30 protein-coding genes, 1 tRNA gene and 2 pseudogenes are annotated in these 41,463 nt (G+C 74.7%); 16 read left to right on the top strand and 17 right to left on the bottom strand.

Annotated elements, in window-relative coordinates; all coding sequences use genetic code 11:
- The 3 genes and pseudogenes from AB0B83_RS19785 to AB0B83_RS19795 all read right to left on the bottom strand — a co-directional run.
- A pseudogene (locus AB0B83_RS19785) lies at positions 1–106 on the bottom strand (keto-deoxy-phosphogluconate aldolase); the annotation flags it as partial.
- A gap of 22 nt (positions 107–128) precedes the next feature.
- Complete coding sequence (locus tag AB0B83_RS19790) at positions 129–863, bottom strand: PRC and DUF2382 domain-containing protein (RefSeq protein ID WP_357579410.1); 735 nt, start codon at positions 861–863, stop codon at positions 129–131.
- 180 nt (positions 864–1,043) lie between these two features.
- A complete protein-coding gene (locus AB0B83_RS19795) occupies positions 1,044–2,153 on the bottom strand; it encodes a winged helix DNA-binding domain-containing protein (RefSeq protein WP_357579411.1) in 1,110 nt (369 codons plus the stop codon).
- 127 nt (positions 2,154–2,280) lie between these two features.
- On the opposite strand from AB0B83_RS19795, the gene AB0B83_RS19800 reads away from it, so the two are divergent.
- Both AB0B83_RS19800 and wrbA read left to right on the top strand, forming a co-directional pair.
- Positions 2,281–2,670 (top strand): hypothetical protein, encoded by a 390-nt coding sequence (locus AB0B83_RS19800; RefSeq protein ID WP_357579412.1) that lies wholly within the window; start codon positions 2,281–2,283, stop codon positions 2,668–2,670.
- Positions 2,671–2,771: 101 nt separating this feature from the next.
- Positions 2,772–3,389 (top strand): NAD(P)H:quinone oxidoreductase, encoded by a 618-nt coding sequence (gene wrbA / locus AB0B83_RS19805; RefSeq protein WP_357579413.1) that lies wholly within the window; start codon positions 2,772–2,774, stop codon positions 3,387–3,389.
- 135 nt (positions 3,390–3,524) lie between these two features.
- On the opposite strand, the gene AB0B83_RS19810 is transcribed toward wrbA, so the two are convergent.
- A complete protein-coding gene (locus tag AB0B83_RS19810) occupies positions 3,525–5,465 on the bottom strand; it encodes an anthranilate synthase family protein (RefSeq protein WP_357579414.1) in 1,941 nt (646 codons plus the stop codon).
- A gap of 254 nt (positions 5,466–5,719) precedes the next feature.
- Here AB0B83_RS19810 and AB0B83_RS19815 point away from each other — a divergent pair, with 254 nt between their 5' ends.
- From AB0B83_RS19815 to AB0B83_RS19825, 3 genes are all read left to right on the top strand, one after another.
- Complete coding sequence (locus tag AB0B83_RS19815) at positions 5,720–7,099, top strand: FGGY family carbohydrate kinase (protein ID WP_357579415.1); 1,380 nt, start codon at positions 5,720–5,722, stop codon at positions 7,097–7,099.
- Positions 7,100–7,198: 99 nt separating this feature from the next.
- Positions 7,199–9,748, top strand: a complete 2,550-nt coding sequence (locus AB0B83_RS19820; RefSeq protein ID WP_357579416.1) for a nitrate- and nitrite sensing domain-containing protein — start codon at positions 7,199–7,201, stop codon at positions 9,746–9,748.
- Positions 9,749–9,753: 5 nt separating this feature from the next.
- A complete protein-coding gene (locus AB0B83_RS19825) occupies positions 9,754–10,167 on the top strand; it encodes a roadblock/LC7 domain-containing protein (protein ID WP_197697869.1) in 414 nt (137 codons plus the stop codon).
- A gap of 100 nt (positions 10,168–10,267) precedes the next feature.
- Here AB0B83_RS19825 and AB0B83_RS19830 read toward each other — a convergent pair whose 3' ends face one another.
- Positions 10,268–11,686 (bottom strand): GH1 family beta-glucosidase, encoded by a 1,419-nt coding sequence (locus tag AB0B83_RS19830; RefSeq protein ID WP_357579417.1) that lies wholly within the window; start codon positions 11,684–11,686, stop codon positions 10,268–10,270.
- Positions 11,687–12,645: 959 nt separating this feature from the next.
- On the opposite strand from AB0B83_RS19830, the gene AB0B83_RS19835 reads away from it, so the two are divergent.
- Positions 12,646–15,537, top strand: a complete 2,892-nt coding sequence (locus AB0B83_RS19835) for a glycoside hydrolase family 48 protein (RefSeq protein WP_357579434.1) — start codon at positions 12,646–12,648, stop codon at positions 15,535–15,537.
- Between the two features lie 286 nt (positions 15,538–15,823).
- On the opposite strand, the gene AB0B83_RS19840 is transcribed toward AB0B83_RS19835, so the two are convergent.
- Positions 15,824–16,516, bottom strand: coding sequence for a DUF3159 domain-containing protein (locus tag AB0B83_RS19840; RefSeq protein ID WP_357579418.1), 693 nt, complete (start codon positions 16,514–16,516; stop codon positions 15,824–15,826).
- A gap of 84 nt (positions 16,517–16,600) precedes the next feature.
- On the opposite strand from AB0B83_RS19840, the gene AB0B83_RS19845 reads away from it, so the two are divergent.
- Positions 16,601–17,488, top strand: coding sequence for a phosphatase PAP2 family protein (locus AB0B83_RS19845; protein WP_357579435.1), 888 nt, complete (start codon positions 16,601–16,603; stop codon positions 17,486–17,488).
- Positions 17,489–17,492: 4 nt separating this feature from the next.
- Here AB0B83_RS19845 and AB0B83_RS19850 read toward each other — a convergent pair whose 3' ends face one another.
- On the bottom strand, positions 17,493–17,945 hold the full coding sequence (locus AB0B83_RS19850) for a YbhB/YbcL family Raf kinase inhibitor-like protein (protein WP_357579419.1): 453 nt from the start codon (positions 17,943–17,945) through the stop codon (positions 17,493–17,495).
- A gap of 102 nt (positions 17,946–18,047) precedes the next feature.
- Between AB0B83_RS19850 and AB0B83_RS19855 the strand changes: the two genes are divergently transcribed.
- Entirely contained in the window at positions 18,048–18,716 is a 669-nt protein-coding gene (locus AB0B83_RS19855; protein WP_357579420.1) for a maleylpyruvate isomerase N-terminal domain-containing protein, read from the top strand.
- A gap of 49 nt (positions 18,717–18,765) precedes the next feature.
- Here the strand turns inward: AB0B83_RS19855 and AB0B83_RS19860 are convergent, their stop codons facing one another.
- The 3 genes and pseudogenes from AB0B83_RS19860 to AB0B83_RS19870 all read right to left on the bottom strand — a co-directional run.
- Positions 18,766–19,650, bottom strand: a complete 885-nt coding sequence (locus AB0B83_RS19860) for a DUF1028 domain-containing protein (RefSeq protein ID WP_357579421.1) — start codon at positions 19,648–19,650, stop codon at positions 18,766–18,768.
- A gap of 50 nt (positions 19,651–19,700) precedes the next feature.
- A complete protein-coding gene (locus AB0B83_RS19865) occupies positions 19,701–20,435 on the bottom strand; it encodes a low temperature requirement protein A (protein WP_357579422.1) in 735 nt (244 codons plus the stop codon).
- A gap of 82 nt (positions 20,436–20,517) precedes the next feature.
- Positions 20,518–20,748, bottom strand: a pseudogene (locus AB0B83_RS19870) (low temperature requirement protein A); the annotation flags it as partial.
- Positions 20,749–20,894: 146 nt separating this feature from the next.
- Here AB0B83_RS19870 and AB0B83_RS19875 point away from each other — a divergent pair.
- The 6 genes from AB0B83_RS19875 (at position 20,895) to AB0B83_RS19900 (ending at position 27,788) form a co-directional block, all read left to right on the top strand.
- On the top strand, positions 20,895–21,869 hold the full coding sequence (locus tag AB0B83_RS19875) for an LLM class F420-dependent oxidoreductase (RefSeq protein WP_357579436.1): 975 nt from the start codon (positions 20,895–20,897) through the stop codon (positions 21,867–21,869).
- The gene (locus AB0B83_RS19880) at positions 21,866–22,672 is read left to right on the top strand and encodes an SDR family oxidoreductase (RefSeq protein WP_357579423.1); all 807 of its coding nucleotides are present in this window, start codon (positions 21,866–21,868) and stop codon (positions 22,670–22,672) included. The genes AB0B83_RS19875 and AB0B83_RS19880 overlap by 4 nt, the downstream gene beginning before the upstream one ends.
- Positions 22,673–22,833: 161 nt before the next feature.
- A complete protein-coding gene (locus tag AB0B83_RS19885; RefSeq protein ID WP_357579424.1) occupies positions 22,834–23,640 on the top strand; it encodes a DedA family protein in 807 nt (268 codons plus the stop codon).
- On the top strand, positions 23,637–25,898 hold the full coding sequence (locus AB0B83_RS19890; RefSeq protein ID WP_357579425.1) for an MMPL family transporter: 2,262 nt from the start codon (positions 23,637–23,639) through the stop codon (positions 25,896–25,898). Before AB0B83_RS19885 ends, AB0B83_RS19890 begins: the two co-directional genes overlap by 4 nt.
- Before the next feature lie 79 nt (positions 25,899–25,977).
- The gene (locus AB0B83_RS19895) at positions 25,978–27,153 is read left to right on the top strand and encodes a histidine kinase (protein ID WP_357579426.1); all 1,176 of its coding nucleotides are present in this window, start codon (positions 25,978–25,980) and stop codon (positions 27,151–27,153) included.
- Positions 27,144–27,788, top strand: coding sequence for a response regulator transcription factor (locus AB0B83_RS19900; RefSeq protein WP_357579427.1), 645 nt, complete (start codon positions 27,144–27,146; stop codon positions 27,786–27,788). Before AB0B83_RS19895 ends, AB0B83_RS19900 begins: the two co-directional genes overlap by 10 nt.
- A gap of 49 nt (positions 27,789–27,837) precedes the next feature.
- Here AB0B83_RS19900 and AB0B83_RS19905 read toward each other — a convergent pair whose 3' ends face one another.
- The 6 genes from AB0B83_RS19905 to AB0B83_RS19930 all read right to left on the bottom strand — a co-directional run bounded on the left by AB0B83_RS19905 (position 27,838) and on the right by AB0B83_RS19930 (position 39,827).
- Positions 27,838–28,905: a DUF2855 family protein gene (locus AB0B83_RS19905; RefSeq protein ID WP_357579428.1), complete on the bottom strand. Its 1,068-nt coding sequence runs from the start codon at positions 28,903–28,905 to the stop codon at positions 27,838–27,840.
- Positions 28,906–29,038: 133 nt separating this feature from the next.
- The gene (locus AB0B83_RS19910; RefSeq protein WP_357579437.1) at positions 29,039–31,390 is read right to left on the bottom strand and encodes a transglutaminaseTgpA domain-containing protein; all 2,352 of its coding nucleotides are present in this window, start codon (positions 31,388–31,390) and stop codon (positions 29,039–29,041) included.
- Between the two features lie 125 nt (positions 31,391–31,515).
- On the bottom strand, positions 31,516–32,670 hold the full coding sequence (locus AB0B83_RS19915; protein ID WP_357579429.1) for a DUF58 domain-containing protein: 1,155 nt from the start codon (positions 32,668–32,670) through the stop codon (positions 31,516–31,518).
- Positions 32,671–32,682: 12 nt separating this feature from the next.
- Positions 32,683–33,678 (bottom strand): MoxR family ATPase, encoded by a 996-nt coding sequence (locus AB0B83_RS19920; RefSeq protein ID WP_357579430.1) that lies wholly within the window; start codon positions 33,676–33,678, stop codon positions 32,683–32,685.
- 27 nt (positions 33,679–33,705) lie between these two features.
- A complete protein-coding gene (locus AB0B83_RS19925; protein WP_357579438.1) occupies positions 33,706–36,276 on the bottom strand; it encodes a fibronectin type III domain-containing protein in 2,571 nt (856 codons plus the stop codon).
- A gap of 218 nt (positions 36,277–36,494) precedes the next feature.
- On the bottom strand, positions 36,495–39,827 hold the full coding sequence (locus AB0B83_RS19930; protein WP_357579431.1) for a tetratricopeptide repeat protein: 3,333 nt from the start codon (positions 39,825–39,827) through the stop codon (positions 36,495–36,497).
- 222 nt (positions 39,828–40,049) lie between these two features.
- On the opposite strand from AB0B83_RS19930, the gene AB0B83_RS19935 reads away from it, so the two are divergent.
- A tRNA-Leu gene (locus AB0B83_RS19935) sits at positions 40,050–40,133 on the top strand.
- On the opposite strand, the gene AB0B83_RS19940 is transcribed toward AB0B83_RS19935, so the two are convergent.
- Positions 40,115–40,843, bottom strand: a complete 729-nt coding sequence (locus AB0B83_RS19940; RefSeq protein WP_357579432.1) for a zinc ribbon domain-containing protein — start codon at positions 40,841–40,843, stop codon at positions 40,115–40,117. The two genes, AB0B83_RS19935 and AB0B83_RS19940, sit on opposite strands and share 19 nt — an antisense overlap.
- Here AB0B83_RS19940 and AB0B83_RS19945 point away from each other — a divergent pair.
- On the top strand, positions 40,835–41,368 hold the full coding sequence (locus AB0B83_RS19945; protein WP_357579433.1) for an ISAs1 family transposase: 534 nt from the start codon (positions 40,835–40,837) through the stop codon (positions 41,366–41,368). The genes AB0B83_RS19940 and AB0B83_RS19945 overlap by 9 nt on opposite strands.
- The last annotated feature ends 95 nt before the right edge of the window (positions 41,369–41,463 follow it).

Consider the following 41,463-nt stretch of genomic DNA (forward strand, 5'->3'; position numbering starts at 1 on the left):
AGGTGCCACCGACGGCCAGGACCGCGGGCAGGGCGAGGTAGTCGGAGAGGTTGGCGGTGTTGACCCCGCCGGTCGGGATGAACCGCACCGAGCGGAACCGACCCACCCGCCCGTCGCCGTGTCAGCGGTCAGCGACGTCGCCGGCTGCGTTCCGGGATGTCCGCGTCCACCCGCTCGCGGCGGATCCGGTCGTCGATGGGCTGCTCCTCGACGACCTCGTCCTTGGCCAGGTGGACCCGCTCGACGGGCACCGTCTCCTTGCCGACCACCGGCCGCTCGGCCCGCAGGGTCATCTCCTGCTCGGCCTCGCCGATGTCGGCGCGCATGCCGCGTGCGTCGCGGGCGGCGATGGGCTCCCGCTCCACGTGCACCTCGTCGTGCTCGACCGGCACGGTGGTGTGCACGTCCTCGGTGACCACGTACTTGTGCAGCCGTGCCGTGCCGGCGGGCTGGCTCTCCGTGCCGACCCGCATCCGCTCCTCGGACCGGATCATGTCCTCGCCGGCCGCGGGCTTCCGTCCCCGGTCGGGGGCCGGCGGCGCCTGCGGCGTCAGGCGGTAGTGGCCGTAGAGCTGCTGGATCTGCGTCGTGTCCAGCGGCTGTTCGGTGCCGGCGTCCACGGCCGGGGCGTCCTTCACTGTCGACTTGTCGTAGTCGACGGTGAGCCCGCCGTCGGTGATCCGGGCCTTGTCCAGCGGGGCCATCGACTCCTTGCGGCCCATCAGGCCCGTCTGCACGCTGACCCAGGTGGGCTCGCCGGCGGCGTCGGCCCAGATCTGGCCCACGCTTCCGATCTTCGAACCCGAGCGGTCCTTGACGTCCTGCCCGTACAGCGAGTTGGCCTGCTGTTCAGTGAGCTTCATCGGTCGTCTACCTCCCTCTCGTGTCACGGTCCGGATACCCGGCCGGCCAGCACGGATTCGTCGATGACCCGATGGATAGGAGCAGCGCCGGGAGCCCAGGCTCACCCACCCGGGCGCCTGAACTGCCGGGACCGTTGGGACTGCCGGGGCCCTTGGGACTGCCGGCAGGCGGCTCGCCGCTCAGCCGGGCCAGTCGATCCGCAGCGGCAGGCCCAGGAAGTCGGCGTAACGGCCCAGCGCGCCCGCCACCCGGGCCCGGGTCCCCTCGTCGAAGGGCACCAGCGGGAACACCGTGACCGTCACCCGGTTTCTGCCGACCGTCCGCTTCCACGTGCCCACGACCCGCCCGTCCCGGACGACCGTGGCCTGGAACACGCCGTTGCGACCCGGCACGATCGCCTCGGCGTGGGCGGGATCCAGCATCAGCGAGCGGTCCCTGAAGCCCAGCAGGTATTCGTCGAAGCCGGGCAGGACCAGCAGGTCGTCGACCGGCTCGCGGGGCGCGTCGAGCAAGGCCGCGTCGACGAGCGCCTCCTGCCCGTCGACCCGCACCACGGTCAGGGCGTCGCCGGCCGCCGCGAAGCCCCGGCGCGCGTCGGTGAGCGTCAGCCCCGTCCAGCCGGCGAACTCCCGGGCGGTGACGGGCCCGTGCCCCCGCACGTAGCGGTGGGCGAGCATCGCCAGGGCCTCGTCCCGCTCCGGCCGGCGCGCCTCGGGTGCCCACTCGTCGAGCAGGGCGAAGGTCTGCTCGGTGCCGACGTTGGGCGCGAGGCAGGTGACGCCGCGGACGCTGGCATACCAGAGCAGGTGGTAGCCGCGCTGGCCGCCGGTGTCGATGCCGGCCGCCTTCAGCGTGGCCAGGCACCGCGCCCGGGTGAGCCGGCCGCCGCCGGCCAGCGCGGCGCCGAGCACGTCGAGCGCGCGGTCCGCGTCGGTCCCGGTGAGCCCGAGCTGCGCGCGGCGGGTGGCGGCGCCGGCCAGCGAGCGTACGCCGGTCAGCTCCAGCATCCAGCGGGCGTCGCGGGGCGGCACGAGGTGCACGGTGCCCCGCATCGGCCAGGTGCGCAGCGCCTCCCGGCGCTCCAGCGCGGTGTGCACGTCGGCGTGGCCGAGCGCGGGCAGCCGCACCCCGAGCGACCACATGCCACTGGCCAGGTCCTGCGCCTGCATGGCCCCGAACCACGCCACCACGTCTTCGACCCCGCCCACCGCCGCCGTGGGATGCGGGCGGAGCAGCAGGCCGGTCATCCGCAGCGCGAGCGCCTCGCGCCCGGTCAGCTCCGCTGGCATGGGGGCTCCTCCGCTCCGGTGGGGCATCAGCCTAGGGCCGACCTCCGACATCCGACGCATGACCGCCCTAGCGGCGGGAAAGCGGCCGGCCAGTAGGCGTGCCGTCCGCGCGCCCGGAGGGAGCGACATGACCGCGTCCAGCGAGCCGGCCCGGGGCGCCGGCGTACCGACCCGTGCCGGCCGCGGCGGCCCGGCCGCCAAGACCAGCGCCGCCGCCGCCTTCGCCCTGGTCTTCGGGGTGGCCGCGCTGATCAGCGTGCTGACCGTGATCCTGTCCTGGATCGGCCTGCTGCTCGGCATCGTCGGCGTGATCCTGGGCATCGTCGGGCTGAAGATGGCCGGTCGGCCCGGGGTGACCGGCCGGGGCGTGGCGATCGGCGGCCTGGTGCTCAGCGCCCTGGCGGTGCTGCTCGGGCTGGCCTTCGCCGCCGGGATCACCACCGTCCTCAACAACGAGGACGCCGTGAACCGGATCCAGCAGGAGGTCGACGACCTGCGCGACCGCCTCGACACCTGACGACCGGGTGCCCACCCCGGGCGCGCGACCCCGGTGACCGTTTGACGGCGCAAACATCGGGTAGTCGCGGGAGCTGACCCGACATGAGGAGGGAACACCCGATGGCTGCCCAGACCAAGGTCGCGGTGATCTACTACAGCGCCACCGGCATCACGTACCAGATGGCGCAGGCGGCGTGCGAAGGCGCCGGTGAGGCGGGCGCCGAGGTGCGGCTGCGCAAGGTGCGCGAGCTGGCGCCGGACGAGGCGATCCGTTCCAACTCGGGCTGGCACGCGCACCAGATGGAGACCCAGGACGTCCCCGAGGCGCAGTTGGACGACCTGTCGTGGGCCGACGTGGTGATCTTCGGGACCCCGACCCGGTACGGCGTGATGGCCGCCCAGCTCAAGCAGTTCATGGACACCACCGGGCCGCTGTGGTCGCAGGGCGCCCTGGCGGACAAGGTCTATTCCGCGTTCTGCTCGACGGCCACCTCGCACGGCGGGCAGGAGGCCACGCTGCTGTCGATGTTCCACGTCTTCTACCACTGGGGCGGAATCGTGGTGACGCCCGGCTACACCGACCCGAGCCAGTTCGTCGCCGGCAACCCCTACGGCGCCTCGCACACCAGCAACAACGGTGAGACGGCGCCGGACGACATCGCGCTCGGCGCCACCGCGTTGACCGCCAAGCGCGCGGTGCGGATCGGTGCGGCGCTGAAGGCGGGCCTGGCCGGCTGACCCGGCGCCGCCGGTTCACCGGCTGGACCGGCGCTGCCAGCGGGTCGGCTGTACCGGCGCGACCGGCGGCCCGGGCGGGGGCTCTCGACCCGTCCGGACCGCCGGTCGCAGCACCCCTACCCCCGATCGGGTCGGCTATGCACGTTCGGCCGCTCCCGACACCCTGCCGTGCGCCGCCGCCGGAGGTCCCGCCGGCGCCGGCAGCAGCCCGCCCAGCAGGTCGGCGAGGACGGCCACGCCGTCGGGGCTGAGCACCGACTCCGGATGGAACTGCACCCCCGCGAACCCGCGCCCGCGCAGCGCGTGCACCGCGCCGTCCGCCGCGTCCCGGGCCAGCTCCACCGGGCCGTACGCGGTGTCCAGCCGGTCGGCGTCGGCGCGCGCCGTGAAGGTGGCGTAGAAGCCGACCCGGCGGCGCGTGCCGAAGACGTCCACCTCCCGCTGGAGCCCCTGGTAGGGCGCGTCCCGGCGGTGCGGCGCCAGCCCGAGCAGGCCGGCGAGCAGTTGGTGGCCCAGGCAGACGGCCAGGGTCGGCCGGCCCTCGGCGAGCAGGCCGGCGAGCAGCCCGCGCATCGTGCGCATCTTCGGCTCGGTGGTGCTGCCCGGGTCGCCCGGACCGGGGCCGACCACCACCAGGTCGTGGCCGTCCACCGGACCGGCGGCGTGCCACGGCCGCAGCGTCACGGCCAGGCCGAGCGCACGCAGCTGGTGGGCCAGCATGCCCGTGAAGGTGTCCTCGCCGTCGACGATCAGCGCCCGCCGGCCGGCCAGCCCGGGCAGGCCACCGGCACCCGGCGACCGCTGGTCGAGCCAGAACCGGGCCAGCGGCGCGTTGCGCGCGGCCAGCGCGGCCCGCACCTGCGGGTCGTCGGCGAGGCGTACGGCGGGCTCCGGGCCACCGGCGGGCGCCTGCGGGCCGAGGCCGAGCGCGGCCAGCACGCCGGCCGCCTTGGCGTGCGTCTCGGCCACCTCGCCCTCGGCGGTCGAGTGCCGCACCAGGGTGGCCCCGACCGGCACCCGCAGCTCGCCGGCGGGGGAGATCTCGGCGGTACGGATCAGGATCGGCGCGTCCAGGCTCTGCCGGCCGGCGTCGTCGTGGCCGAGCAGCGCCAGCACCCCGGCGTAGTAGCGCCGCCCGGTGCCCTCGTGCCGGGCGATGACCCGGCAGGCGTTCTCCATCGGACTGCCGGTGACCGTGGGCGCGAACATCGTCTCCCGCAGCACCTCCCGCACGTCCTTCGTGCCCCGGCCGGCGAGCAGGTACTCCGTGTGGGCCAGGTGGGACATCTCCTTGAGGTGGGGCCCGACCACCTGGCCGCCGTGCTCGGCGACCGTGGCCATCATCTTGAGCTCCTCGTCGAGCACCATGTACAGCTCCTCGACCTCCTTGGGATCGGCGAGGAAGCGCAGTAGCGCGGCCCGGTCGGCGCCCGCGCCGGTGTGCCGGAAGGTGCCGCTGATCGGGTTCATCATGACCAGGCCGTCGTCGACGCTGACGTGCCGCTCCGGGCTGGCCCCGACCAGGATCCGGGTGCCGGTGTGCACCAGGAAGGTCCAGTACGCGCCCCGCTCGCCCCGCAGCAGCCGGCGCAACGCGGCGAGCGCGGCGAGCAGCGGCGGGCCCTGCACGGTGGCGCGCAGGCAGCGGTGGATGACGAAGTTGGCGCCCTCGCCGCGCCCGATCTCCTCGGCGAGCACCCGGCCGACGGTGGCGGCGTACTCGTCGTCGGTGATGTCGAAGGCGGCGTCGGCGGTGCGCACGGGCACGTCGGGCAGCGCGCCGAGCGCCTCGGCCAGGGCGACCCGTTCGTGCCGGTCGATCTCGAGGAACTCCAGCGGGACGCCGTCGTCGACGCAGGCGAAGCCCCGCTCGGTGATCTGCCGGTAGGGCACCAGCGCCAGCGTCCGGGGGCCGGGCGCCCCGCCGGGCAGGGGGAGGTCGGCGAGCCGGCCCGCCGTGCGTACCGTGCCGGTGAACAGCTCCAGGTGCGCGGCGCCCTCGCGGCGGACGAGCGCGAACGGGCCGGGGTCGCCGCCGCCGGCGACGGCGGCGAGCAACTCGGTCAGGTGGGTCATCGGGTCTCCTCGGGCCGGGCGGCGCCCGGCGGGGCGGCCGGGAGGGCCGGGGAGAGACCGGCGGCCGCCTCGTCGGGCGGCCGCGTGGGAAGCTACGCGCGGGGGATGGCCGCCGGGTCGGCGGGCCACCAGCAGGACAGGTGCGCGGGCATGCGATCACCCTACGGCCCCGCGCGGGCACCGGAAAGCCGATCGGGCGTACGGCCCAGGCGCTGGGACGCCGGGGCGCGCCGCACCGGGTAACTTGACCCGCGATGAACATTCTCGCGCTCGACCTGGGCACCTCCTCGGTACGCGGACTCGTGCTGGACACGGACGCCCGCCCGCTGCCCGGCGCGCTGGCCCGGCGCAAGGTGAGCCTCGCCGTGGACGACGACGGCACCGGCACGCTGGACGGCCCCGGCTATCTGGCCTGCCTGGTGGCGTGCCTGGACGAGCTGGCCGCCGGCGGCCACCTGCGCGACGTGTCGCTGGTGGCGACGTCCGGGCAGTGGCACTCGGTGGTCCCGCTCGGCGCCGACGGGGCGCCCCTCGGGCCGGTGCTGACCTGGCTGGACACCCGTCCCGAGGTGCCCGCCGGGGCGGCCGGCCCGGCCGACCCGGTCGACTTCCACCGGCGCACCGGCACGTGGTGGCACCGCTGCTACTGGTCGGTCCGGCTGCCCTGGCTGCGGGAACACACCGGCGTTCGGGTCGCCCGGTTCGCCGGCCTGGTCGAGTACGTGCTGGGCGAGCTGCTCGGCTCGGCGCCCATGTCGATCTCCCAGGCGTCCGGCACGGGCCTGCTGGACCTGCGGACGCTGGACTGGGACGCCGAGGCGTGCGCGCTGGCCGGCAGCCACGCCGACGAGCTGCCCGAGCTGGCTCCGGCCGGGTGGCGGGGCCGGCTGCGGCCGGCGTACGCGCGGCGCTGGCCGCAGCTCACCGACGCGCCCTGGGCCGGCCCGGTGGGCGACGGCGCGGCGTCGAACGTCGGCTCGGGCTGCGTCGAGCCGGGCCGGGTCGCGGTGACGGTCGGCACGTCGGCGGCGGTGCGGCTGGTGCAGCGCGTCCCGGCGGGGCAGGCCATGCCGCCGCTGCCCAAGGAGCTGTGGCGCTACCGGGTCGACCACGACCACGTGGTGACCGGTGCCGCGTACTCCTCCGGCGGCAACCTCTTCGCCTGGGCCGACCGGGAGCTGCGGCTGCCCGGGGGCAGCGAGCTGGAGGTCGCCCTGGCCCGGGTGCCGCACGACAGGACCCTGCCGGTGAACGTCCGCTTCGGCGGGGACCGGCCGCCCGGGATGTCCCCGGCCGGCTCGGGCGCGCTGGGGGGCCTGAGCTTCGGCACCACCGCCGTGGAGATCCTGGCGGGGCTGATGCGGGGCCTGTGCGACCTGGTCGCCGGCGACCTCGTCGTGCTCGAGTCCACGGTGGACGAGCCGGTCGAGGTGGTGCTCGGCGGGGGAGCGGTGGCGGCCTCCGGCTGGTGGCGTTCGTCGTTCGCGGCGGCGCTCGCGCCCCGGCCGGTGTGGTACGGACGCAACCCGGAGGTCGGGGCGAGCGGCGCGGCGCTGGTGGCCATGGGCCGCATCGGTGACGCCTCCCGGCTCGCCGCCATCGTCCGGACGGACGAGACCGCCTCACCCTCCTGAGCAGCACCTCAGCCCGCCCCGTTGACACGGCTAGCGGGCCTGGTTGGATGGACTCCGCTCCCCGGCTCGCGGCGGACGCGGGACAGGGAAGGGGTAGGTGTGGGGGCAGGGCCGGAACCGTCCGACGACGGGGTGTCGCAGCACCGCCGGCGCCGGTTCGACGTCCGGGTCGTGCCGCACCGTCGCCGCTCCCCGTTCCGGCTCCGGGACTGGCGGATGCGCACCAAGCTCGTCACCGTACTGGTCATCCCGTCGGTCGCGTTCCTGGTGCTGGCCGGCGTGCAGACCCACACCCTCGTCGGGCGGACGACCGCGTTGGGCGACTTCGCCCAGCAGGTCGGCATCGGCCGGGAGATCGTCGCGCTGGTGCACCAGCTCCAGCAGGAACGCGACCGGGCCGCCGGTGAGCTGGGCGAGTTGCGCCGGGGCGGCGCGGGCGCCGACCGGGACTCGGCAATCGTGGTGCTGAGGCCGTTGCAGGCCGCCACCGACCAGGCGCTGCGTGACCTGCGCCGGGCCGCCGGGCCGCTGGCCGACGCCGACGCCTCCTGGCGGGTCGCCTACTCGGAGGTGCTGGAGGCCTATGACCAGGTCGCCTACATCCGGGCCGCGATCCCCCCGGCGGTGCTGGGCAGCGACACCATCCTGAGCAACTACCACCGGGCCGTCGACGCGCTGCTGCGCCTGCTCGCCGAGCCCTCGCCGGGCGAGGACCGGCCCGCACTCAGCGACGCGGTGCTGCGCTACGTGCAGCTCGCCCGGGTCAAGGAGCTCTCCTCACGGGTCCGGGCCCAGCTCTACGAGGCCGCCCGCGCCGGCCGGTACGGCGTGGAGGACCAGGTGGTCCTGACCGACCTGCGCGCCCAGCAGCTGACCGCCCTGGGCGCGTTCCGGGTCGCCGCCACCGCCGAGCAGGTCCGCCGCTACGACGAGACCTCGACGGATCCGGCGTTCCTGACGGCCACCCGGCTGGAGGAGCAGAGCCTGGTGACCGGGGCCGCCGCGCCGAGCGTGCTGCCGGCGCCACAGTGGTGGGCGGCCGGCGAGCAGCGTCAGGAGCTGCTCCGCCGCATCGAGGCGTCGGTGCTCGACGACGCCGTACGGCAGGCCGACGAGGTGAGCGCGACGCAGCTGCGGACCACGCTGCTGGTCGTCGGCAGCATCCTCGCGGTGCTGCTGGTCGCCCTGCTCATCTCCGTCCTCGTCGGCCGGTCCATGGCCCGGTCGATGCGGCTGCTGCGCGGCCAGGCGCTGCGGATCGCCCAGCTGGAGCTGCCGGACGCCCTGGACCGGCTGCGTACCGTGACCGGGGGTGTCCCGGAAATCGAGGTCCCGCCGGCGGTGGTCCGTTCGCTCGACGAGATCGGCGAGCTGGCGGAGGCGTTCGTCGCGGTGCACCGCAGCGCGGTCAACGTCGCCGTCGAGCAGGCGACCACCCGGCGCAACGTCAACGCGATGTTCGTCAACCTCGCCCGGCGCAGCCAGGTGCTCGTGGAGCGCCAGTTGGAGCTGCTCGACGACCTGGAGCGCGAGGAGAGCGATCCGGACCAGTTGGAGAACCTCTTCAAGCTCGACCATCTGGCCGCCCGCATGCGGCGCAACGACGACAGCCTGCTGGTGCTCGCCGGGACCGAGTCGACCCGCCGGTGGAACCGACCGGCGGCGCTCGGCGCGATGCTGCTCGCCGCCAGCGCCGAGATCGAGCAGTACCAGCGGGTGCGGCACGGGGCGGTCGCCGACCTGCACGTCGTCGGCCACGCCGTCGGCGAGCTGGTCCACATCCTGGCCGAGCTGCTGGAGAACGCCACCTCGTTCTCCCGTCCCGACACGGTCGTGGCGGTCACCGCCCGGGGCGAGGGTGCCGGCGCGGTCATCGAGATCACCGACCGAGGGCTCGGCATGAGCCCGGCCGCGCTGGCCGAGGCGAACGCCGTCCTGGCCACCCCGCCGGCCGCCGACGTGGCGACGGTCGAGCGGATGGGCCTGTTCGTGGTCAGCCACCTGGCCGCCCGGCTCCGCGTCGAGGTGCGCCTGGCCGGCGGCGAGGAGGGCCTCGTCGCCCGGGTACGGCTGCCCGGTGGCCTGCTGGCGCCGGCGCCCGAGCGGGAGGCGCCCGTCACGGCCCGGATGCTGGCCGCCACGGCGTGGAACGGGGCGCCGCCGCCCGATGGGCTGCCGGTGGCCGGGCGGCCGCCGGTGTGGGGCGGTGCGCGACCGGCGGGCGAGCTGCCGGCGGCCGGGCGGCGGTCCGAGGCCCCGCCCCGGCAGGCCCGGTCGGTCCCGGTGCGGTCCGAGGACGTGCTCGCCCCGGCGGCCCGGTCGTCCGCGTCGACCGGCGGGGGCTGGTGGTCCCGGCAGGGCCCGTCGCCCGGCCCGGTGCCGGGGGCCTCGCCCACGCCGCCGGCCGTCCCGGTCACCGGCGGGACCAACGAACGCGGCCTGCCCGTCCGGGTGCCGATGGCGCAGCTCTCCGCCGTCACCCGGCCGGCCCGGCCGGAGCAGCCGGCGGTACGCCACGACCCGGACCCGGAGGCGGTCGGGGGGATGCTGTCCCGGTTCTACAGCGGGGTACGGCGGGCCGAGGCCGAGGACATCACGGAGATTTCCATGCCGCCGGGCGGCGTACGCACCGAAGGGGGACAGCGATGACGACGTTGAGCCGGGAGGCCCGCGACCTGAGCTGGCTGGTCAGCGGGTTCGCGGAGCGGGTGCCGGGGGTGGTGCACGCCATCGTGGTCTCCTCCGACGGCCTGCTGGTCGCGATCTCCGACCACCTGCCCCGGGACCACGCCGACAAGCTCGCGGCCGTGACCTCGGGGCTGATGAGCATCACCGCGGGCGCGGCGCAGATGTTCGACGGGGACATCGTCAAGCAGACGGTCGTCGAGATGGGGCGCGGCTACTTCCTGGTCATGCAGGTGCGGGACGGTTCCATCCTGGCCACGCTGGCCGGGGCGGAGGCCGACATCGGTGTGGTCGGCTACGAGATGGCGCGGCTGGCCAAGCAGGCGGGGGAGATGCTCACCCCGGCGCTGCGGGCGGAACTCCAGCAGGCCCTGCCCCGCTGACCGGGTCGACGCGCCCGCCCGGCGTCCACCCCGGCGGGCGGGCCGACGGCGTCCCACCCCGACGCCGCCGAGCGGCGCCGGGGTGGCGGATGACCGGCGGTCAGAGTCCGTTGGCGGCGATGACCTCGCGGTACCAGTGCGCGCTGCGCTTGAGCACGCGCCGCTGGGTCTGGTAGTCCACGTGGACCAGGCCCCAGCGCTCGTCGTAGCCCGCGTCCCACTCGAAGTTGTCGAGCAGGGACCACACGTGGTAGCTCTCCAGCGGCACGCCGGCGGCCATGGCCCGGTGCACTGCGGCGAGGTGGTCGCGCAGGAAGGTGACCCGGCCGGCGTCGTCGACGGTGCCGTCGGCGTCGAGGGTGTCCGGGGTGGGCAGGCCGTTCTCGGTGACGGTCAGCGGGATCGGGCCGTAGTCGCGGGTCACCCGGGTCAGGATGTCGTACATTCCGTCGGGGTGGATCTGCTGCCAGGAGGCCTGTGAGGTGGGCCAGCGCCCGACCGTCGCGCCGTCGCCGGTGACGTAGTAGGGCGTGTAGTACTGCACGGCGAGCAGGTCGACAGGCGCGGCGATGGTCGCCAGGTCGCCGTCGCGGATGCCCCGGACCAGCCGGCTGTCGGGGCCGAGGTCGTCCAGCACGTCCTGCGGGTAGCTGCCGGTGAGGATCGGGTCGAGGTAGAGGCGGTTCTCGTAGCCGTCGTAGAGCCGGGCGGCCCGGGCGGCCTCGGGCGAGTCGTCGGCCGGGTAGCAGGGGTGCAGGTTGAGCGCCGGGCCGATCCGGCCGGAGCCGGTCGCGCGGAACGCCGCCACGGCGAGCCCGTGGGCCAGGTGGAGGTGGTGGGCGGCCAGGTACGCGGCGTCCGGGTCCTGCCGGCCCGGGGCGTGGTGACCTTCGAGGTAGCCGTTCTGCACCACCGTCTTCGGCTCGTTGACGGTCAGCCAGACCGGCACCCGGTCGCCGAGCGCGCGGAAGACGATCTCGGCGTAGTCGGCGAACCGGTGGGCGACGTCGCGCGACTCCCAGCCACCGGCGTCCTGGAGGGACTGCGGCAGGTCCCAGTGGAACAGCGTCGCCATCGGCGCGATGCCCCGCTCGTGCAGCCCGTCGACGAGACGGCGGTAGAAGTCGAGCCCGCGCTGGTTGGGCGCGCCGGTGCCGTCGGCCTGTACGCGCGGCCAGGAGATGGAGAACCGGTAGCTGTCCAGCCCGATGTCGCGCATCAGGTCCAGGTCCTCGGCGTACCGGTGGTAGTGGTCGGCGGCGACGTCGCCGGTGTCGCCGTTGCGGGTGCGGCCGGGCGTGTGGCTGAAGGTGTCCCAGATCGACTCGCCCCGGCCGTCCTCCTTGGCCGCGCCCTCGATCTGGTAGGCGGAGGTGGCCGCCCCCCAACCGAAGCCCGGCGGGAAGCGCAGGCCGGCCGACGGCGTCTCGTCGGTGTGCGGCGCGGGGCCGGTCGCGGCGGCGGGGGCGGTGGCGGAGGGCGCGGCGCCCTGGGGCGGGCGCGGGGTGGGCATCGACATCGGTTCTCCTCATGGTCTGCGTGGCCACCGCCGGGCCGGGAGCGCTCCCAGCATAGGGCAGGAGCCGCCGGCCGGTCGCGTCCGCCCGGCCGGGCGAAGGGCGATCGGGAACGGCGGAGGGGTGCGTGCGTGCTGCGCCCGTGGCGGCGGTGCGGGAGCGGGGGCGCGCGGTGGCGCCGGCGCTCGGGTGGCCGGCCGCGGGACGCGGGGCGCCGGGGCGCGGGGCGTCGACCGGGCGGTACGGGCGGACAGCGGACGAGGCCGGTCGGAACGGCGACACGGCCAGTCCCGTCGGCCTCTTTTCCCGCCGTGGCGGGAGGTTTAGTGTGTGGGGACGGGGGAGGGCAACCCCCGTCCCCACCATTGCTGCACACGCACGGGCGGAATTGGCGTCCTGTCGTGCGTGTCGCGCGGGAGCCGGGCCACGCGAGTGGCTAGAGGATCCACCTCCCTCCATGTCGGTGGGAACGGCTGACGGCGGTGTCCGGGCTGGCCCGTCGTCAGCCCTCGGGCTGAGTCCCCGGGGTCCGTCGTGGATGGACTCCGGGTGATCTTCTAATTGGATCTCCGTCGATGGAAGCGCTCCCATCGACCGATGCTGCGACTGTAACGCCCGTCACGGCTTTGTGAAAGCCCCAAAACGAGATCGAAACATGTTGCTGCCTCGGTGCGCCTCCGGCCATTGTGGGAGCGCTTCCATGCATGGCACACTGTCGCCACCGCGACGCGGAGCCAGATCGCGCAAGCGTGGGTCGCCGAGGGCAGCCGGTGTCTCCGGTACGGCATCCGACGCAGTCGGCGGAGCAGCAGCCCCGCAGGGGGCGCCGCCCGCTGTACCCCGGCCTCGGGCCGGGGCGACCACCATCCCGGGTGCCCCCGAATCCCGTTCACGGGAGGGCGCCCCGCCGGGGCCTTTCGTCCCCGGCCAGGTCCGAGGAGACACCGCACACATGAGAAATCTGGCAAGACGTCGCCGCCTGGCGATGGTCGCCGCCGCCGCGCTCGCCGTCGGCGGGGTGACCCTGCCGGCCGGCGCCGCACAGGCCGCCCCCGCCTGCGACGTGGTCTACGCGACCACCGACTGGAACAACGGCTTCACCGCCAACGTCACCATCAAGAACCTCGGCGATCCGATCAACGGCTGGACGCTGAAGTTCGCCTTCCCCGGCGACCAGCGGGTGACCCAGGGCTGGTCGGCCAAGTGGAGCCAGACCGGCAACCAGGTCACGGCCACCAACGAGTCCTACAACGGGGGCATCGCCACGGGCGCCTCCACCAGCATCGGCTTCAACGGCTCGCACGGCGGCACCAACCCGAAGCCGACGTCCTTCTCGGTCAACGGCGTCACCTGCGGCGGCACGCAGCAGCAGCCGCCGACGGTCGCGCTGAACGTGCCGGCCGGCCCGTTCGAGGCCCCCGCCGACGTGCCGCTGAGCGCCACCGCCAGCGACCCGGACGGGACGATCAGCAAGGTCGAGTTCTACCGCAACGGCCTGCTGGTCAACACCGACACCACCGCCCCGTACGGCTACACGCTGGAGGACCTGCCGGCCGGCGCGTACACGGTGCAGGCCAAGGCGTACGACAACGCGAACCTGACCGCCACCGCAGAGAAGGCATTCACCGTCACGCAGGCGTCCGGGCCGGTGCTGGTCGCCACCCCGTCGGCGGTGAGCGTGACCGAGGGCGGCAGCTCGACGGTCAACCTCAAGCTCAGCGCGGCGCCGACGGCCAACGTGCCGGTCTCGCTGGCCCGCACCGGTGACACCGACATCACCGTCTCGCCGGCCTCGGTGACGCTGACCCCGAGCAACTGGAACACCGGGGTGAACGTGGCCGTCGCGGCGGCCGAGGACGCCGACACGCTCGGCGGCACCGCCACCGTCACCGCCTCGGCCACCGGCTACGCGCCGTTGGCGATCACCGCCACCGAGATCGACAACGACACCGGCGGCGGGGACAACACCTACGTCAAGCGCTTCCTCGACCAGTACGGCAAGATCAAGAACTCGGGCTACTTCAGCCCCGAGGGCGTGCCGTACCACTCGATCGAGACGCTGATCGTCGAGGCGCCCGACCACGGGCACGAGACGACCTCCGAGGCGTTCAGCTTCTGGCTCTGGCTGGAGGCCCAGTACGGGCGGGTGACCCAGAACTGGGCCCCGTTCAACAACTCCTGGAACGTCATGGAGAAGTACATCATCCCGTCGCACGCCGACCAGCCCACCGCGGGCGCGGCCGGCACCGCGCAGTACGCCGCGGAGCACGACCTGCCCAGCCAGTACCCGTCGCAGCTGGAGCCGTCCGTGCCGGTCGGCCAGGACCCGCTGCGCGCGGAGCTGCAGAACACCTACGGCACCGGTGACATCTACGGCATGCACTGGCTGCTGGACGTGGACAACACCTACGGCTACGGCCGCTGCGGCGACGGCACCACCCGGCCGGCGTACATCAACACCTTCCAGCGGGGCACCCAGGAGTCGGTGTGGGAGACCGTGCCGCAGCCGTCCTGCGACACCTTCGCCCACGGTGGCCGCAACGGCTACCTCGACCTGTTCGTCAAGGAGGCGAACGCGCCGGCGAAGCAGTGGAAGTACACCAACGCCCCCGACGCCGACGCCCGCGCCGTGCAGGCCGCGTACTGGGCCCTGACCTGGGCCAAGGAGCAGGGCAAGGAGGCCGACGTGGCGGCCACCGTGGCCAAGGCCGCCAAGATGGGTGACTACCTGCGCTACGCCATGTTCGACAAGTACTTCAAGAAGATCGGCAACTGCGTCGGGGCCGCCACCTGCCCGGCCGGCACCGGCAAGGACTCGGCGCACTACCTGATGTCCTGGTACTACGCCTGGGGCGGCGCGTACGAGCCGAACCAGAACTGGTCGTGGCGGATCGGCTCCAGCCACAACCACTTCGGCTACCAGAACCCGTTCGCGGCCTGGGCGCTGACCAACGTCAACGAGCTCAAGCCGAAGTCGCCGACCGCGGTCACCGACTGGACCAAGAGCCTGGAGCGGCAGCTGGAGTTCTACACCTGGCTCCAGTCCGCCGAGGGCGGCATCGCCGGCGGCGCGACCAACAGTTGGGGCGGCCACTACGGCCAGCCGCCGGCCGGCACGTCGACGTTCTACGGCATGTACTACGACGTCGACCCGGTCTACAACGACCCGCCGTCGAACCAGTGGTTCGGCATGCAGGCCTGGTCCATGCAGCGCATCGCCGAGCTGTACCTGGAGACCGGCAACGCCAAGGCCAAGGCGCTGCTGGACAAGTGGGTGCCGTGGGCGATCGCCAACACCACGGTCGGCACCAACTGGTCGATCCCGTCGGACATGAAGTGGACCGGCCAGCCGACCACCTGGAACCCGGCCAACCCGCAGCCCAACACCAACCTGCACGTCGAGGTCACGGTCAAGGGCCAGGACGTCGGCATCGCCGCCGCCTACGCCCGCACGCTCATCGCGTACGCGGCGAAGTCGGGCAACGCGGCGGCGAAGAACACCGCCAAGGGGCTGCTGGACGCGCTGCACGCGGCCAGCGACGCCCAGGGTGTCTCCACCGTGGAGAAGCGCGGCGACTACCGCCGCTTCGACGACGTCTACGACGCCAGCACCGGGCAGGGCCTCTACGTGCCGCCGGGCTGGACGGGGACCATGGCCAACGGTGACCCCATCGCCGCGGGCAAGAGCTTCCTCGACATCCGTTCCTTCTACAAGAACGACCCGGCCTGGCCGAAGGTCCAGGCGTACCTGGACGGCGGCCCCGAGCCGGAGTTCAAGTACCACCGGTTCTGGGCCCAGGCGGACGTCGCCATGGCGTACGCCGACTACGGAAAGCTGTTCCCCAACGGCTGACCGACTCCTCCGGGTGGGTGGCGCGGCCCGCCCCCCCGGAGGCCGGCCGGGCGGGCCTGGGGGAACGGAGACGCCCGGTCGGTGGACGGCCTGACTCCCACGGTCAGGCCGGGGTGGGCCGGTCAACCGGCCGACGCAGCGGGGCAACCGGCCCACCCCACCACACCCGGATATGCACCGGGCGCGAAAACGCCCGAAAAATCGGCCACCACGGGATCACGCATGGGGCCGGGACGGAGTAACGTACGTCACCGGAGAGGCCGCTCCCCCCGTGGCGGCCTCTCCCTTAATTTCCCGCCGGCTCCACCGGCGCACGGGCCGGCACGACCGGGTGGCGCAGCCCCGGGTGACCGGCCGGCAACGACCGGCGCACCACCACCCAGCTCACCGCGAGCACCGCCGCCACCAGCGGCCAGGACAACACGACCCGGGCCACCGTCAGCGCGACCACCTGACCGCCGAGCCACAGCGGCAGGAACACCGCCACCCGCAGCACGTAGGACGCCGCCCACGCCCAGCTGCCCCGACCGTACGCGCGCAGCAGCGCCGGATCCCGCCGCCACCGGGTCCGCTGGCCGAGCGCGACGCCCACCACCGTCCCGAGCAGCGGCCAGCGCACCACGATGCTGACCACCCAGGCCAGCGCGCTCGCCGCGTTCGACAGCAGTTGGACGAGGAAGAAGTCCTCGGCGCGACCGGTGCGCAACGCGACGAGCGCGGCCACGCAGACGGCGAGCAGCCCGACCAGTACCGAACGCGGCCGGTCGCCCCGGTGCAGCCGCCAGCCGGCCAGCGCGGCGCCGGTGACCACGGCCGCGCCCACCCCGCCCCACAGCGAGTGCCCGCCGAGCAGCCAACCGAGAGCGAACGCCACCGGCGGCAGGCTGGCGTCGACCGCGCCCCGGCGCCCGCCGAGCAGGTCCGCGAGCGTCTCCGGCCGGTCCGTCGGGGCCGGCGCACCCTCCGGTGTACGCGTCACCGCACCCTCCTCACGTCCGCCACCAACCTAGCTGTAGCCATGCGACAGGCCACCCGCCGACCGGGCTGCGCCTGCCGCTACGGTGTGCGGGTGCGAACGACGCCGAGGGGTTGGACCGCGGTCTGGTTGGTCGTCCTGGCGCTCGTCCAGGCGGCGGCCTTCATCGCTGTGTGGCGGGTCGCCGTGCACGTCGAGATAGGCCAGTGGGTGGACACCGTCGCCCTGACCGGCAACCGGATCGGGCAGGACCACATCGAGGAGCCGGTGAACCGGATCCTCAACGCCATGTCGGTCGTCTCGCTGCTGGCGGCGACCGCGGTGATCGGCTTCATCGCCCTGATCCGGGGCCGGATCGCCCTGGCCGTCACGGCCACCCTCCTGATCGCCGGCGCCAACGCCACCACCCAGTTGCTCAAGTACGGCCTGGCCCGGCCCGACTTCGGCATCGACCCCGAACGGATCTACGCCGGCAACAGCCTGCCCAGCGGGCACGCCACGGTCGCCGCCTCGGTCGCGGTCGCGCTGATGCTCGTGCTGCCGCGCAAGGTGCGGGTGTTCGGCGCCTTCCTCGGCGCCGGCTATGCCGCGATCGCCGGGGTGGCCACCCTCTCCGCCGGCTGGCACCGGCCCAGCGACGCGGTGGCCGCGTTCCTGATCGTCGGGGTCTGGGCGGCGCTGGCCGGGCTGGTGCTGCTGATCACCCAGCGGGAGCAGGCGCAGGTGGAGTCGGCCGACGCCCACCGGGTCGCCGCGACGGTGCTCGGCGTCGGCGGCGTACTGGCGGTGGTGGCCTGCGGGTTCGCCCTCTCCTGGCTGGTCGACCTGCGCGCCACCCCGCCCAGCGAGCTGGCCCGCAGGCCGCTCCTCGTCGGCTACGCCGGCAGCGCCGCCGGGATCGTCGGCACGATGGGCCTGGTCATGGCGCTGGTGCTCGCCGCCGTGCACCGGCTGGTGCCCCGGGTCAAGGGCTGACCGCTCAGCGGGAGTACGTGCCGACCATCGTCCCGCTCGCGGCGTCCCGCTCGACGAGCAGGCGGTGCACCTCGTCCGCCCGTGGCGTCCCGGGCAACTCCAGCGGCCGGTCCAGCGCGTAGAGCCGGAAGAAGTACCGGTGGGGATCGTCGCCCTGAGGCGGGTGTGGGCCGCCCCACCCGGTGGTGCCGAAGTCGTTGGGCCACTCGCGACCGCCAAGGGGCACGCCGCCCTCCGGCGCCCCGGCGGCGCTCGGCGCGATCCCGGTGACCAGCCAGTGCAGGAACGGCGTCCTACCCGCGTCCGGGTCCTCGACGAGCAGGACCAGCTCGGCGGCGGACTCCGGCACCCGCTCCCACTCCAGCGGCGGCGAGACGTTGCCGCCCTCCTTCGAGAAGCGGCTCGGCAGCATGTCGTGGTCGTTGAACGCGGTGCTGCGCAGCATGATCCCGGCCATCCCTGGCGCTCCTCTCGTCGGCCCGGCCGCGCGTACCCGCCGGGCGGGCCCCGAAACGGCCGCGCCGGTGTGAGAGGGTCGGGCGGGACGGGGGAGGGGATCGTGGAGAGCGTACGGGCGGCGTTCCGGGACGAGTGCGAGCGCCTCGGCGAGGTGCTGCGCGGCGTCGACGAGGCGGATCTCGACCGGCCGACCGACTGCCGGCCGTGGACCGTACGCGAACTGCTGGCCCACGTACGCACCGGCGCGGGCCGGCTGGTCGACATGCTCGCCGCGCCCGCCCCGCTCCGCGCCGAGGTCGACGCCCCCGCCTACTACGGCGCCGCCAAGTTCACCCCGTCCGTGGACGCCGCCCGCGTCGACAGCGGCCGGCGGGAGGCCCGGGAACTCGACGGTCCGGCCCTGGTGGCCGACTTCGACCGGGCCTGGCGGGCCGCCCTCGACGCCGTCGACGCCGCACCGCCGGGTCGCGTGGTACGCACCCGGCACGGCGACGCGATGGCGCTCGCCGAGTTCCTGCGTACCCGCGTGGTGGAGGTCGGCGTGCACGGCCTGGACCTGGCGGCGGCGCTGGAGCGGCGGCCGTGGCTGACGCCGACGGCTGCGGAGGTCGTCGCCGACCTGCTCACCGGCGGACGATCGGTCCCGCCCGGGCTGGGCTGGGACCGGCTCACGCTGATCCGCAAGGCGACCGGCCGGGCCGGCCTCACGGACCGCGAGCGGGCCGTCGTCGACGCCGCCGGCTTCCGCTGGCTCTCCTTCGGCGGCTGACCCGGGCGGGACCCGAGCTGGCACCGGGCCCGGCCCGGCGGGCGGGCTGTCAGGCGTCGGCGCCGAGCGGGTCCGCCTCCGGGCGCGGGGCGGGCACGTGCGGGGCGGCCCGGCGCAGGTGGTCCAGCACGACCGGATCGATCCGGCCGGGCACCAGGCGCTCCTCCAGGTTCTCCAGGCCGGCCCAGGAGAAGAGCGCCTCCTCCGGCCGCGCCGGGTCGACCGGGTGACCGAGCGCGCCCAGCAGCGCGCCGACCTCGGCGGCGACCGCGCCCGTCAGGTCGAGCAGGGTGGCCGGGTCGGGCCGGCCGAAGAGCAGGGTGTGCACCGCGAGCAGCCGCCCCAGCTCGGTCACCGGATCGGGGTGGTCGTCGACCCGCAGGTCGACAAGCACGTCGCCGGTGCCGTCGTACCCGCCGCCGCGCTCGACCACCAGCAGCCCGGCGCTCTGCCGGCCGCGCCGGTCGCCGCCGGCCTGGTCCCCGGCGCGCAACGCGGCCAGCAGCCGGTCGGGGAACGGCAGCGCGGCCCCGCCCAGCCAGGCGTCCCGGACCGCGTCGATCACCTGCGGGCCAACCAGGATGTTGCCCTGCGCCGCCCAGCCGTCGCCGGCCTGGCCGCCGGCCCAGGGATGGCAGCTCGGCCCGGTCCAGGTCGCGCCCACGCCGGTGGCGGCGACCACGCCGAGCTGGCGGTGGTCCCGGTCCGGGTCGGCGGCGACCAGCCCCGCCACCACGTCGGCCGCGGCCACCCCGGTGCGCAGCAGCGTCAGCCCCTGCGGGCGGTAGGCGAGGTTGACGTGCGCCTGGGTGGCGAGCGCGCCGACCTCGGCCTCGGCGGCCGGCACGAGCGCGCCGGCGGCCAGGAACCGGCTGGCCACGACGACGCCGTGGTGGCGGCCGTCGGCGGAGCGGGCGACGAGCGAGAAGGTCACGCATGGAGACTATCCCGCGTCACCGGGTATAGATCCCTGCATGTCGATGGCTACAGCGGTGGGGCCGCCGGCTCCGGCGGGCGACCCCTGGCCCGACGGGCGTCGGCGAGCGCGACCCCGGTCAACACGACGACGACCAGGGCCGCCGACACCAGCAGCGGTTGGTGCGTCAGGACGGGCACGGCGGCCAGCAGCACGAGTGCCGCGATCCACCGGGACCGGGACACGCGGCCGAACACCTCGTACTCGAAGCGGGCCCGGCCGAGCAGGAACAGCGCCGGCCCGCCGATGATCATCGCGATCCAGGACGCCTCGGGTTGGCCGAGCGGATGCTCGACCGCCAGTTCGTAGCCGATCGCGACGGCGGTCAGGCCGACCACCATGACCAGGTGGGTGTCGGCCGCCGACCGACCGAGGTCGGCCGGGTGCCGGGCCTTGCTGACCGCCTCGCCGAGGATCTGCCCGGCCCGTTGGACGTAGATCCGCCAGAGGACGATGGAGGTGGCCAACGCCAGCGCGAAGGCGGTGGTCCGGGCGAGATCGTGAGTGCCCGCGTCGAAGGCGAACCCGGCCACCAGGATCGTCTCGCCCAGCGCGATGAGGAAGAACTGCTGGTACCGCTCGGCCAGGTGCTCGCCGGCGATCTCCCACTTCGACGTCCTGGACCGGCCCAGCCCGGGCACCGGGAAACCGAGCCGCGCGGCCACGTACTCGACCGCGATGGCCGCCGTCCAGCACACGACCCGCGGGGTGCTCGGCAGAAACGCGCCGGCGATCCACAGCACGCCGCTGGCGCTGAAGACGATCGATGATCACCACCAGCTGCAGCCAGAGGTGGTACGGGTCGTACCGGCTGGTGGTCCACGCCGTGCCCTGCCAGACCGCCCAGAGCGCGAAGAGCAGCAGCAGGGTCTTGCCGCCGCCGGTGAGCGGTGCCCAGCCGGTGCTGCCCCCCGGCTCCAGGGCGAGATCCTCGAACGCACGGGCGGAGATGCGGGTGAGCGCGAAGACGAAGACCAGGTCGAAGAGCTCCAGGAAGGTCGCCCTGCCCGTGTCCTTCGTGTGGAGCGTGAGGTGTCGCCTGCCGCTGGCGGCCATCGGTCAGCGGCCTCCACTCGCTGCGGGGCCCATCAGGCAGTCGTACCACCCGGGGGTGCCGGGCTCGCGGTATCCGGGAAAGTCACAGGATCTTGCTCCGGGACGCGGCGAGCGGGCACCATCGACCGATGACGACGCGATGGGGCATGACTGTGCCGCTGGACGGCATCCCGCTCGCCGAGCACGCCGCGATCTACGCGGCCCTCGACCGGGCCGGCTTCACCGACGTGTGGTCTTCGGAGGTCAACGGGGCGGACGCGTTCACCCCGCTGGCACTCGCCGCCGCCTGGCAGCCCCGGCTGCGCCTGGGCACCGCGATCACGCCGGTCTTCACCCGGGGCCCGGGGCTGCTGGCGATGAGCGCGGCGGCGCTGGCCGACGCCGCCCCGGGCCGGTTCGCGCTCGGCATCGGCGCGTCCTCGCCGGTCGTCGTGGGCAACTGGAACGCCGTGCCGTTCGAGGAGCCGTTCCGGCGCACCCGCGACGTGCTGCGGTTCCTGCGCGCGGCGCTGGCCGGGGAGACCGTCGACGAGGAGTACGACACCTTCGCCGTGCGCCGCTTCACCCTGGACCGCAAGCCGGCCGTGCCGCCGCCGGTGCTGCTCGCCGCGCTGCGCCCGGGGATGCTGCGGCTGGCCGGCGCCGAGGCCGACGGCGTCATCCTCAACTGGCTCGCCGCCACCGACGTGCCCCGGGCCCTCGCCGAGGTCGGCCAGCGGCGCCCCGGCTTCGAGGTGGTCGCGCGGATCTTCGTCTGCCCCACCGAGGACGCCGCGCACGCCCGCGCCCTGGGCCGCCGGCTCATCACCAGCTACCTCACCGTCCCCGCGTACGCCGAGTTCCACCGCTGGCTCGGCCGGGAGGAGGTGCTCGGGCCGATGTGGCGGTCCTGGGCCGCCGGGGACCGGCGCGGCGCGGGCGCGGCGGTGCCCGACGACGTGGTCGACGCGTTGGTGCTGCACGGCTCGCCGGAGCACTGCCGCGAGCAGGTCCGCCGCTACGCCGACGCCGGCGTGGACGTACCGGTGCTGGCCCTGCTGCCCACCCTCGAACTCGCCGCCGGTGGCGCGGCGGCGCTGGGGGACCTGATCGCCCGCCTGGGCGGGGGTGGGTCGCGGTGAACCTCACCGACCGGGTGGTGATCATCACCGGTGGGGCCGGCGGCATCGGCGCCGCCCTGGCCCGCCGCTTCGCCGCCGAGGGCGCCGCCGCCGTCGTGGTGGCCGACCTCGACGCCGACGCGGCCCGCGCGGTGGCCGACGGCCTCGGCCCGGTCGCCCACGCCGTCCGGCTGGACGTGACCGACGAGGAGCAGGTCCGCGCGCTGGTCGCCGACACCGAGCAGCGGTACGGGCGCATCGACCTGTTCTGCGCCAACGCGGGCGTCACCTCCGGCGGCGGGATGGAGGTCGACGACGCCGGCTGGGACCGCGCCTGGCGGGTCAACGTGCTCTCCCACGTCTACGCGGCCCGCGCGGTGCTGCCGGCGATGCTCGCCCGAGGCGGCGGCTACCTGCTGCACACCTGCTCGGCGGCGGGCGTGCTGACCTCGGTCGGCGACGCCCCGTACGCCACCACCAAGCACGCCGCAGTCGGCTTCGCCGAGTGGCTCTCCGTCACCTACCGCGACCAGGGCGTCCGGATCAGCGCGCTGTGCCCGCAGGGCGTGGACACGCCCATGCTCGCCGACGGGCTGGCCGCCGGTCACCTGGGCGCCCGGGTCGTGGCCGCCTCCGGCGCGGTGCTCACCGCCGACCAGGTCGCCGACGCGGCGGTCGCCGGCATCGCCGAGGAGCGCTTCCTGATCCTCCCGCACCCCGAGGTCGCCGACTACGCCCGCCGCAAGGCGGAGGACCCGGACGGCTGGCAGTCCGGCCTGCGCAAACTCGTCCGCCGGCTCCGCTCCCAGGAGCCCCGTCCCTGATCACGCATCCCGGCAGCATCTCGACGTCGAGTGCGGGGACCGGCCTGCTCCGGCCGGCGGTGGGGGTGCGGTTTTCCGCACCCCGGCGGTTGCGGTCGGCCCGCTGAGGCCGGCGGTCGACCTCATGGTCCGGGCCGTGGCGAGTTCATAGCGTCATCGGCATGATCCGTTTGTCGCAGGTGTCGATGCACGCCGGCCGGTTGGCCGAGGAGGCTGATCCGTCGCAGGGCGGCCTGACCGGGTTGGTCACCGATCTGACGGAAGGGCTCGGCGCCCCCGGTGTCGGCCTGGCGGTCGCGTTGGAGAACCTGTTCCCGCCGATCCCGAGCGAGGTGATCCTGCCGATGGCGGGGTTCACCGCCGCGCAGGGCAGGATGAACCTGTTCGCCGCGATCCTCTGGAGCACGATCGGTTCGGTGGTGGGCGCGGTCGTGTTGTACCACGTCGGCGCCGCGCTCGGGCGCGACCGGGTCCGCGCGATCGCGGCGCGGCTGCCGCTGGTCAAGGTGAGCGACATCGACCGGACCGAGGCGTGGTTCGCCCGGCACGGGGCGAAGACCGTATTCCTCGGGCGCATGATCCCGATCTTCCGCAGCCTCATCTCCATCCCGGCCGGTGTGGAGCGGATGCCGCTCGCCACCTTCCTGCTCTACACCACGCTGGGCAGCCTCATCTGGAACACCCTGTTCGTGATGGCCGGCTACCTGCTCGGGGAGAACTGGCACTCCGTCGAGGCGTACGCCGGGACGTTCCAGAAGGTCGTCATCGTGGCCTGCGCGCTCGCCGCCGGGTACTTCGTCGTCTCCCGGCTGGTCAGGGCGCTCCGCCCGCGACCGGCGACGGGGAACGGGGTGGAACCGGACAGGTTCGGGCCGGGCGTGCCCGTCGAGCCGTACGTCCACTCCGGACACCCGGCCGTACGCGGCACGGTGTACGGGACCCCGCGCCGGTCGGCGGACGGCCGATGACGGGCGTCGGAGACCGCGCACCGGTGGGTCGCCGCCGGCGGCACGCCGTCCGGGTGCCCTTCACCACGCGGGTCGGCCGGTGGAGCGCCAACCATCCCTGGCTCGCGATCACCGCCTGGCTGTGTTTCGTGGTGGCCAGCGTGTTCGGTGGCAGCCTGGTCGGCACGGTGAAGGCCACCACGCAGGACAGCCTGCACGGGGAACTCGCCCGCGCGGACCGCATCGAACAGGCCGGCGCGTTCCCCGACGCTCCGCCGGTGGAGAGCGTGCTGATCACGGCGCGGACCGGCGGTCTCGACCTCCCACGTGCCCAGGCGGTGGCGGCCGACCTGTCCGCGCGGCTGCGGGCGGTGCCCGAGGTGGCGCGGGTCGGCGACCCGGTCACCTCCCCGAGCCGCGACGCGGTGCTGATCGAGGTCGAGCTGACCGGTGTGGCCAAGGACGCCGACGCACGGGTCGGGCCGCTGCTGGAGACCACCGGGCAGGCACAGCAGCGGCATCCCGACCTGCGGGTGGAACAGGTGGGGTCGGCGTCCCTGTCGAAGGCGCTGACCGAGACGCTGGCAGCGGACTTCGTCAAGGCTGAGCTGATCAGCGTGCCGGTGGCGCTGGTGATTCTGCTGTTCAGCTTCGGCGCGTTGATCGCCGCCGGAGTGCCCGTCGTGCTGGCGTTGTCGGCCGTGGCCGGTGCCATGGGACTGGCCCAGTTCGCCTCGCACATCTTCCCGGCCGGGGAACTCGTCAGCAGCATCATCCTGCTGATCGGCCTGGCGGTCGGTGTCGACTACTCCCTGTTCTACCTGCGCCGCGAGCGGGAGGAACGAGCGCGCGGGCGCGACCATCGCAGCGCGGTCGAGATCGCAGCCGCCACCTCGGGGCACGCGGTACTGGTCTCCGGCATCGCCGTCATGGTCGCCATGGCCAGCCTGTTCCTCGTCGGCGACACCGCGTTCAGCTCGATGGCGACCGGCTCGATCCTGGTCGTCGGGGTGGCGGTGATCGGATCCCTCACCGTCCTGCCGGCCATCCTCGTGATCCTCGGGCGCTGGGTGGACCGGCCACGGGTGCCCTTCCTGGGGCGGCGGATCCAGCGGGCGGCACGCAGCCGCTTCTGGGCGGTGGTCCTGCGCCCGGCGCTGCGCGCGCCGCTGGCGACGTTCGTACTCTCCGTCGGAGTGCTGGTCGTCGTCGCCGTTGCCGCACTGGAGATGAACCTCAAGCGGCCGACCTCCACCGACCTGCCCCGCTCGATCCCGATCCTGCGCACCTACGACCGCCTGGCGCAGGCGTTCCCGGGCAACGACCTGGGCACCAGCCACGTCGTCGCGATCCGCACCGACGCCGCGGGCGGGCCGGCCGTCGAGCGGGAGATCGCCGAGCTCGCCTCGCGGATCGAGGGGGACGGCCGGTTCGCCCAGGGCCGCCCCCCGACGGTGCGCAGGTCCGCCGACGGCACGGTCTTCCTGGCCACCGTCCGGGTGACGGGCGCCAGCGACAGCAGCGAGGCGACCTTGTCGCTGCGACGGCTGCGCGACGAGCTGCTGCCGCAGACCGTCGGCACCGTCCCGGACACCGAGTGGGCGGTGGCCGGCCGTACGGCCAGCGACGCCGACTTCCGCGACCGCATGGCCGCGGCGCTGCCGCCGGTCGTCGCGTTCGTGTTTGGCATGACGTTCCTCGTCATGCTCGTCACGTTCCGGTCGGTGGTGGTGGCGTTGACCTCGATCCTGCTCAACACGATCTCCGTGGCCGCCTCGTACGGGCTGCTGGTGCTGGTCTTCCAGCACACCTGGGCGGAGGGCCTGCTCGGGTTCACCTCCAACGGCGCGGTCGTGTCCTGGCTGCCGCTGATGCTGTTCGTCATCCTCTTCGGGCTCTCGATGGTCTACCACGTGTTCGTCGTGAGCCGCATCCGCGAGGCGGTCCAGCGCGGCGTGCCGACCCGGCAGGCGATCGAGCAGGGCATCGTCTCGTCGGCGTCCACGGTGAGCAGTGCCGCGATCATCATGGTCGCCGTCTTCTGCATCTTCGCGACCCTGTCGATCGTCGAATTCAAACAACTCGGCGTGGGGCTCGCCGCCGCGATCCTGATCGACGCCACCATCATCCGCGCGGTCGTCCTGCCGTCACTCATGCGGCTGCTCGGCGAGGCGAACTGGTGGGCCCCGAGATTCCTCACCGGCCGCCGCAGGACCGATGCCACACCGCGCGACAGCGACGCCGACACGCAGGTCATCATGGTCGCCGGTGACCGGTAGCCGGGTCGGCGGCGGACGGCCGGACACGCGTCCGCCCGCCGCCGACCCGGGACGACACGAGCGACGAAGGGAGGAACCGGTGCCAGAGCGCGCGACGCACGGTCGGCGGTCGTGGAGCGGCGCCGTGGCCCGCAGGGGCCGGCCGGTGGCGGGCGTGGCGGTCGGCGTCCTGACCGCCGGGGCCGAGTCGCTGTTCCTGCTCTTCGCCGGGCTCGCCGTGGTCGCGGTCTCGCCGGTGCCGGCAGCGCGCCGCCGCGTCGGCGCCACCACCGTCCGGTACGCCCGACGCGTCGCCGAGTGGGAGCGGCGCCGCCTGGCCGACATGGCCCTGGAACCAGCCCCGCCACCGGTGCGGGCGAGCGGACCGCGGGTGCTCGGCTATCTCGCCGCCCGGCTCCTACCGGCGGCGCTCGGCGTGCTCACCGTCGGCCTGCTCGTGGTCGGCGCCGTGCTCGCCGCCATCGTGGTGCGATCCTTCGTGGCGGGCACCATGAGCCTGGCCGGTTTCCTGTCACAGGGGCTCATCGGGACCGCCCTGCTGGTCGTGAACCTCCAGGCGATGGCCAGCGTGGCCACACTGGACCGCTGGCTTGCCCGCAACCTGCTCGAATCCCACACGCGCCAGGCGTTGCAGCGGCGGATCAGCGAGCTGGCGGTCAGCCGGGCCGGCGTGATCGCCGCGGTCGACGCCGAGCGCCAGCGCATCGAACGCGACCTGCACGACGGGCTGCAACAACGCCTCGTCGCCCTCGGCATGCTGCTCGGGCGGGCGCGCCGCAGCCGCGACCCCGACAAGGCGGGGGCGCTGCTCGCCCAGGCCCACGAGGACGCCCAACGCGCCATCGACGAGCTGCGGGACGTTGCCTGGCGGGTCTACCCCGCCGCACTCGACCACACCACCCTGGACGAGGTGCTGAGCATGGTGGCGCAACGATCGGCGACCCCCGTCAGGATCAGCTACGACGTGCCAGTCCGGCCCGCCCGGGCGATCGAGACCGTGCTGTACTTCGTCGCCTGCGAAGCCATCACCAACGCCACCAAACACGCCCGGGCTTCCCTGGTCGCCATCGACATCGAGGCGCGGGGGACGACGATCGAGATGCGCCTACGCGACGACGGCGTCGGCGGCGCCGACCCGCACGGCAGTGGCCTACAGGGACTCGCCCGCCGGGTGGCCGCGCTCGACGGCCGGTTCGACGTGCACAGCCCGCCCGGGGGCCCCACGACGATCCGAGCGGAGCTGCCGTGCGCATAGTCCTCGCCGAAGACTCCACCCTGCTCCGCGAGGGGCTGGTCCGTCTCCTCGCCGACGAGGGACACCAGGTGCTGGCCGCCGCCGCAGACGCCGACCAGCTCGTCACCGCCGTCGAAGAGCACCGTCCCGACGTCGTCGTCACCGACGTCCGCATGCCGCCCACCAACACCGACGACGGACTGCGGGCCGCGCTGGAGATCCGCCGCCGGTGGCCCCACGTCGCCGTGCTCGTCCTGTCCCAGTACGTCGAGAAGCGCTACGCCGCGAAGCTCCTCGCCGATCGGTCCGAAGGCGTCGGCTACGTCCTGAAGGACCGCGTCGCCCAGGTCGAGGACTTCCTCGACGCACTCGACCGCGTCGCCGCTGGTGCCACGGCGCTCGACCCCGAGGTCGTCCGGCAGCTCATGTCCGCCACGAGCCACAGCGACCCGCTCAACCGCCTCACCCCACGGGAACGCGACGTGCTGCACCACATGGCTCAGGGGCACACCAACGCCGCCATCGCCGAACGCCTGCACGTGTCGCAGAGCGCGGTCGAGAAACACATCAACACCATCTTCGACAAGCTCGACCTCTCCCACGTGACCGGCTACAGCCGCCGGGTCCTCGCGATCCTGCACTACCTCGGCTCGTAGCCGCCCAGGGGCGCCGGCCCGTACCGACCAGGCTGCGCGCGGGGCTCGCTCACAGGCGGACGATCTGACCCACGCGGGGCGGCGTCCGGCCGGCGAGCACCTCCAGCCAGGCGCGCTCCAGAGCGTCGGGGCCGGCGTCGACCCGGACGTCGAGCCACCCGCTGACGACTCCCGTGAACCGTCGCCAGGCGTCGGCGAACCGCTGGTCGAGCCCGTCGCGCCCCCAGTCCCGGCGGCGCTTGCGCATCTGCACCGGGGCGAAGAACACCTCGTCGGCGGCGTCGGCGTTCGGGATCTGGGTGGTGAGCCCGACCGCGACGTCCCGTACGAGCCGGTCGCCGAGGTGCCGCCGCAGGGCCGCGCGGATGGCGGGCGCCCCCGACAGGTCGAGATAGACGGTCGGTACGGCGTCGAGGGCGGCGATGTCGTCGTAGGTGAGGACGTCGTCGTAGCAGCCGAGGGACCGGGTGAACGCGAGGTTGCCGGGGGAGGTGAGCCCGACCAGGCGAGGGCCCCGGCCGTGCAGCTCGAACGCGGCGGCGTACGCGGTCTTGCTGGACGCCGACGACAGCACCAGGGTCGCCGCCCCGTGGAAGTCGTTGTCGACCACCTGGTCGGCCAGCATGAAGGAGGTGAAGAACAGCGGCCGGAAGAGGACCAGCAGGTCCTCCTGGTCTTCCCGGTACGCCGGGTCGCCGGTGGTCGACCGGTACACGTTGTACGGCGAGGGCAGGTCGGCTCGGTGTCCGCTCGCGTCGCGGAATCCGGACGCGTCCACCCGGTCCGGTTGCAGCAGGAGGTGACCCGCCGGCGGGAGGTAGCCGTAGACCCGCTGCCCGGCGGTGACCCCGTCGACCGTCGACGCGACCACCTCGGCGAAGCCCCACAGTGGCGGGAGTCCCCACTGCGGGCCGAGCCCGCGGGGGCCGGGCGGGAAGAACTCCCAGTACCGCATCGCGTCGCCGAGCACCGCGTAGGTCACGTTGTTGGCGGTGAGGCCGACGCGGTCCACCCGCAGCAGCGCTTCGCCGTCGGCCAGTGCGGGCGTCGCGCCCTCGGTGATCGTGGTCCGGCCCAGGTCGTCACGGGCCACGGCGAACGTCCAGGAATCAGGCATGAGCTGACGCTAGGCAGGCGCGGAACCCGAGACAAGTGCACTGTGAGTGCAAAATCCCACTGGCCGTCCGGTTGACGGGCAGACGCGTCGGGACGCCGCTGGTGGCGTCGCGGGCGACCAGCCCGTCGAAGGCTCAGCGGGGCCAGCGCAGCGGACCGGGGCGGACGGCCCACAGGATGCGGCGCCACCAGGGGCGGGCGGCGCGCAACCGCGCGACGTAGTCGCCAGCCGTCGTGACGGCCACGGCGGCCTGCTCGGCGGTGGCCGTTCCCGGCGCGAAGGCCACCTGGTTGAGCAGGCCGGCCAGGCCCACCAACCGCGCGTCGAGATCCCCCTCGCCCGCCGCGCTGCCCGGCCGGCCTGCGCCGGCCGGGTCAGGGCCGGCGGGGTCGGCCGGGGTGCCGGTTCCGGTCCTGGCGTCAGCGACGGGGAGCACGGCGCGGGCGTGGGCGGCGACCTCGGAGGCGGAGAGGTCCCCGCCGACCGGGTGCCCGGCCAGCCGCAGCGCGTCGGTCACCTCCCGCCAGGCGCCGGCGATGCGCTGGCCGGGGTCGCCCCGTTCCAGCCGCGCCCGGGTCAGCGCCCGGCGCATCGTCAGCAGGGCGAGCAGCGCCGCCGCGACCAGCAGCAGCATGCCGCCCGTCCCGCCGCCGACCAGCAGCGCCGCCGACGGTCCACCGGAGCCGGCCGGCCCGCCCGGCGCGACCACCGGCTCCGGCGACACGGTCGGCTCGACCGTGGGCTCCGGCACCTCCGACGGGGGCGGCTCCTCCGGCGTGGGGCGGAAGTCCTCCTCCACCGGGCGCGGTTCCTCGTCGGGCCTGGGCAGCGGGTCGAACGGCACCCAGCCCAGCCCCTCGAAGAGCACCTCCGGCCAGGCGTACGCGTCGCCGGCCCGGACCGGACCGTCGCCGGCGGCACGGAAGCCCACCACCACCCGGGTCGGCAGCCCCGTCAGCCGGCCCAGCACGGCGAACGCCGCCGCGAACTGCTCGGAGGTGCCCCGCTGCCCGCCGGCGTTGCGGGGTCCGAAGAGGAAGAAGTTCAGGTTCGGGTACGCGTGCCCGCTGGGCGCGTCCGCGACGAGGCGGTAGTGCTCGGCGAGGAACTGCTCCACGGCGGCGGCCCGCGCGTACGGGGCGCCGTTGGACTCGGCGAGTTGGGCGGCGAGCCGGCGCAATGGTTCCGGCACCCCGTCGGCGACCCGCAGCACCCGGGCCACCTCCTCGCCGGCCGGCACGTCCGCCGTGGCGAGCAGGTTGAAGTCGGGCGTCTCCAGCGCCGACGTCACGCCGTAGCGCAGCCCCGGGGTCAGGCCCTCCGGGCGGATGAGCGTCCCGGTCGTCGGGTCGTACGCCACCCGGGCGCCGGTGACCTGGCGTGGGGTGGCGACGGCGGGCAGCAGCCGGCCGCTCAGCCCGGCGACGGTGATCTCCTGCCGTACCGTCTCCACGGTGCTGTCGGCCGCCGGTGCCGTCACGGGCAGGATCCGCCCCGCGTTGCGGTACGTGGCGCCGACCCGCCAGGTCACCCCGTCGTAGTCGCTGAGCACCGCCAGCCGGATCGGCACCGGGCGTGCGGCGGCACCCGGCCCGGGGGTGGGCCCCGGCTCCTCGGCCGGCACGGAACCCGGCGGGCCCGACCGTTGCGTACGCACCTCGAGCAGCTGCTGGCCCGGGTTCAGCGCCCAACCGGATATCCGGATGAGCGGGTTCTCGTCGAGGGTCTCCACCTGCGGCGGCTCGACGTACCGCCGGGGGTCCACCGGCCGGCCGTCGACCTGGCCGGCGAGCAGCGGACCGAGCAGCGCGACGAGGCCGACCACCACCGCGAGGCCGGCGGCGGAGGCGGCGGCGAGCCGGGCCCGGACGGCCGCGCGGACCGCCGGGGCCAGCCCGGCGGCCGCGTCGGCGCCGGCCGCCCCGCGCGGCGGCACCGCCAGGCCGAGCACCGCCACGGCCACGAGGGCCAGCGTCGGCCCGATCGCGGGATCGGCGTTCGGGCCGACCACGTAGAGCGCGGCGGCGTAGAGCAGCACCGGCGGCAGGTAGCCGAGCAGCACCCGACCCGCCCGCATCGCCATCTCCGCCCCGGCGAGACCGGCCAGCCACGCGGCGACCAGCGGCACCAGCACCGTGTCGGGGGTCGGCTCCACCGGGATCATCGCCGTCAGCAGCCGGGGGATGCCGTTCGCGGCGGCGTCCGCGGTCACCTCGGCCAGGCCCCCGGGCAGCTCGGCGCGGGTCGCGGTGAGCCGCAGCGACCAGGCCGTCCAGCCGGCCATCGCGAGCACCGACACGGGTGCGACCAGCCACGAGGGCAGCCGGCGGGCGGCCACGCTGACCAGCACCGAGCCCACCGCCGCCCCGAGCACCAGCCAGGTCAGCAGCGGGCCGGCGTAGACCCGGCCGAGCACCGCGCCGGCCAGGCCGATCATCGCGATCAGCGCCAGCGGCACCGGGACCGCCCGCAGCGCCCGCGCCACCCGGGCGACCCCACCGCCACCGGCCGGCCCGGCGGCGTCGCCAGCTCCGCCGCCGACCCCGGACGGCCCGGCGGCGTCGCCAGCTCCGCCGCCGGTGCTCCGCCCCGCCTGACCGTCGGCCACCGTCACCACCTGCGCACCCCGTCCCACTCGGCGGCGAACGCCGCCCCGTCCGCGGCGTCGATCACCACCAGGCCGGCCGCGCCCGACGGCGCCGGCTCCGTCGCCCCGAAGACCCCCACCACCACCGACGGGTACGCGGCCCGCAGCGCGCCCACCGTCCCCAGGTCCTCCCGGCCGCCCGGCCCGGTGAGGAAGACCAGCGTGTCGCCGAGCCGTTCCCGCCGCAGCCGGCCGGTGGCGGGCTGAAGGTCGCCCCCGTCGGCGAGTTCCGCCGCCGCGAGCCGGTCCAGCGGCCCCTGCGCCGCCGCGTCGCCGCCCGCCGGCTCCGGCGCGACCAGCAGCAGCACCACCGGCAGATCCTCGCGGTACGCGGCGACCAGCACCGAGGCGGCGGCCTCACACGCCGACTCGAACGACTCGGCCACCCCGTCCAGGCGATCCGGATGGGCGGCCGCCCGGTTGTCGAGCAGCACCACGATCCGGGGCAGGCTGGTGTCCACGTTCTCCCGCACCATCAGCTCGCCCACCCGGGCGCTGGTCCGCCAGTGCACCCGGCGCAGCTCGTCACCGACCACGTACTCACGCAGCGAGTCGAAGGTGATCGACCCGTGCGGCACCTTGTCCACCCGGCCGTCCAGGCTGCGCCCCGCCCCCGTGGGCACCGCGTTCAGCGGGTGCACGCGCGGGTGCACCCAGACCGGCACCGTGCCGCCGTACGGGCGGGCCAGCGCCACCAGGCCGAGAGGGTCGCGCCGGGTCACCCGCAGCGGCCCCACCGGCACCACGCCCCGGCGGGCGGTCGGCACCTCGTAGCGGACCGTGGTGCCCCGGCCCGGTCGCAGCCGCAGCAGCGGCACCGGGACCGACCGGTCCCCGCACCGGTCCTCGGCCACCAGGCTCGCCGCCCGCAGCCGCCCCGCGTTGCGCACCGTCAGGGTCATCGCGGCCGGCTCGCCCCGCGCCACCCGGTCCGGGTCGGCGCTGCGGGTCACCTCCAGGCGGGGCCGCCACGCCGCGCTCAGCACGGCGTAGCCGACGGCGATGCCGGCCGCCGCCCCGAGCAGCGTCAGCTCCGGGTACGCGAAGCGGAAGCCGACGCCGAGCAGCACGACGGCGGCGACGAGCAGCCCGACACACCGGGCGGTGAGCGCGGACACCGGCGTCGCCGGTCAGCCCTGGACCGGGGCCGGCTGGCCCGAGGGGAGCGGCACCGGAACCGAGGCGACCGCCTGACGCAGCACCTCGGCGGCGGTCACCCCGCGCACCTGCGCGTCGGGGGTGAGCAGCAGCCGGTGCGCGAAGACCGGCTCGGCCAGGGTCTTCAGGTCCTCCGGCATGATCCAGCCCCGCCCGTCGATAAGCGCGTACGCGCACGCCGCCCTGGTCAGCGCGATCACGCCCCGGGGGCTGACGCCGACCCGCACCTGCGGATGGGTGCGGGTGGCCGCGGCCAGCCGCACCGCGTACGCGTAGAGCGGCTCGGCGATGTGCACCCGGCGGGCCATGCGGACCATCTCCCCGACGGTGGCCGTGTCGGTGACCGCCGTCAGCGCCTCGGGGGAGCGGACCGTCGCCCCGCGCAGCACCTCCACCTCGACCGCCTCGTCGGGGTAGCCGACGGAGAGCTTCACCAGGAACCGGTCGAGCTGGGCCTCGGGCAGCCGGTACGTGCCGTCCATCTCCACCGGGTTCTGGGTGGCCACCACCAGGAACGGCTGCGGCACCGGATGCCGGACCCCGTCGACGGTGACGGTGCGCTCCTCCATCACCTCCAGCAGCGCCGACTGGGTCTTCGGCGACGCCCGGTTGATCTCGTCGGCGATCACGATGTTGGCGAAGACCGGGCCCGGGTGGAACTCGAAGCCCCGGGTGGCCTGGTTGAAGATCGTCACCCCGGACACGTCGGAGGGGAGCAGGTCGGGGGTGAACTGGATGCGCCGCCACTGCCCCTTCACGGTCGCCGCGACGGCCCGGGCCAGGGTGGTCTTGCCGACCCCCGGCACGTCCTCCAGCAGCACGTGCCCCTGGGCGAAGAGCGCGGTCAGCGCCAGCCGGACCACCTGGGGCTTGCCCAGCACCACCGCGTTGACGTTCTCGGCCAGCCGGGCGGCGAGGGCGGCGAAGCCCTGCACCTCCGGCTGGGTGAGCGGTTCCGGAGTGTTCACGCGGGTGGTGCTCCTTGCCTGGGTGGGTCAGCAGGTGGGCAGGTCCTTGATGTCGTCGCCGCCCTCCAGGTTGAGCCAGGCCCAGGGGATGTAGTTCTTCCCCTTGAAGTCGACCTGCACCCACCAGGTGCTCTGCTTCTGGTTGTTGTAGATCCAGGAGTCGACGTTCTCGCCCGACTTCTTGCAGTACGCCTTCAGCCGGGTGCCGGGCTTCGCCCAGCCGGCCTGCTGGTCGTTGTCCTGCCGGGTGACCTTGAAGACCTCGTTGCCGTTGCGGCCGTCGACCTCCCTGTCACAGTAGGTCCGCTGGTCGCCGTCGGGCCCGTTCTTGCAGGTCGCGATGCCGTAGAGGGCGTCGGTCGCCTGGGCGCGGGTGCCGGTGCCCTTGCCGGCGGCGTTGCTCGCGGTCACGGTGAACGTGTACGCCGTGCCCGGGGTCAGGCCCGTCATCGTGATGCTGGAGCAGTTGCCGGTCTTCGCCGGCTCGCCGCTCGTGCTCAGCGAGCAGGTCGCCTTGCCGCCGCCGGCGTCCACGGTGAACGTCACCGTCGCCGACGTGGCGGTCGCCGAGGAGCCCGTCACGGTGACGCGGGGCTCGGCCACCGTGCGGGCCGTGGCGGTGGCCTCCGGGCCGGGCCCGGCCTCGTTGACCGCCCGCACCTTCACGGTGACGTTCTGGCCGTTGCCCAACCCGTCCACCGTGGCCCGGGTGTCGGTCACCTCGCTGCTGCGCCCGCCCACGTCCACGACGTACTTCGTCACCGGCCGGCCGTTGGCCACCGCCGGAGACCACTGCACCGCGACGGCGCCCGGCCGGTCGGCCACAGTGGTCGCTCGCAGGTCGGTCGGCCGCTCCGGCGGCGCGTACGGCACGACGGTGTTGCTCACCGGCGAGGCCGCCGAGCCGGCGCCCCGGTCGTTGACCGCCACCACCGTGAACGCGTACTGCGTGCCGTACTCCAACTCGCCCGCCGGCACCACCAGTTCCGTCCTGCGGGACTCGCCGGCCGGGGCGTTGGTGCCCGCCGACGTGGCCGTGACCACGTACTTCGCGATGGTGTTGCCCTGCCCGTTGGCGGCCGGCCACTTCACCAGCACCGTGCCGTCCGGGCGCTCCTGGGCGGTGACGGCGGCCGGCGGGTCCGGCACCGCGGCCGTCGGCGTCACCGGGTTACTGGTGCGCGCGGGACCGTCGCCCTTCGCGTTGACCGCGTGCACCGAGAACCGGTACGTCTCGCCGTTGGTCAGGCCCTTGATCTCCACGGCCCGCTGGTTGGCGCCCACCTGTACGCGCTGGCCGGCGCCCTGCACCACGTACCGGACGATCTCCGCCCCGTTGGCCGGAGCCGGCCGCCAGCTCACCCGGGCCTGCGCGTTGCCGGCGGCGGCGGTGACGCCGCGCGGCGCGCCCGGCTTGCCCACCTCGGGCTTCTTCGGCGGGGGCGGCGGCGGGGGAGCCGGCGGCGGGTCGCCGCCGAGCACGTCGTTGGCGTACTTGTCGACCTCGCGGACCTGGTGCTTGTCGTCCACCACCTGCGCGGTCGCCGAGTCGGGGGCGTTGATGAAGAGGTGGTTCTCCCGCACCTCCAGCTCCAGCGGCCCGGTGCCCCGGCCCCGGATGGTGTCGACGAGCTGGCCGCCGGAGTCGAACGCGTAGACCGTGCCGGACGCCTCGTCGGCGCAGTAGTACCGCCCGGCCCACGCCACAGCCGGGCTGAGCTTGTCGCCCGCGCCCGGCACCGTGAATGCCCGCACCGCGCCACCACTGTCGACCACGTGCACCCGCCGCTCGCCGGGCACCGTCACGGGCACGTCCGGCCCGCTCGTCCGCTCCGGCAGCGCGCCTGGCGCGGCCATCGTCAGCGTCGTCGTCCGGACCTTGCCGCCCTGCACCCGCACCAGCGTCCCGGCGGTGCGGTCGAGCACGGCGACGCCGTCGTCCAGGGTGGAGACGACCAACTCGTGGCTGGCGTCCGCGACGTCGTACGTCTCGACCTTCTTCGGGCTGAGGCCGGCCCCGGCGGGGGCCGCCGACGCGGGCGCGGACGGCAGCGGCGCGGCGGTGACCGCCGAGACGGTGCCCTCGCTGGGCACCGCGATCCACAGGCGGCCCTCGCCGTCGAAGGATCCTCCGGTGATGCCCGGCGGGTAGCGCACCGGCTCGCCGATCGGGGTCAGCGACCGCGGGTCGAGCTGCCGGACGACGCCCTGCACGGCGTCGACGACGAACGCCGCGTCCTCGTGCAGGGCTACGTTGACGCCGAGCCCCGGGGTCGTCCGGGTGGTCGCGGTGATCTGGAGGGTGGCCAGGTCCAGCGAGCTGACCTGCCCGGTGTTCAGGTCCCGCAGGACCAGCAGCCGGTCGGTCTGGGTGACCTGCACCGGGTGCCGCCGGGCGCCCGGGACCCCGACGCGGGTGTCGACCCGCGCGGTGATCCCGTTGACGCGGGCCAGCTCGCTGCGCGCGGCGCTCCACAGCCATGAACTCGCGTCGTGGCTCGCCACCGCGTTGTCCGCCGCGCCGAGGCCGTGGACGGTGAGCCCCATGGCGGCCAGCAGCGCGGCTACCGTCGCGATGGTGACGACCCCGCCGCGCATCCGGCGGGGCCGGGGACGCGGGGGGCCGGTGCCGGCGTGCCCGGCGTCGTCGATGGTGGCCACTACCGGCTGCCTCCCGTGTCGTCCCTGGCAGGTGGCACGCCATGACGGCGACCCTCCCCTGAGCCGGGTGCCATCATATGGCCGGGTCGGGGGCATGGGAACCCGCACCGTCCCCCTGTGGACACCGAGCGTGTGCGCCGCGCCGTGGTGTCCGGTCAGCTCGACGGCGTGTCGCCCTCCCGTTCAGTGCAGACCTGCCCGGACGTGGCGAACGAGTCCGTCGAGTAGACCGCCAGCACCGTAAAGCAGTAGTCCACCCGCGAGTTCAGCCCGTTGACCGTGTAGCTGGTCCGGCCCGGGTCCACCGTGGCCATCACACCCAGCGCCTGGCCGGTCCGGCCGCCGGCCACCATGAACGGCACCCCGCCCCCCGCCGGGTCCGTCCAGTTCAGGGTGATCGTCGCCGAGTCGTCCTTCAGCGTCAGCCCGCCCGGCGGCGGGCCGGCCGCCGACGCGGACGGCGCGGCGGCCGACGGCGAGCCGGGTCCCGCCGGCGGCGCCGCGTCCCGGTTGAGCACCAGCACGCCCACGCCGACGAGCGCCACCACGGCCAGGACCGCGACGACGACCGCGACGATGACCGCCGTACGGTTCCGGCCGCCCTCCTCGGGCTCCGGCATCATCGGGTACGCCGGCGGCGGCGGGAAGGCCGGCACCTGCTGCTGCGCGGGGCGCTCGGCCGTCGCCCGGGTCCGTACGGGCTGCGCCTTCATCGGGAACGTCTCGTCGATGTCGAGGTACGCCGGCGGCAGGTCGTCGACCCGCTCCCGCTCCGGCTCCGGCTGCTCCACCTCCTCCCGCTGCCGTTGCGACTCGGCCCGCTCCAACTCCTCCTCGACGTCCGGCTGCTCGGCGTCGGTGTCGGCGTCGGTCGGCGCGCCCGTGAGCGCCTGCGGGGGAGCCGTGCTGCTCCACGGCGGCGCGGACATGCTCCACGGCGGCGCGCTCACCGGCGGCTGGCCCCCGGGTGGCGCGCTCACCGGCGGCTGAACCCCGGGTGGCGCGCTCACCGGCGGCTGAACAGCTGGCGGCGCGCTGACCGGCGGTGGCATCACCGACGGCGGGGGCGGGATCGGCGGCAAGGGGGGAACCGGCGGCGTACTGACGCCGCGCGGCGGCGCGCTGAAGGGTGGGCTGCTCGTCGGGTGCGCGGGCGGCGCGCTGAACGGTGGGCTGCTCGTCGGGTGCGCGGACGGCGCGCTGAACGGCGGGCTGCTCGTCGGATGTGCGGACGGCGCGCTGAATGGTGGGCTGCTCGTCGGATGCGCCGGCGGTGCGCTGACGGGCGGGCTGCTCGTCGGGTGCTGCGCGGGCGGTGCGCTGACCGGAGGCGTCGGTGGCGCGCTGACGGAGGACGACGGCGGTGCGCTGACTGGCGGTGCGCTGATCGGCGCGGCGTGTGCCGCTGCCGGTGGCGTGTCGAGCGGTGGCGTCTCGGATGACCGGGCGGGGCTGACCGGAGCATCCGGCCCGGCGGGAGTGCCGGCGGCGCGAGCGATCTCCTCGGCGAGCAGCGGTTCGATCTGCTTGACCTGGATGGTCGGCTTGGCCCATCCGGGCGCCGGCCCCGCCGGACGCTCCGGCGCCTCCGGCGGCGCCGCCTCCGACGCCGGGGCGGTCGCCTCCGGGGCGGATGCGCGCGGGGCCTCGTCGACGGAGCCGGTCAGCCGCGAGGACCGGCCGTCCGGCGCGGCGGGCTCGGGAGCCGGCTTGCCCGGTCCGGGTGCCGCAGCGCTGGTCGCACCGGTGGAGGACAACGGTTGGGCGGCGGGCCCCGCTGTCGTTGCGGGCGGCGTGGTGCTCGACGGGGCCGCGGCTCCGGACGGCGTGGTGCTCGACGGTGACGCAGCTCCGGCCGACGGGCCGACGATCGGGGACACCTCGTCAGCGGCCCGGTGTCGCGGCGCAACGGCGGGTCCCGTTGGGGGCACCGTAGCCCTCGCCTGTGCGGGCGGCTCCGGCGCGGCCGGCGCGGATGGGGCGACTGGCTCCGGCGTGGCCGGCGCGGATGGGGTGGGCGGCTTCGGCGCGGCCGGCACGGGTGGGGCGAACGGCTCCGGCGCGACGACGGGAGCGGAGGCCGCGTGACGCGGCAGCGGCGGAGCGGGTGGCGGCACGGCAGGCGGAGCCGACACCGGGGCCGCCGGCGCTGGCGGGGCCGGCGGCTGCGCCGTCCTCGGGGCCGGAACGACGGAGGCCACCCCGGCCGTCGCAGGCGGAGCGGGACGCGGCGGGCGCTGCGGCGCGGGCGTGGCGGGACCCGGCATCGCCGGCGGTGGGGTCGGCGCCCAGGGAGACTGCGGTGACGCCGGTGCGGGGCGTTGCGCCGGGACGACCGGGGGCGGCGGTACGGGAGCCGACGGCACCTGAGGGTGCGCCGGGGCGGCGGTGGACGCCGACGGTACGACCGGGGGCGGCGGGATGGGCACCGCCGGGGCGTACGGCGACTGCGCCGAGGGCGGCACCGCCGGAGGCGGGGGTACGGCGGCACGGGCCGGCCCCGGTGGCGCGGGCACGACCGGCGGCGGCGGGATCGTCGGTGGTGGCGGGATCCGCTGCGGCGGGGCGGCGTACGGGGTGGCCTGCCCTCGCCCGGGGGCATGCGGTGCCTGCGGCGGGGCCGGCACGTGGGGTGGCGGCGGCGGGGTCCACGCCTGCCGGGGCGGGGCGGGCACCACCGGCGGGGGCGGAATCTGGGCGCCCTGCGGCGGGGCCGGATACGGCTGCGGCGGCGCGGGCGGCATCTGCGCCGCGTGGCCGGCCGGGTGGGGCGGCTGCGGGGACGCCGCAGGGTGCGGCGCCGGGGCGACGGGGGTGGCGCGTCCCACGCCGCGTACGCCCGGAACGGGTGGCGGCGGCGGGATCGGCGGGGTGTACGGGGCGGCCGGCGGGGCGCTCGCGAGGTGCGGCGTCGGCTGCGCGGCGGGCGGCTGCGGGGGAACGGCCGCGGCGGGCTCGTGCGGCCGCCAGGTGGTGGAGAGCACCGCCAGCGACATCGTCGGCTCGGAGAGCGCGGACATGGCGGGCCGCGCGGCCGGCGGGGCGGGTTGAGGGGCGGGAGCGGCGTCGCCGAGATACTGCCGTGCCGTGCGTACCGCAGGATGGTCGGCGCCGAGCACGGCGGGCCCGAGGGTGGCGACGCGGGTGTAGTTGCGGCGTGCCTCGTGCCGGTTGCCCAGCTCGTCCGCCACGGCGGCCAGCTCGAAGGAGAGCGCAAGCATCAGCGGGTCGGACGGCGGCCAGAGGCGCTCGCCGGCGGCGAACGCCTCCTCCAGCACGCGCCGGGCGGCACCCGGGTCGTCCGCCTCCCGGTGCAGGCGGGCCAGCAGGTGCGCGGTGCTCAGCACATCCGGGTGGTCCTTGCCGTACGGCGGCCGGGCGGAGCCGACGGCGTCGTTGAGCAGTCGACGGGCGGAGTAGAGATCGCCCGCTGCGCGCAGGGCGAGCGCCCGGTGCTGCACGGCGGCCAGGGGAGAGGGATGGGACACGTGGCCATGCTGCCGCGTGAGGCCTGTCGGACGCTACCCAGGTCCACCGGTTGGCTGCGGCTCACACGGGTCCGGTCACCCGTCCGACCTGCGGCGACCCATCGGCCGGAAGCTGATGTGCATGATCCACCCGGGCCGTGTACAGTAACTCCCCGTGCGGCCCACCAGGGCGGCCGACGGGTGGAAGATCGCCTTGGTCGACACGGTAGGCTGGACGAGTAGGTCCGGGTGGCGGAATGGCAGACGCGCTAGCTTGAGGTGCTAGTGCCCGTATAGGGCGTGGGGGTTCAAGTCCCCCCTCGGACACGAACCGAATCCCAACGGTGCGCGGCAAGGTCAACACTTGCCCGCACCGTTTGTGTTTCCGGGTCGTACGACAGGTGCAGTCCGAGGCTGCGGTAGACCTCCAGCTTGTGTTCCGGCTCTGCGTCCCGCAGGGCGTCCACGAGGTCTCCGAGTTCCTCGACAGCGGTGATGATCTGATCCTCGCTGAGGCGAGCGGGTGTGCGGGCTTCTTCTTCGGCCGGCGCTTGGTGGCGTTGCGCGGCGCGTTGCCGTTCTGCCTGAGTCTCGGCGATCCAGCCGGCCACCACGGCGGGGTCAGCGCCGGCGTCGAGTGCCGCGCGGTAGCGAGAGAGCTTTGCGTCGCATTCGGCGACGCTGGGTCCTTCCGGTGTGACTGCGGCCGCGGGTGGCATGTCGGTGTGGGCCTGGTCGAGGAGCGTGGCGATGGTGTGCCGGCGGTGCAACGGCCCGAAGCCCTGGACCAGCCAGGTATCCAAGGGTTTTATCAGTACGTCTTCGCGCATGATCACGTTGCGGGGGTGGTCGACCTTGTTGGCCAGGGCGTACTCCTGCGGGAAGCGGCAGCGGTAGTAGGCAACGCCGTGGGAGTGCTGGCCCTGCATCTTGCGGCCGCAGATGCCGCAGTGAACCAGGCTCTTGAAGATGTAGGGGTGGCGGGATCGGTGGGTCCGCTTCGGCGAGGTGGCGGTACGGGCGCGCCGGTGCAGCATGTCCTGGGCGCGGTCGAAGTCTGCCTGCTCGACGAGGGGTTCGTGGACCAGTGCGCCTGGCGGGCAGTCCCCGACGCCACCCGCGACACCGACCGCGGACACGGCCGCCGCGAAATCCGCAGCTGCAAGATCCTGACGATCTCCACCGGCATCGACTTCCCACACGCCGCCCAAGCCATCCAGATCCGCCGCCGCAGACGCCGCCTCGACCAGCCGAAACGCTTCACCACTGAGACCGTCTACGCCATCACCGACCTCCGCGTCCACCAGGCCACACCAGCACAACTGGCCGCGTGGATCCGCGGCCACTGGTCGATCGAAAACAAGATCCACTGGGTCCGCGACGTCACCTACGACGAAGACCGCAGCCAGATCCGCACCGGCACCGGACCCGAGGTCATGGCCGCCCTACGCAACGCCGCCATCGGCGCCCTACGCCTGGGCGGGGCCACCAACATCGCCGCCGCCAACCGGCATCACGCCCGCGACAGCACCCGCCCGCTGGCACTGCTCGGCATCACCTGAGGGAGTGTGTCGATTTCCGTGTTTGAGCCTGTGGTGTGATCGAGATTCTTAGATGGCGATCCGGTCGCCGTAGGCGAGGATCAGGGCGTTGAGGG

This window comes from Micromonospora sp. NPDC049060, assembly GCF_040649055.1.
In the GTDB taxonomy this organism is placed as follows: Bacteria; Actinomycetota; Actinomycetes; order Mycobacteriales; family Micromonosporaceae; genus Micromonospora; species Micromonospora reichwaldensis.

Coding starts and splice junctions, on each gene's coding strand:
- AB0B83_RS19790 (WP_357579410.1), bottom strand. CDS start 863: ATGAAGCTCACTGAACAGCAGGCCAACTCGCTGTACGGGCAGGACGTC.
- AB0B83_RS19795 (WP_357579411.1), bottom strand. CDS start 2,153: ATGCCAGCGGAGCTGACCGGGCGCGAGGCGCTCGCGCTGCGGATGACC.
- AB0B83_RS19800 (WP_357579412.1), top strand. CDS start 2,281: ATGACCGCGTCCAGCGAGCCGGCCCGGGGCGCCGGCGTACCGACCCGT.
- wrbA (WP_357579413.1), top strand. CDS start 2,772: ATGGCTGCCCAGACCAAGGTCGCGGTGATCTACTACAGCGCCACCGGC.
- AB0B83_RS19810 (WP_357579414.1), bottom strand. CDS start 5,465: ATGACCCACCTGACCGAGTTGCTCGCCGCCGTCGCCGGCGGCGGCGAC.
- AB0B83_RS19815 (WP_357579415.1), top strand. CDS start 5,720: ATGAACATTCTCGCGCTCGACCTGGGCACCTCCTCGGTACGCGGACTC.
- AB0B83_RS19830 (WP_357579417.1), bottom strand. CDS start 11,686: ATGTCGATGCCCACCCCGCGCCCGCCCCAGGGCGCCGCGCCCTCCGCC.
- AB0B83_RS19850 (WP_357579419.1), bottom strand. CDS start 17,945: ATGGCCGGGATCATGCTGCGCAGCACCGCGTTCAACGACCACGACATG.
- AB0B83_RS19875 (WP_357579436.1), top strand. CDS start 20,895: ATGACTGTGCCGCTGGACGGCATCCCGCTCGCCGAGCACGCCGCGATC.
- AB0B83_RS19885 (WP_357579424.1), top strand. CDS start 22,834: ATGATCCGTTTGTCGCAGGTGTCGATGCACGCCGGCCGGTTGGCCGAG.
- AB0B83_RS19890 (WP_357579425.1), top strand. CDS start 23,637: ATGACGGGCGTCGGAGACCGCGCACCGGTGGGTCGCCGCCGGCGGCAC.
- AB0B83_RS19905 (WP_357579428.1), bottom strand. CDS start 28,905: ATGCCTGATTCCTGGACGTTCGCCGTGGCCCGTGACGACCTGGGCCGG.
- AB0B83_RS19925 (WP_357579438.1), bottom strand. CDS start 36,276: ATGCGCGGCGGGGTCGTCACCATCGCGACGGTAGCCGCGCTGCTGGCC.
- AB0B83_RS19940 (WP_357579432.1), bottom strand. CDS start 40,843: ATGCTGCACCGGCGCGCCCGTACCGCCACCTCGCCGAAGCGGACCCAC.